Source organism: Traorella sp. mt218 (assembly GCF_055420025.1).
In genome coordinates this window covers 1-57,513 of the sequence record NZ_JBVAYM010000007.1, presented here as the reverse complement: position 1 = coordinate 57,513, position 57,513 = coordinate 1, and the positions used below count along the sequence as shown (strand labels likewise).

General features: G+C 40.0%; 60 protein-coding genes and 1 other annotated feature (1 of these 61 only partly in view). Of the genes, 48 read left to right on the top strand and 12 right to left on the bottom strand.

Features of this window, described 5'->3' with window-relative positions:
* The 8 genes from lepA to ACZYT3_RS05080 form a co-directional block, all read left to right on the top strand.
* On the top strand, positions 1 to 346 hold the final stretch of the coding sequence (lepA, locus tag ACZYT3_RS05115) for a translation elongation factor 4 (RefSeq protein ID WP_464087917.1). The gene continues 1,457 nt to the left of window position 1, outside the view; the window shows 346 of its 1,803 coding nt (coding positions 1,458-1,803); its start codon lies beyond the left edge, outside the window; the stop codon is at positions 344 to 346.
* Positions 347 to 423: 77 nt separating this feature from the next.
* Complete coding sequence (locus ACZYT3_RS05110; protein ID WP_464087916.1) at positions 424 to 1,047, top strand: hypothetical protein; 624 nt, start codon at positions 424 to 426, stop codon at positions 1,045 to 1,047.
* A complete protein-coding gene (locus ACZYT3_RS05105) occupies positions 1,044 to 1,688 on the top strand; it encodes a sporulation initiation factor Spo0A C-terminal domain-containing protein (protein ID WP_464087915.1) in 645 nt (214 codons plus the stop codon). The genes ACZYT3_RS05110 and ACZYT3_RS05105 overlap by 4 nt, the downstream gene beginning before the upstream one ends.
* A complete protein-coding gene (hemW, locus tag ACZYT3_RS05100; protein ID WP_464087914.1) occupies positions 1,681 to 2,766 on the top strand; it encodes a radical SAM family heme chaperone HemW in 1,086 nt (361 codons plus the stop codon). The genes ACZYT3_RS05105 and hemW overlap by 8 nt, the downstream gene beginning before the upstream one ends.
* A 128-nt stretch (positions 2,767 to 2,894) precedes the next feature.
* Positions 2,895 to 3,731 carry a PRD domain-containing protein gene (locus ACZYT3_RS05095; protein WP_464087913.1) on the top strand — a complete coding sequence of 279 codons (837 nt, stop codon included), beginning with the start codon at positions 2,895 to 2,897 and terminating at the stop codon, positions 3,729 to 3,731.
* Positions 3,732 to 3,854: 123 nt separating this feature from the next.
* Positions 3,855 to 5,744 (top strand): oxidoreductase, encoded by a 1,890-nt coding sequence (locus ACZYT3_RS05090; RefSeq protein ID WP_464087912.1) that lies wholly within the window; start codon positions 3,855 to 3,857, stop codon positions 5,742 to 5,744.
* 12 nt (positions 5,745 to 5,756) lie between these two features.
* The gene (locus ACZYT3_RS05085) at positions 5,757 to 7,136 is read left to right on the top strand and encodes a PTS transporter subunit EIIC (protein ID WP_464087911.1); all 1,380 of its coding nucleotides are present in this window, start codon (positions 5,757 to 5,759) and stop codon (positions 7,134 to 7,136) included.
* Positions 7,137 to 7,147: 11 nt separating this feature from the next.
* On the top strand, positions 7,148 to 7,588 hold the full coding sequence (locus ACZYT3_RS05080; protein ID WP_464087910.1) for a PTS sugar transporter subunit IIA: 441 nt from the start codon (positions 7,148 to 7,150) through the stop codon (positions 7,586 to 7,588).
* Between the two features lie 33 nt (positions 7,589 to 7,621).
* Here the strand turns inward: ACZYT3_RS05080 and ACZYT3_RS05075 are convergent, their stop codons facing one another.
* On the bottom strand, positions 7,622 to 8,185 hold the full coding sequence (locus ACZYT3_RS05075; protein ID WP_464087909.1) for an HAD family hydrolase: 564 nt from the start codon (positions 8,183 to 8,185) through the stop codon (positions 7,622 to 7,624).
* Positions 8,186 to 8,359: 174 nt separating this feature from the next.
* Between ACZYT3_RS05075 and ACZYT3_RS05070 the strand changes: the two genes are divergently transcribed.
* The 3 genes from ACZYT3_RS05070 to ACZYT3_RS05060 are packed head-to-tail and all read left to right on the top strand — an operon-like array spanning position 8,360 to position 10,534.
* On the top strand, positions 8,360 to 8,629 hold the full coding sequence (locus ACZYT3_RS05070) for an ACT domain-containing protein (RefSeq protein WP_294561649.1): 270 nt from the start codon (positions 8,360 to 8,362) through the stop codon (positions 8,627 to 8,629).
* 7 nt (positions 8,630 to 8,636) lie between these two features.
* Entirely contained in the window at positions 8,637 to 9,995 is a 1,359-nt protein-coding gene (locus ACZYT3_RS05065; RefSeq protein WP_464087908.1) for a DUF711 family protein, read from the top strand.
* Positions 9,995 to 10,534, top strand: coding sequence for a peptidylprolyl isomerase (locus tag ACZYT3_RS05060; RefSeq protein WP_464087907.1), 540 nt, complete (start codon positions 9,995 to 9,997; stop codon positions 10,532 to 10,534). Before ACZYT3_RS05065 ends, ACZYT3_RS05060 begins: the two co-directional genes overlap by 1 nt.
* Positions 10,535 to 10,561: 27 nt before the next feature.
* Here the strand turns inward: ACZYT3_RS05060 and ACZYT3_RS05055 are convergent, their stop codons facing one another.
* The 3 genes from ACZYT3_RS05055 to ACZYT3_RS05045 form a co-directional block, all read right to left on the bottom strand.
* Complete coding sequence (locus ACZYT3_RS05055) at positions 10,562 to 11,314, bottom strand: class I SAM-dependent methyltransferase (RefSeq protein WP_464087906.1); 753 nt, start codon at positions 11,312 to 11,314, stop codon at positions 10,562 to 10,564.
* Positions 11,315 to 11,454: 140 nt separating this feature from the next.
* Complete coding sequence (locus ACZYT3_RS05050) at positions 11,455 to 12,141, bottom strand: class I SAM-dependent methyltransferase (protein ID WP_464087905.1); 687 nt, start codon at positions 12,139 to 12,141, stop codon at positions 11,455 to 11,457.
* Entirely contained in the window at positions 12,141 to 12,371 is a 231-nt protein-coding gene (locus tag ACZYT3_RS05045) for a hypothetical protein (protein ID WP_464087904.1), read from the bottom strand. Before ACZYT3_RS05045 ends, ACZYT3_RS05050 begins: the two co-directional genes overlap by 1 nt.
* 72 nt (positions 12,372 to 12,443) lie before the next feature.
* Here ACZYT3_RS05045 and ACZYT3_RS05040 point away from each other — a divergent pair, with 72 nt between their 5' ends.
* The 5 genes from ACZYT3_RS05040 (at position 12,444) to ACZYT3_RS05020 (ending at position 18,749) form a co-directional block, all read left to right on the top strand.
* Positions 12,444 to 13,331, top strand: a complete 888-nt coding sequence (locus tag ACZYT3_RS05040; RefSeq protein WP_294561643.1) for a peptidase U32 family protein — start codon at positions 12,444 to 12,446, stop codon at positions 13,329 to 13,331.
* Positions 13,328 to 14,548, top strand: a complete 1,221-nt coding sequence (locus ACZYT3_RS05035; protein WP_464087903.1) for a peptidase U32 family protein — start codon at positions 13,328 to 13,330, stop codon at positions 14,546 to 14,548. The genes ACZYT3_RS05040 and ACZYT3_RS05035 overlap by 4 nt, the downstream gene beginning before the upstream one ends.
* Positions 14,549 to 14,558: 10 nt before the next feature.
* Positions 14,559 to 16,244 (top strand): proline--tRNA ligase, encoded by a 1,686-nt coding sequence (locus ACZYT3_RS05030; protein WP_464087902.1) that lies wholly within the window; start codon positions 14,559 to 14,561, stop codon positions 16,242 to 16,244.
* Between the two features lie 9 nt (positions 16,245 to 16,253).
* Positions 16,254 to 17,948 (top strand): phosphoenolpyruvate carboxykinase (ATP), encoded by a 1,695-nt coding sequence (locus tag ACZYT3_RS05025; protein ID WP_294561640.1) that lies wholly within the window; start codon positions 16,254 to 16,256, stop codon positions 17,946 to 17,948.
* A gap of 69 nt (positions 17,949 to 18,017) precedes the next feature.
* On the top strand, positions 18,018 to 18,749 hold the full coding sequence (locus ACZYT3_RS05020; protein ID WP_464087901.1) for an N-acetylmuramoyl-L-alanine amidase family protein: 732 nt from the start codon (positions 18,018 to 18,020) through the stop codon (positions 18,747 to 18,749).
* Between the two features lie 2 nt (positions 18,750 to 18,751).
* On the opposite strand, the gene ACZYT3_RS05015 is transcribed toward ACZYT3_RS05020, so the two are convergent.
* The 3 genes from ACZYT3_RS05015 to ACZYT3_RS05005 all read right to left on the bottom strand — a co-directional run bounded on the left by ACZYT3_RS05015 (position 18,752) and on the right by ACZYT3_RS05005 (position 21,260).
* Positions 18,752 to 19,531, bottom strand: coding sequence for a DeoR/GlpR family DNA-binding transcription regulator (locus ACZYT3_RS05015; RefSeq protein WP_464087900.1), 780 nt, complete (start codon positions 19,529 to 19,531; stop codon positions 18,752 to 18,754).
* Positions 19,532 to 19,537: 6 nt separating this feature from the next.
* The gene (locus tag ACZYT3_RS05010) at positions 19,538 to 20,332 is read right to left on the bottom strand and encodes a glycosyltransferase family 2 protein (protein WP_464087899.1); all 795 of its coding nucleotides are present in this window, start codon (positions 20,330 to 20,332) and stop codon (positions 19,538 to 19,540) included.
* A 133-nt stretch (positions 20,333 to 20,465) separates the two neighbouring features.
* Positions 20,466 to 21,260, bottom strand: coding sequence for a glycosyltransferase family 2 protein (locus tag ACZYT3_RS05005; protein WP_294562009.1), 795 nt, complete (start codon positions 21,258 to 21,260; stop codon positions 20,466 to 20,468).
* 103 nt (positions 21,261 to 21,363) lie between these two features.
* On the opposite strand from ACZYT3_RS05005, the gene ACZYT3_RS05000 reads away from it, so the two are divergent.
* From ACZYT3_RS05000 to ACZYT3_RS04985, 4 genes are all read left to right on the top strand, one after another.
* A complete protein-coding gene (locus tag ACZYT3_RS05000; protein WP_294562010.1) occupies positions 21,364 to 21,795 on the top strand; it encodes a peptidylprolyl isomerase in 432 nt (143 codons plus the stop codon).
* Between the two features lie 2 nt (positions 21,796 to 21,797).
* Positions 21,798 to 22,145 (top strand): amino acid permease, encoded by a 348-nt coding sequence (locus ACZYT3_RS04995; protein ID WP_294562011.1) that lies wholly within the window; start codon positions 21,798 to 21,800, stop codon positions 22,143 to 22,145.
* 3 nt (positions 22,146 to 22,148) lie between these two features.
* A complete protein-coding gene (locus ACZYT3_RS04990) occupies positions 22,149 to 22,517 on the top strand; it encodes a hypothetical protein (RefSeq protein ID WP_464087898.1) in 369 nt (122 codons plus the stop codon).
* Between the two features lie 127 nt (positions 22,518 to 22,644).
* Positions 22,645 to 23,988 (top strand): hemolysin family protein, encoded by a 1,344-nt coding sequence (locus ACZYT3_RS04985; RefSeq protein WP_294562013.1) that lies wholly within the window; start codon positions 22,645 to 22,647, stop codon positions 23,986 to 23,988.
* 73 nt (positions 23,989 to 24,061) lie between these two features.
* Here ACZYT3_RS04985 and ACZYT3_RS04980 read toward each other — a convergent pair whose 3' ends face one another.
* Both ACZYT3_RS04980 and typA read right to left on the bottom strand, forming a co-directional pair.
* A complete protein-coding gene (locus ACZYT3_RS04980) occupies positions 24,062 to 24,793 on the bottom strand; it encodes a TrmH family RNA methyltransferase (RefSeq protein ID WP_294562014.1) in 732 nt (243 codons plus the stop codon).
* 38 nt (positions 24,794 to 24,831) lie between these two features.
* Positions 24,832 to 26,667, bottom strand: a complete 1,836-nt coding sequence (typA, locus tag ACZYT3_RS04975) for a translational GTPase TypA (protein WP_464087897.1) — start codon at positions 26,665 to 26,667, stop codon at positions 24,832 to 24,834.
* Positions 26,668 to 26,880: 213 nt separating this feature from the next.
* Here typA and ACZYT3_RS04970 point away from each other — a divergent pair, with 213 nt between their 5' ends.
* The 16 genes from ACZYT3_RS04970 (at position 26,881) to ACZYT3_RS04895 (ending at position 41,650) form a co-directional block, all read left to right on the top strand.
* Entirely contained in the window at positions 26,881 to 28,179 is a 1,299-nt protein-coding gene (locus ACZYT3_RS04970) for a polysaccharide deacetylase family protein (protein ID WP_464087896.1), read from the top strand.
* A 68-nt stretch (positions 28,180 to 28,247) separates the two neighbouring features.
* The gene (locus tag ACZYT3_RS04965; RefSeq protein ID WP_464087895.1) at positions 28,248 to 28,793 is read left to right on the top strand and encodes a LysM peptidoglycan-binding domain-containing protein; all 546 of its coding nucleotides are present in this window, start codon (positions 28,248 to 28,250) and stop codon (positions 28,791 to 28,793) included.
* A 28-nt stretch (positions 28,794 to 28,821) separates the two neighbouring features.
* Positions 28,822 to 29,015 (top strand) — a binding site (T-box leader).
* A 29-nt stretch (positions 29,016 to 29,044) separates the two neighbouring features.
* The gene (locus ACZYT3_RS04960) at positions 29,045 to 29,572 is read left to right on the top strand and encodes a GNAT family N-acetyltransferase (RefSeq protein ID WP_464087894.1); all 528 of its coding nucleotides are present in this window, start codon (positions 29,045 to 29,047) and stop codon (positions 29,570 to 29,572) included.
* Positions 29,550 to 32,168: a valine--tRNA ligase gene (locus ACZYT3_RS04955; RefSeq protein WP_464087951.1), complete on the top strand. Its 2,619-nt coding sequence runs from the start codon at positions 29,550 to 29,552 to the stop codon at positions 32,166 to 32,168. The genes ACZYT3_RS04960 and ACZYT3_RS04955 overlap by 23 nt, the downstream gene beginning before the upstream one ends.
* A gap of 76 nt (positions 32,169 to 32,244) precedes the next feature.
* Complete coding sequence (locus ACZYT3_RS04950; protein WP_464087893.1) at positions 32,245 to 33,504, top strand: L-cysteine desulfidase family protein; 1,260 nt, start codon at positions 32,245 to 32,247, stop codon at positions 33,502 to 33,504.
* A gap of 8 nt (positions 33,505 to 33,512) precedes the next feature.
* Entirely contained in the window at positions 33,513 to 34,556 is a 1,044-nt protein-coding gene (locus ACZYT3_RS04945) for a zinc-binding metallopeptidase family protein (protein WP_464087892.1), read from the top strand.
* A gap of 1 nt (position 34,557) precedes the next feature.
* Complete coding sequence (locus ACZYT3_RS04940) at positions 34,558 to 34,767, top strand: hypothetical protein (RefSeq protein ID WP_464087891.1); 210 nt, start codon at positions 34,558 to 34,560, stop codon at positions 34,765 to 34,767.
* Complete coding sequence (locus tag ACZYT3_RS04935; RefSeq protein WP_464087890.1) at positions 34,727 to 35,362, top strand: GNAT family N-acetyltransferase; 636 nt, start codon at positions 34,727 to 34,729, stop codon at positions 35,360 to 35,362. Before ACZYT3_RS04940 ends, ACZYT3_RS04935 begins: the two co-directional genes overlap by 41 nt.
* A gap of 65 nt (positions 35,363 to 35,427) precedes the next feature.
* Positions 35,428 to 36,921, top strand: a complete 1,494-nt coding sequence (glpK, locus tag ACZYT3_RS04930; protein ID WP_464087889.1) for a glycerol kinase GlpK — start codon at positions 35,428 to 35,430, stop codon at positions 36,919 to 36,921.
* 87 nt (positions 36,922 to 37,008) lie between these two features.
* Positions 37,009 to 37,431 carry a hypothetical protein gene (locus ACZYT3_RS04925; protein WP_464087888.1) on the top strand — a complete coding sequence of 141 codons (423 nt, stop codon included), beginning with the start codon at positions 37,009 to 37,011 and terminating at the stop codon, positions 37,429 to 37,431.
* Between the two features lie 65 nt (positions 37,432 to 37,496).
* Entirely contained in the window at positions 37,497 to 37,988 is a 492-nt protein-coding gene (locus tag ACZYT3_RS04920; protein ID WP_294560782.1) for a Gx transporter family protein, read from the top strand.
* A gap of 8 nt (positions 37,989 to 37,996) precedes the next feature.
* Positions 37,997 to 38,251: a TIGR03905 family TSCPD domain-containing protein gene (locus tag ACZYT3_RS04915; protein WP_294560780.1), complete on the top strand. Its 255-nt coding sequence runs from the start codon at positions 37,997 to 37,999 to the stop codon at positions 38,249 to 38,251.
* Between the two features lie 248 nt (positions 38,252 to 38,499).
* Positions 38,500 to 38,976 carry a signal peptidase II gene (lspA, locus tag ACZYT3_RS04910; RefSeq protein ID WP_464087887.1) on the top strand — a complete coding sequence of 159 codons (477 nt, stop codon included), beginning with the start codon at positions 38,500 to 38,502 and terminating at the stop codon, positions 38,974 to 38,976.
* Positions 38,966 to 39,880: an RluA family pseudouridine synthase gene (locus ACZYT3_RS04905; protein WP_464087886.1), complete on the top strand. Its 915-nt coding sequence runs from the start codon at positions 38,966 to 38,968 to the stop codon at positions 39,878 to 39,880. The genes lspA and ACZYT3_RS04905 overlap by 11 nt, the downstream gene beginning before the upstream one ends.
* Before the next feature lies 1 nt (position 39,881).
* On the top strand, positions 39,882 to 41,177 hold the full coding sequence (locus ACZYT3_RS04900; RefSeq protein ID WP_294560775.1) for a rhomboid family intramembrane serine protease: 1,296 nt from the start codon (positions 39,882 to 39,884) through the stop codon (positions 41,175 to 41,177).
* Positions 41,174 to 41,650 (top strand): deoxycytidylate deaminase, encoded by a 477-nt coding sequence (locus tag ACZYT3_RS04895; RefSeq protein WP_294560773.1) that lies wholly within the window; start codon positions 41,174 to 41,176, stop codon positions 41,648 to 41,650. The genes ACZYT3_RS04900 and ACZYT3_RS04895 overlap by 4 nt, the downstream gene beginning before the upstream one ends.
* A 51-nt stretch (positions 41,651 to 41,701) precedes the next feature.
* Here ACZYT3_RS04895 and rnhC read toward each other — a convergent pair whose 3' ends face one another.
* The gene (rnhC, locus tag ACZYT3_RS04890; protein WP_464087885.1) at positions 41,702 to 42,538 is read right to left on the bottom strand and encodes a ribonuclease HIII; all 837 of its coding nucleotides are present in this window, start codon (positions 42,536 to 42,538) and stop codon (positions 41,702 to 41,704) included.
* A gap of 66 nt (positions 42,539 to 42,604) precedes the next feature.
* Between rnhC and ACZYT3_RS04885 the strand changes: the two genes are divergently transcribed.
* The 12 genes from ACZYT3_RS04885 to yihA all read left to right on the top strand — a co-directional run bounded on the left by ACZYT3_RS04885 (position 42,605) and on the right by yihA (position 55,880).
* A complete protein-coding gene (locus tag ACZYT3_RS04885) occupies positions 42,605 to 43,273 on the top strand; it encodes a CvpA family protein (protein WP_464087884.1) in 669 nt (222 codons plus the stop codon).
* The gene (locus ACZYT3_RS04880) at positions 43,266 to 45,566 is read left to right on the top strand and encodes an endonuclease MutS2 (RefSeq protein WP_464087883.1); all 2,301 of its coding nucleotides are present in this window, start codon (positions 43,266 to 43,268) and stop codon (positions 45,564 to 45,566) included. The genes ACZYT3_RS04885 and ACZYT3_RS04880 overlap by 8 nt, the downstream gene beginning before the upstream one ends.
* Entirely contained in the window at positions 45,556 to 47,325 is a 1,770-nt protein-coding gene (gene uvrC / locus ACZYT3_RS04875) for an excinuclease ABC subunit UvrC (RefSeq protein WP_464087882.1), read from the top strand. The genes ACZYT3_RS04880 and uvrC overlap by 11 nt, the downstream gene beginning before the upstream one ends.
* A gap of 42 nt (positions 47,326 to 47,367) precedes the next feature.
* Entirely contained in the window at positions 47,368 to 47,568 is a 201-nt protein-coding gene (locus ACZYT3_RS04870) for a helix-turn-helix domain-containing protein (protein WP_294560803.1), read from the top strand.
* 70 nt (positions 47,569 to 47,638) lie between these two features.
* Complete coding sequence (locus ACZYT3_RS04865) at positions 47,639 to 48,610, top strand: D-alanyl-D-alanine carboxypeptidase family protein (protein ID WP_464087881.1); 972 nt, start codon at positions 47,639 to 47,641, stop codon at positions 48,608 to 48,610.
* Positions 48,607 to 49,353 carry a glutamate racemase gene (locus ACZYT3_RS04860; RefSeq protein ID WP_464087880.1) on the top strand — a complete coding sequence of 249 codons (747 nt, stop codon included), beginning with the start codon at positions 48,607 to 48,609 and terminating at the stop codon, positions 49,351 to 49,353. The genes ACZYT3_RS04865 and ACZYT3_RS04860 overlap by 4 nt, the downstream gene beginning before the upstream one ends.
* Positions 49,354 to 49,410: 57 nt before the next feature.
* On the top strand, positions 49,411 to 50,334 hold the full coding sequence (locus ACZYT3_RS04855; protein ID WP_464087879.1) for a GerMN domain-containing protein: 924 nt from the start codon (positions 49,411 to 49,413) through the stop codon (positions 50,332 to 50,334).
* Between the two features lie 33 nt (positions 50,335 to 50,367).
* A complete protein-coding gene (locus ACZYT3_RS04850) occupies positions 50,368 to 50,832 on the top strand; it encodes a metallophosphoesterase family protein (RefSeq protein WP_464087878.1) in 465 nt (154 codons plus the stop codon).
* A 60-nt stretch (positions 50,833 to 50,892) separates the two neighbouring features.
* A complete protein-coding gene (locus ACZYT3_RS04845; RefSeq protein WP_464087877.1) occupies positions 50,893 to 51,609 on the top strand; it encodes a hypothetical protein in 717 nt (238 codons plus the stop codon).
* Positions 51,610 to 51,633: 24 nt separating this feature from the next.
* Positions 51,634 to 52,926, top strand: coding sequence for a trigger factor (gene tig / locus ACZYT3_RS04840; protein WP_464087876.1), 1,293 nt, complete (start codon positions 51,634 to 51,636; stop codon positions 52,924 to 52,926).
* A 44-nt stretch (positions 52,927 to 52,970) separates the two neighbouring features.
* Positions 52,971 to 55,286 (top strand): endopeptidase La, encoded by a 2,316-nt coding sequence (gene lon, locus ACZYT3_RS04835; RefSeq protein WP_464087875.1) that lies wholly within the window; start codon positions 52,971 to 52,973, stop codon positions 55,284 to 55,286.
* Between the two features lie 3 nt (positions 55,287 to 55,289).
* Positions 55,290 to 55,880 (top strand): ribosome biogenesis GTP-binding protein YihA/YsxC, encoded by a 591-nt coding sequence (yihA, locus tag ACZYT3_RS04830; RefSeq protein ID WP_464087874.1) that lies wholly within the window; start codon positions 55,290 to 55,292, stop codon positions 55,878 to 55,880.
* Between the two features lie 13 nt (positions 55,881 to 55,893).
* On the opposite strand, the gene ACZYT3_RS04825 is transcribed toward yihA, so the two are convergent.
* Together ACZYT3_RS04825 and ACZYT3_RS04820 are read right to left on the bottom strand one after the other, a co-directional pair.
* On the bottom strand, positions 55,894 to 57,090 hold the full coding sequence (locus ACZYT3_RS04825) for a hypothetical protein (RefSeq protein WP_464087873.1): 1,197 nt from the start codon (positions 57,088 to 57,090) through the stop codon (positions 55,894 to 55,896).
* Positions 57,091 to 57,402: a PadR family transcriptional regulator gene (locus tag ACZYT3_RS04820; RefSeq protein WP_464087872.1), complete on the bottom strand. Its 312-nt coding sequence runs from the start codon at positions 57,400 to 57,402 to the stop codon at positions 57,091 to 57,093.
* Between the last annotated feature and the right edge of the window lie 111 nt (positions 57,403 to 57,513).

Here is a 57,513-nt window from a genome sequence, read left to right as displayed (position 1 = left end):
GGATATCTTATTAAATGGAGAAGTAGTCGATGCATTAAGCAGTATCGTCCATAAGGATTTTGCATATAATCGCGGCAAGGCTTTATGCGAAAAGCTTCGTAAGCTGATTCCACGTCAGCAGTTTGAAATTCCGATACAGGCAGCCCTGAACGGTAAGATCATTGCCCGTACGAATATCTCGGCATTACGTAAAAATGTCTTGGCAAAATGTTACGGTGGGGATATTACCCGTAAGAAAAAGCTTTTGGAAAAACAAAAAGAAGGAAAGAAGCGTATGAAGCAGGTAGGTTCGGTAGAAGTGCCACAGGAAGCTTTCATGGCAATTCTTTCGGTTGATGATGAATAAAAGGGACAAAGATCCCTTTTTTTGTAATAAAATGTCGAAAATCTTCAAATGCTCTTTAAATATGATAAAATTTTTATATGAAACTCATACAGAAATATACCGACGAGTATTATGCTTCTATTGAAGAAATCAGAAATGATTTTGATGTGGCGGGAAGTCATTTGATCCTCGATGAAATAGAGAAATATCGTAATCAGTTTCGCATTTATTTTAATTTTCACGGACAAAGGATCTCCATTGTCTTAACGGCCAAAATCGAAGAGCTGATGCATCGGCATATGAAGCATCACGATGATTTCTTACATCCCATGATCCAGATCTTCATGTTAAGAAATGAACCTGATAAATGCTTGAAATGCCTGCAACGATATCATTTATCTGAAAAATATCTTCAAACTTTTGATTATATTTATAGTTTTGAAGAAGATATCACGAAATCCTTTTTAGAATGGCTTGAGCATTTGGAGCACCATTCTTTGATGAAAGTGATAAACTATGAGCATAAGATGAGCTTTCTTACAAAAAAACAGCAAATTTTCTATGAACATGAAGCACAGACCTATTTTGATATCGAAACTTATCAAAACAAGCTGCATGTCAGCTATGAAACAGCACGCTTACATTTGTCAAGAATGTGTGATTTAGGAATTCTTGGCTGCCATAAGATCGGAAAGAAGCATGTTTATAAAGGAGTATTATGATAAAAATTGGGTATGATGTGAAAAATGAGATGTTGATTCAAAAAATATGGAATTTATATAGTTTTGATCATGAACTGTTGATTTATGAGTTATCAATGGAGCGTATGGAGGAAATCAGGGATCTGAAGATCGATGTCATGATCTATGATCTGAATCATGATGAATGTCCTCGCTTAGAGTCTTTTGAAAAGATATGTATGAAATTAAATATAAAAAGTATCTGTGTCTTAAATGAATATACAGACGATCTGATCGAAAGCATCTTAAAATTTCATCTGGATTATCAGTGTGATTACCAGATCACGGATGAAGGCTTGTATCTCCTTTTATTACGTATGATGAATGATCATGATAAGATGAAGCTGTCCGTCTATGAGAGAATTGAAAAGATATGTTTAAAAAGAGGTGTGTCCGCCCATCTCAAGGGCTTTGATTATTTACAAAGCGCTATCTTATATTATATTGAAAATGAACATGCCAGCTTTCGCATGAAGGATGTCTATGATACAATAGCAAAGAAACATCGTACGACGAGCAGTCGTGTGGAAAAAAATCTTCGTTTGGCTATCAATGCCAGCGGTTCTTTGTTGAGCAATGCGAAATTTGTCGATGCATGTTTTAGGGAGTGTCAATATGAGTAATGCCATGTATATCCATGTTCCTTTCTGTGATTCGATCTGTGCCTATTGTGATTTTGAAAGATGTAAGAAGCATCCTCTTTTAACATCAAGATGGCTGGATGTGATCATTAAAGACATTCAAGACAGAAAGGATGAACCGATCCAAACCTTATATATCGGTGGGGGAACGCCCACCTCATTGTCATATGATGAATTAGAGATCCTTTTATCTGCCTGTGATTGTTTTAAGCCTGTCGAATATACGATCGAAGCCAACATCGAAAATCTTACAAAAGATAAAATCATGCTTTTGAAACAGCACGGTGTCAATCGCATTTCACTGGGAGTTCAGTCACTTAATGATCATCTGATTCAGATCATTGAACGTCATCACAGCGCTTCAGATATTTTTTCTAAGATCGATGAGATCTATGCATGTGGGATTGAAAATATCAGTGTGGATATGATCTATGGACTTCCGACGCAAAGTCTTGATATCTGGTTAGCGGATCTGGAACAGATTGCTTCAAATAAAAAAATCTCACATGTATCCATTTATTCACTTACAATTGAAGAAAATAGTGCTTTTGGAAGAAAAAAGATTGAAAAGGTGAGTGATGAATTGGATGAGAAGATGTATTTTGAAGGTATCCGTGTTTTAGAATCATTTGGTTTTGAACAGTATGAAATTTCTAATTTTTGTCGTTATGGAAGATATAGCCGCCATAATAGTGCCTATTGGAAATATGATGATTTTATTGGAATCGGTGCAGGTGCTTATGGCAAGGAAGAGCATATTTATTATCATTGGCCGTTTCGTTTGAATGATTATATAAAGGGTACATTAAAGCGAGAAGAAACAAAGCTTACTAAGGCAGATGAGATGTTTGAAATGATCATGATGGGATTAAGGATGAAGCAAGGGGTTTCTTTAGAAAGGTTCAATCTTGTTTTTCATGAAGATTTAAGGAAAGTCTTTCATGAAGCGATCGAAAAGCATGTCAGGAGCAATCATTTAGAGATCATGAATGGTCATCTTCGATGTACGTGTGAGGGATGGGCCATACTGAATAGTATTTTAATTGATTTTATGGAATAAATTGTTATTGCAAATCTTCTTGTTTAATGATAATATATAAATGTAAATAGCGTTACTCATTAGAGGCGTTACAAAAAACAATAAATGTTTTTTGTAGCGCCTTTCTTTTATTTATACAAGGAGGAACCATGAAATATTTTATTAGCAAAAAGCTTAATAACAATGTGATTTTAGTGAAAGATGAATGTGAAAGAGAATTTATTTTTACTGGCAATGGAATTGGATATGATGTGCAATGTGATCAGGAATTTACTGACTTTAATCATATCGTAAAACGTTTTATTTTAAGTGAAGAAAAAAATAAAAAAGGTTTTCAACAAATATTATTTGAAGTAGATCATAAATTAATTGCAATTGTTGAAGAAGAAATAACTTTTATCATTGAGCAGATGAAAATAGAACTTAACGAAAGTATTCATGTAACATTGGCAGATCATATAGCTTTTGCTCTTAAAAGACACGAAGAAGGTCTTGATTTTTCTAATCCTGCTAATGATGATCTTAAATTTTTATATCGTGATGAATATAAATACGCTAGTCATTTGATTCATCGTATTAATGATGAATATAAAGTAGATTTACCTGAAGATGAAATCGGTATTGTTGCATTGCATATTCATGCGGCTCTCAAAGGAGAAAAAATAGAATATTCTAGGCTGCGTCAGTCCATGATTGAAAAAATTATCAATGATATTTATGAAGCATTTGATATTGAAAATGATCGAAATTCTCTTAATCATCAGCGTTTTTTGATTCATGTCAGATATGCTGTTGAAAGAATTTTGACAAACCAGAAGATTGAAAATGATCTTGGAAATTACATAAAACATAGATATCGAGATGTATATCAAAAAATGAAAAGTATCATGCATCAAGTCGCTAGTGAATATGACGTTGAAATCAATGATTCTGAGATTTGTTATCTGATTATTCATTTAACACGAATCAGTAAGATAGCTAAATAAAATCGATTGATTTTATGATAGATTTTGATGATATCTAAAGGGCCCAAGCGATATCATTTAACAAATGGAGGTGAAAAAATAGAATTTGAAAGAATGTGGAAAAATATGGAAAGGAGAGATTAAATGTATAAGCATCCATTATATCCAATGTTATTCAGTCCTATCAAAATAAATAAAATGGTATTAAGAAATAGGGTAATTCTTGCCCCTGTCATGAATTATAAAGAAAAGGCTACAGCCGGATATGCTATGCAAATAAGAGGGACAAGTGGAAGCCTAAATAGTAAAAAATGTCGAATTGTTCCCGGTAAATATATTTTCGAAGATGAAGCATCAATTGCTAAAATAACAAAAGATTTGATGATGATTCATCGAAATGGTCAAAAAGCATCTTTAGAACTTGCTCATTATGGAATGTATTCATATGTTGAGATAAATGATTTTGCCATCGGTCCTGTTTCATATCGTAGAGATGATGGGGTAGAGGTGAGAGCTTTAGATATTGCTGGAATGGAAGAAATTGTCGGGCAGTATCAGGAAGCGGCTATAAAAGGTAAGCGGTTAGGTTTTGATATGCTTTTCATACATATGGCTCACGGATGGCTACCTTCACAGTTTTTATCGTCAAAAATTAATACAAGAAACGATGAGTTTGGTGGTCACATTGAAAATCGTATGAAATTTCCATTAATGATTCTTAAAGGAGTCAGAGAAGTGGTTGGAAAAGATTTTCCTATAGACATGAGTATTTCATGGGAAGATGTACCTGATGGCGGCATTAATCTCGAAGATACGATTACCTTTTTAAAAAAGGCATCAGAATATGTTGATATGGTAACGGTGAAAAGAGGTTTATATAACGAGGGGACAAGTGGCTATATTGTATATACATATCAGCCTCATATGATTAATTTGGATGCATGCAAAATCATAAAAGAGAATCTTGATATTCCTGTGTCACTCAATGGAGCCGTTATGACACCGGAAGAAGCTGAATTTGCGTTAGCCAATGGATATGCTGATATGGTTACAATCGGACGGGCAACAAATGCGGATCCATTGTGGTTGAAAAAAGCTTTTGAGTGTCGAAGTGAAGATATAGTTCCTTGTTTAAGATGTGAGTCTGGCTGTAAACGCTGTCGTGTCAATTTAAAATGTGATGGTGATGATCAAAGTCTTGTAAAAGAACCGCTACCTATAGCAGATAACAAAAAAAAGATAGTAATTGTTGGTGGTGGTCCTGCTGGTATGAAAGCGGCTGTTACGGCACGTCAAAGAGGTCATGAAGTTGTATTATTTGAAAAAGAAAAAGTTTTAGGAGGACAATGTGTCTGTGCAGATTATGATGAACATAAGATCGATTTAAAAGCCTATAAGAATTATTTGATTAAGCAGGTTGAAAAAACGAATGTAGATGTTCGTTTAAATACACTTGCTAATCCGTTAACAGTTTTAAATGAGAGTCCTGACGTATTGATCTTAGCAATGGGAGCAAGTCCTATTAAGCCTAATATCAAAGGTTGGAATAATAAACATGTTACTCAAGCAGTAGATAGTTTTAAAAAATTAGATAAATTTGGTCATAGAGTCAGTATTATTGGCGGTGGACAAACAGCCTGTGAATTAGCTTATACATTAGCAGAAAGAGGAAAAGATGTAACCTTGATTGAAATGGGTTCTAAACTTTGTGCAAATACGAAAGTTGTTGATTTAGGAGGTACACCAGTACCGCAAATTGTTATGCTGATTCGAAATCATCCAAATATAAAAATTTTATTGAATACGACATGCAAGGAAATTGGTGAGAATGAAATAGTTGTTAATCATTTCGATAAGGAAAGTAATCTTTCATATGATGATGTTATTTTAGCAGTGGGATTTAAAAGTAATGATGAGCATTTGGAAGATTATTATGGTATCGCACCTTTTACTACAGTAATAGGCGATTTAAATCGTATTGGTACTATTAGAGAAACTGTAGAAGATGGATATTTTAGTGTTGTATATTTATAAGGAGATAGTAAAATGGAAGAAAAATTAACTCATGCACAGCTTGCAAAGCTGATTTTAAAAAATGTCGGTGGTTCTGAAAACATCATTTCTTATATGAGCTGTATGACACGCTTGCGTATTGAAGTCAATGATAAATCATTGGTAAATATAGAGGAAATTAAAGGTCTTGATAAAGTAAAGGGTATAACGATGTCCGGTAATATTTGTCAGATCATCTTATTTTCTGAATTAGATAAAACTTATCGTGAATTTGATAAATTGTTTCATGATATTCCTGAGAATACTGCTGTAGATAGTAAACCAAAATCAAAACGAAGTCCATTGGATCTCATTTTAAATTTTGTTTCCAGTGTTTTTACACCAATCATACCTGCTTTGATTGCTAGTGGACTTATAAAAGCAATTGTCACTTTATTAGCAAGTGCTAATTTGATTGATACGACTGGAACGACTTATCAGTTGTTGAATGTCGTTGGCGATACCTGTTTGTATTATTATCCTGTTTATATAGCTTTTAGTGGCGCAAAATATCTTGGGTGTAATCAGTATTTAACAGCTTTAATGGCTTTTATTATGATTAATCCATCATATACGGAAATGATTACAGGAGTAACAGAAGCAGGGAAAAGTTATTATTCTCTTTTCGGTTTGCCTATTCGAGCTGTCACTTATACTTCTACGATTTTTCCGATGATTGCTGCAATTTTCGGCGTTTGGATCGTTGAAAAAATTATTTATAAATATATGCCGGATAGTTTGAAAACCTCAATTGCACCAACATTAACAATTCTATTATCTTTACCGGTATGTCTAGGTATATTAGCACCATTAGGATCTTTCCTAAATGATGGCTTTGGTATCGTATTTACATGGATATACACTAATATTCCAGTTGTGGCAGGCTTACTTTTAGGAGCTACTGGTTCTTTCCTTGTTATGTTTGGTTGTCATATGATCCCTGTTGTTTTCGCTATGACAAATTTTGCAAATTTAGGATATGATGTTATCTATCCGATTCTTTCAATCAACAGTGTTATGGTTGGCTTTATTGCATTGGCAATTGCATTTAAATCCACAGATAAGAAAGAAAAATCGTATGGGATAACTGTTAGTTTTGTTTCAGCAGTTTTAGGTATAACTGAACCTGCTTTATATGGTATTATCATGAATCATAAGAAGGGATTATTATCTTTAGTAATTGTTGGTGGTTTATATGGAGCAATAAGTATGGTTCTAGGAACACAAACAACAGCTCTTGTAAGTCCTGTTTTAGGTTTTCCAGCATATATGGGTAAAGTATTGCCATTTATTATTACTATGCTAGTTGCAGCAGCTGGTGGTTTTCTCATTCCGGTTTTACTAGGTACCGGTGATAAGGATAAAATCAAATAGCTGAGGAATTTATGAATGTATATGCACCTGTAATAGGAAAAGTTGTTCAGATAGAAAATATTAGAGATCCTGTATTTTCTGAAAAAATGATTGGGGATGGTTTGGCAATTTTACCTGCTGACAAGAAAATATGTTCGCCGATTGATGGTATCATTGAATCAATATTTCCGACAAATCATGCTTTTATTATAAAAGGAGTTACAGATATTCAGATTTTGGTACATATAGGATTGGACACCGTTGAATTGAATGGCTTACCCTTTAAAAGAATGAACGGAATTGGTAAAACAGTCAAGGCTGGGGAATGCATCATTGAAGCAGATTATGAGATGATACTAGCGAAAGGTTTTGATCCTAGTGTTATTGTGGTAGTTCCTGATAAAAAAATAATCAATAAAACCAAAACATCTGAAATAGTTTTGATATCCCAAATATTATTTACAGTAGAATAAATATTTAGCACCAAGGATCTGATCCTTGGTGCTTTATTTTGACTGGTTCTTTTTTTCAATGATGTCAATGACTTCTGTCAACTGATCGATCTGGGTATCGGCATATGATTGATCGATATGGAAATAGTTTTCTTTTTTAGCGATCGTATAGATACCGGCATCTTTTGCGGCAGCAATGCCATGAACAGAATCTTCGATCACGACTGCTTCTTCGCAAGACAGGTGCAGGTCCTCAAGGACTTTGGTATAAAATAGTGGATTTGGTTTAGCGACCCCTAAGCTTTCATTGGAATAGACACGATAGAAGTATTTATCGATTTCCATCTCTTTAAGTGCTGCTTCAAGACGTTCATGTTTGGAATTTGAGGTAATGGCGCAGATAAGATGTTTCCTGGTACAGTATTCCAAAAGATCGGTGAGTTCCGGAAACATCAGCTTTTTATAATCGGTAATGGAGTGTCCGACACCTGAATAATATTCATTGATGTATTTTTCAGGATCTTTGACCTTAAATTCACGAGGAAACATGACTCGGAAGCTTTCGCCGATTCTTTTTAAAAGAAATTCACGGGTTACCGGGAATCCCATTTCATTCATCTTTTTTAATTTATCTCTTGAAAAATTGAGGTTCAGTGTCACAGATGACACCATCAAAGTCAAATAAGACTGCTTTTATCATAAAATCACCGTTTTTATTTTACAATAATTCTGACAGAAAGGATAGAAAAATAAGTAAAAAATGTGTATGATATATACCGAGGTGAAAAAAATATGAAAGCTGTTATCAGTGTTTTGGGCAAGGATAACCGAGGCATCTTAGCGAAGGTATCGGGTGAATGTGCCAAGGTAAATGCCAATATTCTTGAAGTGAGTCAGAATATCATGCAGGATATGTTTGTCATGATCATGATGATTGATATTCGCAAGATTAATGTGGACTTTAAGGATTTTGTTGACCATATGAGTCAATTTGGAGAGGAAAATCAGTTGAAGATTCATGTGATGCATGAGGATATCTTCAATTCGATGCATAAGATATAGGTGAGTTATGTTGAATGCAAGTGAAATATTAGAAACGATCAAGATGATCGATGAAGAGGATCTGGATGTCCGTACGATTACGATGGGTATTTCATTGATTGATTGTGCGGATAGCGATATCGATCGTTCATGTGAAAAGATTTATCAGAAAATTACACGATTGGCGAAGGATCTTGTCGCTGTTGGCTGTGATATTGAGAAGGAATATGGAATTCCTATCATCAACAAGCGTATCTCTGTGACGCCGATTGCGATTCTGGCAGGTGTCAGTGGGGGCGATCCGGTAAAGTATGCCTTAACGCTTGAAAAGTGTGCCAATGAACTAGAGGTAAACTTTATTGGCGGTTATAGTGCTTTGGTTCAAAAGGGCTTTAGTGCAGGTGATTTAGAATTGATCGATTCGATTCCCAGAGCGTTGGCGATGACGGATCATGTTTGTTCCTCGGTGAATATCGGAAGCACGAAGGCCGGTATCAATATGGATGCGGTCAAGCTGATGGGTGAAAAGATCGTGGAAGCCGCTGAAATGACAAAGGAAAAAGATTGTATCGGGGCTGCGAAGCTGGTTGTCTTCTGTAATGCTCCAGAGGATAATCCGTTCATGGCAGGAGCCTTTCATGGTGTAGGTGAAGGAGATTGCGTCATCAATGTAGGTGTCAGCGGACCGGGTGTGGTGCGCAGTGCGTTGGCCAAGGCACCGAAAGATCTGCCGATGAATGAAATTGCCGATATCGTCAAGAAAACAGCTTTTAAGATCACGCGTATGGGTCAATTGGTGGGCAGTGAAGCAAGTCGCCGCCTGCATGTACCGTTTGGCATCGTTGACTTGTCATTGGCACCAACACCGGCTGTGGGGGATTCGGTTGCATATATCTTAGAGGAAATGGGTCTTTCCAGCTGTGGTGTACATGGTACGACGGCTTGTTTGGCGATGCTGAATGATGCCGTTAAAAAAGGCGGTGTGATGGCCAGCAGCAGTGTAGGTGGTTTATCAGGTGCTTTTATTCCGGTCAGTGAAGATGCCGGTATGATCAAGGCTGCCCGCAGTGGTGCTTTAACGCTTGAAAAACTGGAAGCAATGACAGCAGTATGCAGCGTAGGATTGGATATGATCGTTGTTCCGGGGGATACACCAGCTTCTACGATCAGCGGTATCATTGCAGATGAAGCTGCCATCGGTATGGTGAATTCCAAGACAACAGCAGTACGTCTGATTCCGGCCATTGGCAAGGCTGCCGGTGAAGAACTTGAATTTGGAGGTCTTTTAGGAAGCGGGCCGATCATGAAGGTCAATGAAGGCAGTTGTCAGGTCATGATTGATCGCGGAGGCAAGATTCCTGCACCGATGCAGAGCTTGAAAAACTAATGAATCCGGTAATGACTATCGTGATGAATAATCATCAGGAAATTAAAATTGAACTGTTTTATGAACATGCTCCGAATTCGATCAGTGGTCTGATGGAGGCAATCGAACATCATGCTTTTGATAAGATGCCCATTGAACGTGTGGTGCCCGGCTTTGTACTTCAGCCATGGTGTGATGAAACAACGAAAGGTGAATTTTATCAATATGTCTGTGATGGTGAATTTCACGATGAAAGACACAAATTTGATGCCTATTGTGTAGGACTGGCGGGAGATGGTGATAAGATATCGGTTCCCAGCTGTTTCTTTATCACCCTTTCTGATCATGTAGCGCATTTGAATCAGAAGTTTGCGATGATTGGTAAAGTGATCAGTGGTTTTGAAGAAATTCGACGTATCGAACATTCACAGCTTATCGATGTACCTTGTGAGGAAGAAAATGTGGTCATCAAACGTCCTAAAGATGATGAAATCATCGAGACGGTCAAAATTGAATATCACGATTGTCAACCTCAACCTGTAAAGAAATATCTGGCATAATAAAAGTGAACCTTCTTTGATGAGGGTTCACTTTTTAATACAGCGTGTTGCGATAAAGGTAGGAATATGATGATCGTGCAGATTGCCTTCACCGTTGGTGTCTTCATAGAGATCACATAATTGAAAACCGGCTTGAAGCTGTCCGCCGATCTGTTCTTCAAGCGTATGTGAGAATTGAAGGCCCCAGTCATTTTTTAGGGTGTCATCATAGAGCTTTTTATCTTTTAAAGGATTGAAAGGCAGGGCATAGGCAATCGTTTTTTCTTCATCATCAAAAATATAGTTGATACCGATGTCATAGCCTCCAAGAAAACTGCCACCCTTTTTTAAGACTCGATAGCATTCCTTGAAAATAGGTCGTACATTTTCAACATAACAGTTCGATACAGGATGGAAAATAAGATCAAAAGTTTCATCTTCGAAGGGAAATTTCTCAGTCATATCTTTACATAAGATATCAATCATATAACCTTCTCTTTGGGCAACAAATCTTTCGCTTTCACATTGCTTCTTGGAATAATCCAAAACGGTGCAGTGGGCCCCAAGTGCCTGAAAGATTGGCATCTGCTGGCCGCCCCCGCTTGCCAGTCCTAATACTTTTTTACCTTTCAGATGGCCAAACCACTCATGAGGTACAAATCTTGTAGGTGTTAATAATACATTCCATTCGCCATGTAAAGCTTTTTGATAGGTTTCATGGCTGATAGGCTTGCCCCATTCCCAGCCATCTTCACACCATTTATCGATCGTTTTTGAATTGATTTCGGTATATTTTTTCATATAAAAATCCTTTATAGAACATTATAATATTATTTGTTCTGTTTTACTATAAGAAGACTTGCATATAATTATTGAAATCTATATTTGGTCTTTGATTTAAGAATAAATATGAAAAAAATCCTTTTGATCAAGGATTTTTACTATAATTTCTCAAATTCCATCATAATAAATAAAGGTATTTCAGAGGATTGTTTCGTATTATCATAAATACGAGGTTCTTCCATGTGATTAAGTCGGAAATGATGGTCGCTCAAAAGATTGAGGTATGTGGAAAGAGGACGATGATAATGTTTGGTCTTGCCCCAGAATTCATTATCATAGTTAATTTCTGATAAATAGTTTTCCATTACCTTTGCTGATTTATATCCATTTTCATCACAGAGCCATTCACCATCATAAAAGGCCGGATGAGTGATGGAAAGATATAAAAGCCCCTTGTCTTTTGTGATACGTTGAACTTCTTGTATGACAGAAGTAATATTTTTGACATCCATAAGGACCTGATTACAGAAAACCAGATCAAAGCTGTTATCCGGATAGGGAAGCGGCTGCTCAATATCATATACATCAAATTGAAGAGAAGGATATTTTTCTTTCGCAAGCTTGATCATCGATGAGGAACCGTCAACCCCGATCACATCGGCATGAATGCTACTGAAGTAGTGGGTATACCATCCATAACCACAGCCAAGATCTAAAACTTTTTTATTTTTTAGATCACTGAAGCGCTTCATGACGATTTCTCGGTTCTTTTTGGCGTGATTGCTTGATTCCTGACTGTCAAGGTAGCTATTTGCTGCCTGATCCCATTGCTGGATCGTACTCATTATTGCCTGCTGGCTAAGTAGTATGCCAACTCCTCCGCATATTCGCCGTCAAATTCAAAACGATGTCCGCAGGCTTTACAGGCAAAAAAATAATCGTCATCGGTACAGTGGATGAGTGCCTTACGGCCACAGTAGGGGCAACATTCATTTTCTTCGATTTGTTTACATTCGGCTAGATATTCGTCTTCATATTTAAATTTCATGATACCACCTCTAACAATATTGTACACAAAATTTAGGAAACCTTCTATACAATTTTGCCTAAAAACAGTATAATAATACAATCGGAAGGAGCGAGTAGAATGAAATTGATCAGCGACTGTCTTGAAATCAATCATCTTGATCGTTATGCTGCATGTGGGATCGACCGGATCATCGTTTCATTGCCCCATGTATCGGCAAGGCCCGCAAGGGTGTACAGGATGGAAGATTTGAAAGAAATAGTAAAGCAGGCCCATGATTTAGGATTAGAAGTGGGTGTCAATATGTTGAATTTTGTCATGGAAGACGATCTTGGTCGATTTCAGGATGCGTTGCTTTTTTGTAAAGATAACAAGATCGATCGTATTTATTTTGCGGATATGGGTGTCTATTGGATGGCCAAAGAAATGAAGATGGAAGATATGTTGATCTATCAGCCGACGACCTTGATTGCCAGCAGCCAGGATGCCAATGAATATCTTCGCTTGGGGATCGATCGTGTGGTATTGGCAAGAGAAATCACGCTTGATGATATGAAACATATTTTGAGCCGCTGCCAGGGCTGTGAAGTCAGCGTGTTTGGCTATAATGTAATGATGCATTCCAGGCGTAAGCTTTTATCGAGTTATTTTGAGTTTTGCGGTTTAGAGGATCGCAGTGCTTCTAAGGATCTTTATCTGATGGAAGAAACGCGTGATGAGAAAATGCCGATCTTTCAGGATGAAACTGGCACATTTATTTTAAGCGGAACCGTTTTTTGTATGTTTTCTAAGCTTAAGGAATTGGAAAACTGTGATTTCAGAATTGAGGGAATTCATTTGGATGAAGAGATGATCTTTCAGGCCGCCCATGATATTCATCACATCCTTTCGGGTGAGATCGATGGTGAAGCTTGTTATCAGCATTATCGGCAGGCCTATCCTGAATATGCTTTCAGTGAAGGGTTTATGTATAAAAAGACAACTCTTGTCAAGGAGGCGGGGCAATGAAAAAGATTGAATTGCTTGCTCCGGCAGGAGATCTTGAACGATTGAAGATTGCCGTGCTGTATGGTGCAGATGCGGTATATATTGGCGGAAAGCAGTTCTCCTTGCGTTCTCGTGCTTCTAATTTTGATTTAGAGGCCATTGAAGAGGGCGTCAGGTTTGCGAAGGCACATGGTGCGCATGTGCATGTGACGGTCAATATCATTCCTCATGAAGATGATTTAGAGGAGTTGGAACAATATTTAATGGCCTTGGAAAGGATCGGTGTCCATGCCATCATCTGTGCTTCTTTGAGCGTGGTACGCTGCGCTAAGAGGGTTGCGAAGAAGCTGGAGGTCCATATCAGTACCCAGCATTCAACGACCAATTCCAAAGCTGTTGATTTTTGGAAAAGTGAGCAGGCCGATCGTGTCGTATTGGCAAGAGAGTGCAGTCTTGATCAGATCAAAAGCGTAGCAAAGCATGCCTCACTGCCACTTGAAGTATTTATTCATGGCGGTATGTGTATTTCTTATTCCGGACGTTGTACGCTTTCCAATCATATGACCACACGTGATGCCAATCGTGGCGGATGTGCCCAAAGCTGCCGATGGAAATATCGGTTGTTGGAAAAAGATCAGTTCATTCATGATGAAAAGCATTTATTTTCCATGAGCAGCAAGGATCTGATGGCGGCTTCTTATATTCCGGATCTGATCGATGCGAATATTGCTTCTTTAAAGATTGAAGGACGCATGAAATCGCCTTATTATCTGGCAACGGTCGTTCGTGCCTATCGCATGTTGATCGATGCCGTTTATGAACAGAGTTTGGATGATGAGAAAATGAAGATGATTCTGGATGAGCTTTCAAGAAGTGAAAACCGGCCGACGGCCAACGGTTTCTATGAAGGCTTGCCAAAGGCATCTGACCAGCTGTATGGTGTCAATGGAGCGGGTGTGACCCAAGAATATATCGCTTTGATCCTGGAATATGATAAAACAACGCATATGGCTTTGATTCAGGTAAAGAATCATTTTGAGATGAAGATACCTGTTGAGGTCTTCGGACCGGATTATACACGCCTTATGATCTTAAATCCCTGCTTTGATGAAAATGGAATTGAAGTGGATGTAGCGAATAAGCCGATGCAGCTATTGAAAACAAGAATTGATTTTGAAGTGAAAGAAAATGATATGATCCGTAAGATCGTTGATAAATCGGATCGACACATATATTAAGGAGAAGGATATGAAATTAAGTGAAAGCTTCTTTTATACATTAAGAGAAAATGCGAAAGATGAAGAAAGTGTAAGTGGAAATCTTCTGGTGAGAGCCGGAATGATCAAGAAAACAAGTAATGGTATTTATATGATCATGCCAATGGGCAAGCTTGTTTTAAATAAGATTGAAAATATCATCCGTGAGGAAATGAATGCGACAGGTGCCCAGGAGCTTTTGATGCCGACGCTGATCATGGAAGAGGTTTATGAAAAAAGCGGTCGCCGTGAGAATTTCGGCAGCAATATGTTTTCTTTGAAAGACCGCTATCAGAAAAATTATGTCTTAGGTCCTACCCATGAAGAGCTTTTTACCGTTGCGGCAAGCATGGATGGTTCTTCTTATAAGGATTTCCCATATAATTTATATCAGATTCAGACAAAGTTTCGTGATGAAACACGTCCGCGTTACGGACTCATACGTGTGCGCGAATTTATCATGAAGGATGCTTATTCTTTTGATACCGATTTAGATGGCTTGGAAGTTTCTTACCAGAAAATGTTTGAGGCTTATAAGCGTATCTTTGATCGCATGGATCTTACTTATAAGATCGTTAATGCCGATCTGGGCGTGATGGGAGGTCTTTTAAGTGAAGAATTCCAGGCGACCTGTGATATCGGTGAAGATGTGATCGTACAGTGCGATTCCTGTGATTTTTCAAGTAATCTGGAGGTTGCACCGATAGTCGTTTCAGAAAGCGTATCTGATGAAGAAGAGGGTGTGATGGAAGAGGTATCGACCCCGAATGCGAAGACGATCGATGAAGTTGCGGCATTTATGAATACAGATGCCAACCGCTTTGTGAAGACGCTTCTTTATAAGGTTTCTGATGAGTTTGTGGCATTCTTGTTGAAGGGAAACCGTGAACTGAATGAAACAAAGGCCTTGAAGCTGCTGCATGCGAGTGAAATGGAAATGGCGTCTTTTGAGGATGTGAAAATGCTGACTCATGCCGCTGTGGGCTTTGCCGGTCCTGTCGGCTTGGAAAACGTAAAGATCGTCATGGATCAGGAAGTGACCAAAATGAAAAATTTCATCTGTGGGGCCAATAAGACGGATACGCATTTAAAAAATGTGAATTTGAAGGATTTCAAGGCAGATCTTATCGGTGATATCTCTGTGATCACAGAAAACGATGTCTGTCCGTGCTGCGGAAAGAAGCTGTCTTTTACGAAGGGAATCGAAATTGGCAATACTTTTAAGCTTGGCGATAAGTATTCAAAAACCATGGGCTTGAATTATCTTGATGCGAACAATCAGCTGCATCCGGTACAGATGGGCTGTTACGGCATCGGGCTGGGCAGATGCCTGGCAGCTGTCGTTGAGCAGCACAACGATGAAAATGGTATCATCTGGCCTGAAAGCATTGCTCCTTTTGAAATTGGTATCGTGCTTGTCAGCAATAAGGATGAGGCCCAGAAAGAGTTGTCGCTTGAGCTTTATGACAAGCTTCAGAAGATGGGTTATGATGTTTTGCTGGATGACCGGGATGAGCGTGCCGGTGTCAAATTCAAGGATATGGATCTGATTGGTCTGCCTTATCGCATTACGATCGGACGCAGGGCAGGTGAAAGGATTGTTGAGTGTACGACACGTGCAACTTCTTTGAAAGAGGAAATGAGCGTTGAGGAATTATTGGAACGATTCAAGAAATAGGAGGTTTACATGAAAGAATCAATTTACATGAATGAACAGGTGGCTATTCTGAATTTCAGTGCTTCTTATGTAAGAAGTACGGCTGAGCTTTTAAATTCACCGGAATTTCGCAATATAACGGAGATTTTCATTGAAAGCTTAAAGGAAACGAACAGAGATCTGTATAACTGGATCTTGAATGGCAAGACCGTTCGGGAAGCGAAGGTTGAAATTACAAGATGCTTTCGTCTGATGAGTGTTTTTGAGTGTAATGAAATTGACAACTATTATTTGAATGATAAAGATCAGCTGCTTGAATTTATTGAGGAATTTTATGATTTTTGGAAGCATCATCAGCGTTTTTCCATCACATATATCGGAAACGGACAAACGTCAACAGCTGTAAACTATATTACGAATGATTCTAATTTTAACCGTCTGATACGGGATACCTATCGTCATATCGAAGAAAAGGTCCAGGGCAGAAAAAATAAGATCTATCGTCAATTGCAGTCCGGAACAAATGCTGCTGCGGCAGTAAGGATCCCGCATACACGTCTTCCGGAGGAATATGAGTGCTTAAAGCGGATACCGATGATCGACAGCATCATGTTAAGAACACCATTGATGCTGACGACAAGAAGCAACAAGCGTGAAGGGATGTTTACGGAAAGAGCCGACAATCCGATCGCTGTTTTTAAGGGAACACCGAAAGAATGGTTCTGTATGCCGATCAAGATCGGACGTCTTTTATGCTTTGTTTATTTCCATCGTGATTTTATGTGCAGCGGTGTTTCGCTTGCGAATCTGTTTGAAATTGCGACAGCTGAAGAATGTACGCATAAACCGGATTGTATCGTGCTGTTTGGTAATCAGGACGGTTTGAATGAAACGACCTTCCATCATGATGAAAAGAATGATATCTGGATCGGTTCGGTTTCATATTCACAGAAGATCGAATATTTCGGATATATCAAGAAGATGAGTCTGACGCTTCATAATCTGGCGATGATGCAAAGAGGCTGGCTGCCGATCCATGGTGCTTTTGTTAATGTTACGCTGCGTGACGGCAAGAAAAAAGGAATCATGCTGATGGGAGATTCCGGAGCAGGAAAGAGCGAATCGATCGAAGCGCTGCGTTCATTAGGTGATGAAGTCATCAGCAACATCGAAGTAGTATTTGACGATATGGGTACGATCCACATTGAAGATGGCATTCCTTATGGTCAGGGAACAGAGATCGGTGCGTTTATCCGCTTGGATGATTTGGATAAAGGTACCCCTTATCGTGATATGGATCGTTCGGTATTCTTAAATCCGGACAGCTCAAATGCCCGTGTCATCACACCGGCTGCAAGCTATGATATCGTAGCACATAATCATAAGATTGATTTATTTGCTTATGCCAACAACTATGACAAGGAGCTGGGACTGCGCCGTATTGATGATCCAGAGGAAATTAAAAAGATCTGTATTCAGGGACAGCGTATGGCCTTAGGTACGACACAAGAAGTCGGTCTGTCAAGAACGTATTTCGCAAACCCATTCGGTCCGATGCAGAAACAGGAAATCTGTCAGCCATTGATCGATGAAGTATTTGAATGCTTATATAAAAATAATATTTTCGTAGGTGAGATTTTTACGCATTTAGGATTCTCAAAGGAAGATCGCAGTGGCATTCAGGAAGGTGCAAAACAGCTGTTAGAATTTATTCAGAAATCCTGATTTAAAAAAATCAGGATTTTTCTTAAATAATTCTTAAGTGAATGTGGTAGAATAAGAATGGTGAAGAAATTGAAAAAAAGAACACAACAAAATCTGATCTTATCAGCTTCTATTGGTTTTATATGCCTGCTGATCCTTGTTTTATTTTCCTTTATGATGCCGGATGTCCCTGTTTTTCAGGAGGGAAATGCTTCCGAAAATGTCAATACCTATGAGCCTCAGGACGATCGTCCGGTCGTTGTCATCGATCCGGGTCATGGCGGTTATGACAATGGAAGCAGCTCTGAGAATGGTGTCGTAGAGAAAGAGCTGAATCTTGAAATTTCAATGAATGTAAGAGATTTGCTTGAGGAAAATGGAATCCATGTCGTCCTGACCCGGGATAGTGATGAGATCAGCTGGCCTGATGACAATGTGGAAGATTTACAGGCAAGGCTGGATATAGCTGCCGCTGCACAGGCGCAGCTGATGGTTTCGCTTCATTGTAATATTTCGGAGGAAGATCCGGAAAATGTAAAGGGAAGTGAGATTTATGTCAATCTGTCACAAAGTGATTCTTTAGCGCTTGCCGAAGCAATTAATGCCCAGCTGGAAACGCTCAGTCCGGCACTTGTCAGTCGTGGCGTCAAGACTGGACAGTTTCATCTTTTGACGTATAATACGCTTCCATGTGTTATCGTTGAAATGGGCTTTTTATCAAATGCCGATGATGTGTCATATCTGACTGGAGAGAATACACAGGCGTTGTTATGTCATGCGATCGTTGATGGGATCATGTCGCAAATAAAAGCCGATGCGTAGCATCAGCTTTTTTTTGGTTGGTATGATCTGGATGACGAGATAAGCGGTATGATTTTTGAATATTCATCATAAAGGACACGATCCAGCTGTGAATCGGTAATAATGCAGTCAAAGTCGGTAAGAGGGGCATATTTCGCAAGCAAGGTTTGATTGAATTTTGTGTGGTCACACAGCAGAAAACTCTGTCTGGCACTTTCCATCATCGCTTTTTTTACCTGTGCTTCTTCCATGCCGGCAATATAAGCACCATGATGATCAATGCCTTGCGTTCCTAAAAATGCCTTATCGATCCTGAACTGTTTGAAAAAATCAATGGTCATCGCACTGTGCCATCCGTTGCTGATGTCATTATACTGACCACAGGCAACGATAAGCTGGATCTTTGAAAAGGCTTGAAGGATGTTGATGGCCGGCAGGGAATTGGTTAAAACGATGATGCGTTTATTCTGAAGATAGCGGCAAAGCTGCAGGGGCGTCGTGCCGGTATCGATCAAGATCGTATCCCCGTCTTGAATGAAGCGGTTTGCTTCAACGGCAATCTCGTTTTTATACTCAACCAAAAGATCGCTTTTTAAGGAAAAGCTTGGTTCGATATTATGCTCCATATTCAATCGTGCCCCGCCATAGCTTGTGATTGCCAGACCTTGTTTTTCAAGCATGTTTAAATCTCTGCGGATCGTCATCGTGGATACTTGAAATCTTTTCGCAAGCTCGTTCACTTCAACTGCCTTATTTTTTTGAAGCAGATTAAATATTTCCATTCTCCGTTTCGTTAGTGACATAAGACCTCATTTCGTAGTGATCACATCATAAAAATGCATCATATCTGCTTTTAGTAAGTTCATATAGCCGAATATTTTCAAAAAAGGATATTTTTTTGTAACGATGTCCATCTGATGCCGGTAAGCGCGTTTCAGCTCACGGTTTCGTCCGGCTGCTTTCTGCTGAGAGATGCTTCCCTTACGGATTTCATAATTGTATAAACGCTTATTGCTGATGTAGAAGCGAGAGCTTCTCATAAATAAGCGACAGGTCGTTTCGACATCCTCATAGGTTTTGTTTTCCGGAAATCTGATATCTTTCCACAGCTTTTTTTTATAACATTTTCCCCAGCTGTAATTTTTGATCATCATATCGCTCATTAAAAGGGAAAGAGCTGTTTTTTGATTCATGATTGTTGTTTTCGGAAAGCATGAATGCAGAGTCATATGTGGATAATTGATATTATGGCCGCAGATTGAAATATCACAGTCATATTCAACGATTCCTTTGACCAGTTCTTCAAGGTAGGATGATTCTATCGTGTCATCACTGTCGACGAAGCTGATAAGCTCTCCTTGGGCTAAGGACAGTCCGAGATTTCTTACGCTTGACAGTCCGCCGTTTTTCTTTATGTAGTATTTAAAACGCGGATCGCTGCCGACCGTTTCAAAAAAAATTTTTTCGCTGTGGTCCTTTGATCCGTCATTGATGCAGATGGCTTCAAAATTGTCATAGGTCTGGTCTTTTATGGAAAGCAGACATTTTTTTAAATATTTTTCTACGTTATAAATAGGTACGATGATGCTTATTAGCGGATTCATGTTTAACCCTCCCGTTCAAAGTATCATTCATATTATACACTACTTCCTATCGTTTTCAAAGAGTCAGCATCAGGAGCCGTTTATAAAAAAAAGGTAAGCTTCATCATCTGAATTTACCTCATGTTCATGAAATTTATTTTGAAAAGATCATATCATATAAATGAATCAGATCAGCTTTGAATAAGTTCCAATAACTTAAAAATTTCAAAGAAGGATATTTCTTCGTGACAATTTCCATCTGATAGCGATAAGCAGATTTCAGCTCTTCATTTTGACGGGTGGATTTTTGCTGGGAGATGCTTCCTTTATGAATTTCATAATTATACAAGAGCTTGCTGCTGACGTAAAAACGGGATGCATTCATAAATGTCCGGCAGATCGTCTTGATATCCTCATAAATCTTATCTTCAGGGAATTTAATGTTTTTCCAGACCTCTTTTTTGTAGCATTTTCCCCAGCTGTAATTCATGATGATCATGTCGCTCATCAAAAAAGAAAGAGCTTTTTTCTGAGTGATGATCTTTGTTTTAGGAAAACGAAGGGGAAGGGTAATATGACTATAATTCATATTGTGGCCGCATATTGAAATATCACAGCCATATTTCACGATTCCTTTGACCAATTCCTCAAGATAGTTCATCTGGATCGTATCATCGCTGTCAACAAAGCTGATGAGCTCTCCTTGGGCCAGTGAAAGACCCAGATTTCTGACCTTTGAAATGCCGCCGTTTTTCTTTATGTATAGCGTAAAGCGCGGGTCATCTCCGACGGTTTCATAAAAGATTTTTTCGCTTTGATCGCTGGATCCGTCATTGATGCAGATGGCTTCAAAATGATCATAGGTCTGATTCTTTACAGAAAGCAGACAGTTTTTCAGATATTTTTCAACATTATATACAGGTATGATAATGCTTACTAGCGGATTCATTTCCAAACCTCCCTTTAAATATCGACAATATTATACACTACTTCATATTGTTTTGAAATAGTCAGCTATTAATGTTATAATAAAAAAGATTGGAGTGATGAAAATGATTAAAGGTAGTATCACGATGGAAAATGGTGAAGTCCTGCCCTTTGTGCTATATGATGAAGAAGCACCGATCACGGTTGCGAATTTTGTCCGCCTTGTGAAAGAAGGGTATTATGACGGAAAGATCTTTCATCGTGTGATTCCCGGCTTTGTCAGTCAGGGAGGCTGTCCTTATGGAAACGGTACAGGAGATTTAGGATATACGATTCCCTGCGAGTGTGATAAGAATGTACATAAGCATGTTCAGGGAACGATGTCGATGGCTCATCGGGGCAGGGATACGGGATGCTGTCAGTTTTTTATCTGTCATGCACCTCAGCCGCATCTCGATGGTGTGCATACGGTATTCGGACAAGTGACGGACAATATCGAAGCTGTGCTGGCAATGCATAACGGTGATAAGATGAAAAAGGTAGTGATTGAGGAATAAGTATGAGAGATTTCAGATATATCGGTTATCCGTTGTTTATTACTTTGGTGGGGGCACTTTTATATCAGCTCGTCGCAACTTATATCACAGGTAATTTACGTGATACATTGCTGATCCTGATTCGGGTGTGTGCCTTGTTTACGTTCGGGATGTCATTAAATAAATCGACACGTCGTCATATGAGCGTCTGGAAGATCGTTGTGGCAGTTGTAATTACGATATTTTTATTGCTGTATGAATTGGGAGCCTTCTATTTGCCATATTTGAGTACGGCCTTGGCTTTTTTTGGCGTGGGTGGTTTCTTTATCTGCATGCTTTATATCTTATGCGGATATCTTTTCGTGGATTAGGTGATGAAGAATTTTTTTAAGGTTGGTTTGGAATGTCCTTACTGCCACAAGACATTTCAATACAATATCCTTTCATATAAGGCCAGATGTGAATGTCCGCATTGTGAATATCACCTGATCGTTCGTACGAAGATGTCGGTGACGCTGTTTCTTTCCATCATCGGTTTTATCCTGTTAGGGATCGTCAATCAGGGACTCGGCTTGAGCCGTTTCGGAGATATTTTTAATCTGATCTACTGGATCGCAGGCTGCCTTCTTTATGTGGCTCTTGCCTATAAGCTTTTATGTATGGTAAGGTCGCCTCAAAAGGTCTATATCGTGGATATGGAGGATCCAACGGTGCTTGAAAGAAAAAAAAGAGGTCATAAATAAAATCTTGAATATCAATATTTGAGATTTTTTTGCTTGGAAGATGAATTTTTTATAAGAATTATAAATTTGTAATTGATAAATATAAAATATACGATATAATAGAAATCAAAAAGGAGAGATTATTACTTTGGATACCATACCCTATCAAATATTGTTGCAGGTTGTATTGATTTTATTGAATGCGTTTTTCGCAGGAAGCGAAATTGCTTTATTGTCATTGAATACTTCAAAGCTTAAAAAGCTTGAGGAGGAAAATAATGACAAGTACGCCAGACGGATCTTAAAGCTGGTGGAAGAGCCGAATAACTTTTTATCGACGATCCAGATCGCGATTACTTTATCAGGATTTTTAGGAGCCGCTTTTGCAGGTACTAATTTTTCTGTGTATATCGTTGATTGGATCTATTATGGATTAGGTTTTACTGCTCTTTCGCTTGGTACGTTAGATTCGATTGCGACCGTAGTCGTAACAATCATTCTTTCTTATTTTACGCTGGTCTTTGGTGAATTGGTACCGAAACGTATCGCTATGCAGAAAAGCTATGAATTTGCGAAGATGACGAGCTTTGTGATAGCGGCGATCAGCAGGATCATGCGGCCGGTGGTTGCTTTTCTGAATTTTTCTGTGAATATCATCTTGCGACTGCTTCATTTAAAGACGCAGGCTGAGGAAGAAGATGTTTCTGAGGAAGAAATTCGTTTGATGATCGATCTGGGCGGTAAGAAGGGAACGATTGAGAACGAAGAGAAGGAATGGCTTGAGAATGTCTTTGAATTTAATGATACGAGTGCGAAGGATGTCATGACGCATGTCTTGGATGTCGTTTTTATCTCTGTTCATGATACAAAGGAAGAAGTTCTTAAAACAATAAGAGAAACAGGGTTATCACGTTTTCCGTTGATTGATGAAGATGTTAATGATGTTCGGGGAATTCTTTATTCACGTGATTTTCTTCTTAATGAAGCGCTTGGTGAAAATAAGACGCTGGAGGATATGATGAAAGAGGCTTATTTCGTGCCTGAAAGCATTCATACGGATGATCTTTTCAATCAGCTTCAGATGAAGAAGGTACATATTGCGATCGTTGTCGATGAATATGGAGAAACAAGCGGTATCGTTACTTTAGAGGATCTTCTGGAAGAAATTGTTGGTAATATCTATGATGAATATGACCCGATGGAGGAAGAGGAAATCAAACAGTTGGATGATCATACCTACCGCATTGCCGGAAATGTATTGATCGAAGATATCTTGGATCAGACAGGTATCGAAATACCTGAAGATGAGGATTATGATACACTGGGTGGTTTTATCTTTTCGCAGCTTCAGGAAATACCAAGTGACGGCAGTATATTGGATCTTGATTTTGATAAGTATTCGATCCATGTGGATCAGATCATAGATAAGCATGTTGAATCGTGCATCATTACCTTAAAAGAACAACAGGAAGTGGAAGAAAGCAGTGAATAAATTCTTTCATATTATATAAAGAGGCAGCATCTACCGGATGCTGCTTTTTCTGTCATGGGATAAAAAAAGATGATCATCTGGTTTTTTGATCATCTCTTTGCCGAAAGGCTTCAAAGGCAAGAATGCTGGCTGCGCTGGCACCGTTGAGGGCATTCTTGAAATCATTGGCATAGGGAATATAAATATTTTGGTCAGAGAGAGCTAACAGCTGCTTGGAAAGCCCTCTTTTCTCTCCGCCAAAGGCAAGGATGAAGCCTTGATGATAGTTTGCGTGAGTATATGGAATTGCATCCTTACGCATGGCACAATATAAAGGAAGTCCTTTCTTTTTTAGATCCGTGACAAGTGCAGGAATATCGTCACTGACGATAAGGCTGATATATTCACTGGCACCGGCACTGCTTTTGGTGACCGTAGTGACGGCAGTGGAGTAGTTGCGCTGAGGTACGATCAATCCGTTGCAGCCGGCAGCATATAAGGAGCGGCAGATATAGCCAAAATTAAACGGATCTTCGATGCCTTCCGCAATTGCATAAAACGGATCTTTGATTTCTTCGATTTTTTGATATTCTCGTTCACCGACAAAGCCGATCATGCCGCCATGTGTTTTGCCTTGGGCTAATTCTTCGATCTTTTCTCTTGTGACCCTATGAACCGTTACATCATTTTTATTGGCCTGCATGAGGATGAAGTGGGTATCTTTATCCTTTTTTTTCTCATCGACATAGATTTCATAAACTTCACGGCGTTTTGCCATCAAAGCGGCTTTGACTGATATATTTCCTTCTACTAGATATTTTTCCATAGAAATATTATATACAAAAAAGGATGGCTTTACCATCCTTAATCGATATTTTCTTCTTTTACCTGATGACGATACAGCTGCTTTCGTTCGAATGGCGTCAGACCTTTCTTTCTTAAGCGGATCGTATCCGGTGTGATCTCAACCAATTCATCATCGTTGATAAATTCGATGGCTGATTCCAATGTCAACTGCTTTGGTGGTGTCAGTTTCATTGCTTCATCAGCTCCGCTGGAACGAATGGCCGTTAATTTTTTGTTTTTGATCGGGTTCACTTCAAGATCATTGTCACGTGAGCTCATACCGATGATCATGCCTTCATATACTTCGGTTTGCGGACTGATAAAGAGGGTTCCTCTTTCCTGAAGATTCCATAGGGCATAAGTCATGGCCTTGCCGGTTTCCGTTGAAATCATCGCACCGTTGGCTCTTTGCATGATTTCTCCTTTGTAAGGCTCATAACCGTCAATGCGGCGTACCATCGTTCCTTCACCGCGTGTATCGTTGATAAACTCACTGCGATATCCCAGAAGACCTCGTGTAGGAACTTTATATACGATTCGTGAATAGCCGTTTTCTTCTGAAAGATCGACCATCTGACCTTTTCTGAGATTGAGCTTATTGATGATCGTTCCCTGATATTCACTCGGTGCGATGGCAACGACTTCTTCTACCGGTTCAACGACCTTGCCGTTCTCATCTCTTTTTAAGATGACTTCCGGCTTGCTGACAGCAACTTCATAACCTTCACGACGCATGTTTTCAAGCAGTATCGTAATATGCAGCTCGCCGCGTCCGCTGACCTTGAAACAGTCACCGCTTTCTGTCGGTTCTACACGCAGGCCGACATTGACCTCTAATTCTTTTTCTAACCGTTCCTTTAAGTTTCTTGATGTTACATATTTACCGCTTCTGCCGGCAAAAGGAGATTTATTGACAATAAAATTCATTGATAATGTCGGCTCTTCGATCTTGATCATCGGGAGTGGCTGAAGGTGATCTCTTTCGCAAATCGTTTCACCGATGGAAATATCACTGATTCCGCTTACCACGGCGATATCACCACAGCTGGCTTCAGATACCGGTACCCGCTTTAATCCTTTATATACGAAGATCTGTGAGATCTGACGGTTTCTTGAATGCCCGTCACTATCGCATACCGCAATATTCACACCTTCTTTAAGCGTTCCGGAGTAAATACGTCCGATGCCTAAACGTCCGATATATTCATCATATGCGAGATTAGAAATCTGCAGCTGTAAAGGCTCTTCTGATTTATCGGGATATGGCGGGGTATGCTTTAGGATCGTTTCAAATAAAGGCTCAAGGTTTTTGCCTTCCTCATGTGGATCTCTGACTACGATGCCCTGTTTCGCAATTCCATAAAGGATCGGGAAATCTAACTGTTCATCAGTTGCATTTAATTCAAGGAAGAGCTCATAGACCTCATCGACCACTTCTTCCGCACGCTGATCTTTTTTATCGATCTTATTGATGAGAAGAATTGGTTTCAAACCCATTTCAAGTGCTTTTGAAAGGACAAAGCGTGTCTGCGGCATAGGGCCTTCGGCACTGTCTACCAGCAGGATAACGGTATCGACCGTTTGGATGATACGTTCTACCTCACTTGAAAAATCAGCATGTCCCGGCGTATCTACGATATTAATTTTATAGTCTTTATAGTTGATGCTGCAATTTTTAGAATAAATCGTTATGCCTCGTTCACGTTCAAGATCATTGCTGTCCATGACGCAATCAACGACTTCTTCATTGCTTCTGAAAACATGGCTCTGATTCAGGAAGGCATCGACAAGGGTTGATTTGCCGGCATCGACATGGGCAATGACTGCTAAATTAATAATTTTTTCTCTACTCATTATTCTCACCTACACTTAACTGTGCAATTATACTACCAACTGCACGTAATTACAATCATTTTACTAAGGAATCTTTAAATCTGTATAAAAATTGCTTAACTAATATAATATAGCATATTAATATTTAAAAATAATTAAAAATAAAAGGGTTCATTAGTAAAAATAAATTGCTTTTACTACTCATATCTTGTAAAATAAACATTGGTGATAAAGATGAAAATGGTAAAGAGAAGAAGAAGAGTAAGAGTTGGACGTCTGTTGCTTCTGATACTTGGATGTCTGTTATGTGTATTGTTGCTGATAGGCGGAGCCTTTGCGATAAAAAATCTGTTTAAGAAAGATATTATAGCGGCTGAATTTGCAAATCCGAAGATGGAAGTCAAGCTGGAGGATGATTCCATCGATAATCAGGTATATGAGGAAAAAGATGATGCTTCCGATGAAATGCTGATCTATGCCTTGCATCTGCCAGTCTTTTCAAACAGCTCTGCCCAGCAGGAATTAGATGCATTCGTAGAAGAAATCAAGGCTGAAAAAGCGAAAGCGACCCATATTGATTATGAAAGCAACAGCGCATTTTCACAATATAAGAGCTATGTCATCACTGCGACGACTTATGCTGATATGGATGGCTTGAATCCGATCGAACCACAAACGACAAAGCAGCTTTATATCAGCTTTGATCAGGATGAATTGATCGATATAGAGGACTGTATCCGTATGAAAGCCATACGTCAGCTGGCAAAGGATCATGGATGTGAAACAGAGAATGTCTTATTAAAGAAAATTACGGAAAACGGGCTTGTTTTAAGTGTGAATGGCGAAGATGTAAATTTTGGCTATGATGAAAACAATACAAGTTTTGTCATGGATAATAAGAATATTCCAAGCATTTTAAAATATGATAAGATTGAAGTCAAAGACAGAGAGATCGATCCGAATAAGCCAATGGTTGCTTTTACCTTTGATGACGGACCGGCTCCCGGAAATACGGAGCGTATCCTTAAGGCTTTGGAAAAAGTCGGCGGCAGAGCGACATTCTTTGAATTGGGTTATTTGATGGAAACATATCCTGACACCGTAAGAGAGGTCGTGGAGAGTGGCAGTGAGGTTGGTTCACATTCCTATGATCATACTTACGACTGGATGAATGGAATGACGCTTGAGGAAGCTGTGGCTGATTTAGATAAGGTGGATGATATCTTCTTTTCGCTTACAGGACAAGATATTTCACTGTTCCGTTCTCCTTTTGGAGCAAGCATCAAATCATTGAGCGATACGATCACGGAGAAAATTGTTTATTGGGATGTAGATACAAGAGATTGGGAAAGCAAGAATACGGAAAAGGTCATCGAGATGTGTAAGAAATATACATATGACGGTGCTATCGTCTTATTCCATGATATTCATGCGACAACGATTCCGGCAGTTGAACAGTTGATCGAATATTATGATTCACAGGGGTATCAGTTTGTGACGGTCAGTGAATTATATGCTATTAAAGGAAAATAAGGGTTGTCATTTGACAACCTTTTGTATATTCTTTTTTCTTTTTTCATACAGTATAGGGGAGGACTGTTATGAAAACGATGAATGTTGAAAAGAGAATTTTGACGGAAGAAAAAATAGACCAGCTTTTAAATTTGAATGCGCAGGAAAATCTGAGGATCCAGGATGAGCATGACGGTAAAAGGTGTATCGGTTATGTTGATTTGAAAGGGCAGTATATGCGTGAGGGCGTTATTTTTGATTTCCATGAATTGATTGAGTGTGATATTTTTGCACCGATCTATAAGTGTACGGATGATACGTTTAAGGTAACGCTTGCGGATGTGAATGGGGTCGTTGATGAAGGTATTTTAGTGAATCTGACTTTTGATATCGAAGGCTTGAATGAGGAGGATCAGATGACTTATGAGGATGAAGAATTGGATTTGATGGGGCTGGAGGATCTTTTTGAAGAGAATGAAAATCTTTATACGAATTGTACGCTGATCATTGCGAAGACGAATGATACCTATGAAACGATCGCACAACGCTTTAATGTTGCGACAGATGAGCTGAGAAGGGCAAATAATGATATTGAAATCAAGCCTAAACAGTGTATTTTGATACCGAAGGGTTGAAAATTCAAAAAAATTTTGTTATCATGTGATAAATGCGATGAAGAGAAGGATTTATTTGGATTTGTATAGAGAGCTTTGGGCTGGTGGAACAAGGTCAATGAAGAATAAATTGTAGTCTTGGAGCTGTCTTTCTGAGCTGAGTAAGAGAGAACGTTGCTTGCGTTAAAAGATCAAGGCACAGTTTGTGCGAATAAAGGTGGTACCACGTTAAGCGTCCTTTGGGGCGCTTTTTCTTGTTTAGGAGGGATGAGATGGGAAAGAGGATTTTTCTAAGAAATATGAAAAAGGAAGATGAACAGGATCTTTTTGAGATTTTTTCCGATCCCTTTTCGACAAGGTACTGGATCGGGCGATGTACGACGAAAGATGAGCTGAAGAGAATGCTGAGGGTCGAATATTTCTCTTATTCCAAGCGAGGCTTATCTCCGCCTCAGGTCATCGTTTTAGATCATCGAGTCATTGGAGTGGTCAACTTTAATGAGGAATTTGATGGTATTGGACGAATCGGCTTTATTCTCAATCGTCTGTATGAGCATCACGGTTATATGAAAGAAGCCTTGGAAATGTTTATCCGTGACGGATTTGAGAAATTAGGCTATCATCGTATCGAAGCGCTTGTATTTCATGACAATGAAAAAAGTGCCAGAACGCTTAAAAGCGTTGGCTTTACTTATGAGGGAACGATGCGCTCTTATCTGAGATATCAGGGAAAATTGATTGATATTGATTTATTCAGCAGGCTAAGGAGGGAACATGATGAAGAAAGAATTGTCAGCTAAATATGATCATCATAAGGTAGAACAAGATAAATATGAAACATGGTGCAAGAAGGGGTATTTTACGGCAGGGGATAAGTCAAAGGACCCGTTTTGTATCGTGATCCCACCACCAAATGTTACCGGTAAGCTGCATTTAGGTCATGCGTGGGATAATACGCTGCAGGATATCTTGGCACGTTATAAACGTTTGCAGGGATTTGATGTCTTATGGGTACCGGGCATGGATCATGCCGGGATCGCAACGCAGGCCAAGGTTGATGCCCGTTTAAAAGATGAAGGAATCAGCCGGTATGATATTGGCCGTGAAAAGTTTTTAGAGCGGGCTTGGGAATGGAAAGAGGAGTATGCCTCCCACATACGTGAACAATGGGCCAAGCTGGGACTTTCTTTGGATTATACAAGGGAAAGATTTACGCTGGATGAAGGATTAAGCAAGGCGGTTCGTAAGATCTTTGTTGATTTATATAATGATGGTTTGATTTATCAGGGAGAGCGTATCATCAATTGGGATCCGCAGGCCCGTACAGCTTTATCAAACATTGAAGTCATACATAAGGAAATTGAGGGAGCCATGTATTACTTTAACTATGAAGTTGTGGAAACAAAGCAAAAGCTGGTCATTGCGACGACCCGTCCGGAAACGATGTTTGCCGATCAGGCTGTCTTTGTTCATCCGGATGATGAACGTTATAAGGATATCATCGGTATGCATGTCATCAATCCGGCCAATGGTGAAGTATTACCGATCATGGCGGATGACTATATTGACATGAGCTTTGGTACAGCGGTCATGAAATGTACACCGGCCCATGATCCAAATGACTTTTTATTGGCGAAAAAGTATCATCTGGCCATGCCGGTATGCATGAATGATGATGGTACGATGAATGAATTGGCACATAAATATGCGGGCATGGATCGTTTTGAATGTCGAAAAGCACTGGTGGCTGATTTTGAAAAAGCAGGAGTTGTGGATCATATCGAAAAGCATATGCATCAGGTGGGTCATTCGGAAAGAACAGGTGTCATTGTTGAGCCGTATTTGTCTAAGCAGTGGTTTGTCAAGATGAAGCCGTTGGCCGATGCGGTGTTAAAAAATCAGGAAAATGAAGATACAAAGATTCATTTTACTCCTAAACGTTTTGAACATACGTTCCAGCAGTGGCTGGAGAATATTGAGGACTGGTGCATTTCCAGACAGCTTTGGTGGGGCCATCGTATTCCTGCATGGTATCATAATGATACAAATGAGATTTATGTAGGTATCGAAGAACCGAAGGATATTGAAAACTGGCATCAGGATGAAGATGTTTTGGATACGTGGTTCTCAAGTGCTTTATGGCCGTTTTCGACACTTGGATGGCCTGAGGAAACAGATGATTTTAAACGTTATTATCCGAATGATACTCTGATTACCGGTTATGATATCATTTTCTTCTGGGTGGCCCGAATGGCGTTTCAGGCACAGTATGCAACACATTCAAGACCGTTTAAGGATGTTTTGATCCATGGCCTGATACGTGATGCACAGGGCAGGAAGATGTCGAAATCATTAGGTAATGGTGTGGATCCTTTAGATGTGATCGATCAGTATGGCTGTGATACGCTGCGCTTCTTTTTAACAACCAATTCAACTCCCGGACAGGATCTGCGTTTTATCAGCGAAAAGGTAGAAGCTAGCTGGAATTTTATCAATAAGATCTGGAATGCGGCCCGTTTTGCAAGTCTGTATATGGATGAGGATCTGAAGCTGGAAGATCTTGATTTAAGTGATGCCTCGATTGTTGATAAATGGATCTTAAAACGTTTTAATACGGTATTAAAATCGGTAACTTCCAATATGGATAAATATGAATTTGCACTGGTTGGCAATGAGCTTTACAGCTTTATCTGGGATGATTTCTGCAGCTGGTACATTGAATTAAGCAAGGCGGCCTTAAATGGTGAGGATGCAAAGGCGAAGAAGGCAGCGGTATCGACGCTTGTATCGGTATTGAGCGGCATCGTACGTCTGATTCATCCGTTCATGCCGTTTGTCAGCGAGGAAATCTATGGTATCCTGCCAAGAAAGCATGAATCAATCAATGAGGAAAGCTGGCCACAGCCGTTTGATGTTGATATGTCAGAAAGCGAAAGTGAAAAGATTTCTCAATTGATCACGATGATCCAGGCTGTGCGTGAGATCAAGACGCAATATCATTTAAAACCAAGCGCTCCGGTAGATGTCATGATCTGTGATGCAAAAGGTGAGCTGGTTTTAAGAAATGAAGAAATCGCATCGATATTAGATCGCATGTGCAAAGCAAACTGGCTGGATAAACGTGTTGAGGGTGAAACGGTTTCTCGTACGATCTTAAAGGGAACACTGGAAATTTTGCTGTCGGATATCATAAATGTCGATGAAGAGATTGCGAAATGTGAAAAGGAGCTTGAACGATTGACAAAGGAGATCAAGCGCTGTGAGGGTATGTTGAATAATCAGAATTTTATCAGCAAGGCTCCTGAAGCGAAGGTCAATGCGGAAAAAGAAAAGCTTAAGAATTATCGTGAGCAATACGAACTGACCGAGTCACAGCTTGTGAAATTAAAGGGTTAGAGAGGTACAGATCCATCTTTTTGGCCTGTTGATCGTAAAAAACGATAATATATGAACGAAGTTAGGAGTCATATTTATGGAAGAGTATCATGCATTTGTAAATATTTTAAAGGAAGAGCTGGTTCCTGCCATGGGATGTACGGAACCGATTGCCTTGGCCTATTGTGCCAGCCTATGTGCCAAGGTATTAGGTGAAGAGGTTGTTCGTGTGAAAGCCTGTGTCAGCGGAAATATCATCAAGAATGTGAAAAGTGTGATCGTACCGAATACAGGCGGCTTAAAAGGTATAGAGGCAAGCATTGCAGCCGGAATCTGTGCAGGTGACAGCGATCTTGTCTTAGAAGTGATTTCAAAGGTCGATGAAGAGGGAAAAAGAAAGATGCGTGAGTTTTTAAAGCGCGGCTGTATTGAAGTCACACCGTTTAAGACGCGTGAAGCCTTAGATATCAAAATCGAATGTATAGGTGGGCATCACTGCTCAACAGTGCGTATTTCTCAAAGCCATACCCATGTCGTACTAGTTGAAAAGGATGGTGAGATCCTTTTTGAAGATCACGTCAAAGAAAAGAAAAAGAAAAGTGATCGCAGTATCTTAAGTGTTGAAAAGATCGTTCAATTTGCGAATGAAGTAAAGCTTGAGGATATAAGAGAAATATTGGATCGTCAGATTCGTTATAATACGGCCATTGCCGAGGAAGGCTTAAAACATTCATATGGTGCGAATGTGGGCAAGCTGTTATTAGAAATTTACGGGGATGATGTAAAGATCAAGGCCCGTGCCTATGCGGCTGCCGGCAGTGATGCGAGGATGAGTGGCTGTGAGATGCCGGTCATCATCAATTCGGGAAGCGGCAATCAGGGAATGACAGCCTCTTTACCGGTCATCGTCTATGCGAAAGAGATGAATGTTGATGAAGAAAGGCTTTATCGCTCTTTAATCGTCAGCAATCTGATCACGATTCATTTAAAATCCGGGATCGGTCGTCTATCGGCCTATTGCGGTGCGGTCAGTGCGGGCTGCGGGGCCGGCTGTGGCATTGCCTATCTGAATGGCGGGGGCTATGAGCTGATCGCTCATACGCTTGTCAATGCGATTGCGATTGCCAGCGGTATTGTCTGTGACGGAGCCAAGCCTTCTTGTGCCAGCAAGATCGCAGTTGCTGTTGATGCCGGTATCATGGGCTATTATATGGCACTGAGGGGACAGGAGTTCAAAGATGGTGAAGGACTCGTATTAAAGGGTGTTGAAAATACAATTCGTAATATTTCACGTCTTTCTTCCAAGGGGATGAAAAAGACAGATCAGGAAATCATAGATATGATGTGTAAATGCTAGGAGGATATATGAATCAGAAATTTTTAGAAGAAATGTTAGATACATGTTCAGTCAGTGGTCATGAAATTGAATTGCAGAAAAAGGTCATTGACTATATGAAGGATGTCAGCGATGAGATCATGACAGATATGACGGGAAATGTCATCCAGGTGCTCAATCCCCACTCACCGCTCAAAGTATTATTGTGCGGACATATCGATGAGATCGGCTTTATCGTAACGAGCGTTCAGAGCGATGGTTCTTTGAAAGTGACCAATGCCGGTGGTGTACGTGCTGTTTTGTATTTAGGAACCCATGTACAGATCAAAACGAAAAAAGGAATTGTTCATGGTGTCGTGATCGTCAATTCATCTTTGATGAAGAAAACTGATCTGACCTGTGAAGATCTGACGATCGATATCGGTGCTTCTTCAAAAGAGGAGGCTTTACGGTATGTTGATGTCGGGGATTGTGTCTGCGCATCCACGAGCTATCAATATCTGATCCATGATCGCATGGTGGCCAGAGCGATGGATGATCGCATCGGTGCATTCATCGTCTTGGAAGCCATTCGCAAAGCAAAAGAAAAGGGCTGTAAGATCGGTGCTTATGGAGCGACGACAGTAGGCGAAGAAACATCGATGCGTGGGGCTTTCTGGGCCAGCCAGAAAGTAAAGCCGACATGTGCTATTGCAGTGGATGTGACTTATACCAGTGATTATGAAGGAGTCAGTGCTTCTGCGACAGGAGAGGTGGCTCTGGGAAAGGGTCCTGTTTTATGTCATAGCTCGATCGTAAATAAAAAGATGAATGAAATACTTGAAACATGTGCCAAAAAGCTGAACATTCATCTGCAGTATGAGATTGCCAGCGGACGTACAGGCACGGATGCAGATAACATTCATTTTACGAATGATGGGGTACCTGTGGCACTTGTTTCGATTCCGCTGCGTTATATGCACTCTTCAATAGAAACTTTATCTTTAAAAGATGTACAGGAAATCATTGATCTTTTGGCGGAGTTTTTATGTGCGTTTGATGAAACGGTGGAATTAGATCCATTTAAAGGATAAGATGGTTAAAATCATTGAAGATGTATTGGAAGTGTATGATTTTGCTTGTGAAATGAGCACTTCTGAAACAAGGAGATATCCAAGTTGTGATTCAAAGTTAAGAATTTGGCAGCTGATTCAAAAGGGTCTTGAAAATGAACATGATTTTGTGCTCGCTGTCTTAGAAGGATGTGTGTCAGGGTGTTTTTGTTTTTTGCCACGAACCGGATGAACAGTATCTGGAAATGACATTGGGGTATGCGCTTCATAAAACTGTTTGGCAAGTGTTGATGGACTATCTGCATGAGCATTATCAAAAGTATGAACTTTATGTAATCTGTGCGAATGAAAATGAAACGCTCAAAGAAGTTTTACAAGAAGAAAAGGGCTTTTTTCAGAATGAACAGATTGAAATGAAACTTAACAAGCCTCATTTTAAAGAAACCCAGGTCATGGTTCATCCTATTGAAAAGAAAGATGAAGCGGCTTATATTACGATGCATGCCCTTGATGGATGGTGGACGGCTTCGCGTGTACTGGAAAGGAAAGATCTGTTTCAGGTTTATATAGCTGAAGATGGAAATCAGGTGGTTGGCTATGTCGATGTTCATATCAAAGAAAAGAGTCATCATGTCTTTGATCTGTATGTAAGTGAAGATCGGCGTGGCAAGGAAATTGGCAGGGCATTGATGCAGATGGTGATGAAAAACAGTGCTGAGGGTTTAACGCTTGAAGTTGACCGTGTTAATGAAACAGCTTATCATTTGTATAAAAATCTTGGTTTTGAAGAGGGTTTGAGAAAGACTGCCGTACTTGTAAAATGTTAGGGAAGCGTGGCTTCCCTCTTTTATTTGAAACCGTTATCATTTATAATAATGATGAGGTGAAAGCTATGACTCAATATATATGTGCCATCGATCAAGGTACGACAAGTACACGTGCCATTCTTTTTGATCAGGAGAGTCAGATGATCGCTGTGGCACAAAAGGAATGTGAAAATTATTATCCGAAGCCGGGATGGGTGGAACAAAATGCCAATCTCATCTATGCCAGCGTTATTTCGGTAATCAATGAAGTGGTGGCGAAAAGCAATATCCAGATGGGCGATATAGCGGCGATCGGTATTACGAATCAGCGTGAAACGACCGTTATATGGGATAAAAAGACGGGTCAGCCGGTTTCTTTTGCGATCATCTGGCAATCTCGCCAAAGTGATTCCTATTGTGTGGAAATGAAGGAAAAAGGCTATGAGGATTTTTTCTATAAAAAATGCGGGCTTGTCTTAGATCCATATTTCAGTGCTTCCAAGATCCGTTATATTTTGGATCATATTGAAAACGGACAGGAAAGAGCAGAGAATGGAGAACTTTTATTTGGAACGGTTGAAAGCTTTCTTATCTGGAAACTGACAGCCGGTAAGGTGCATGTCAGTGATGTTTCCAATGCTTCAAGGACGCTTTTAATGGATCTTGAAACATTAAACTGGGATGATGAATGTTGCCGCTTATGGAATATTCCAAAATGTATGCTTCCTGAAATCAGAGGAAATAGTGAGATCTATGGTTATACCGCAAAAGGACTTTTGGGAGATGTACAGATTCCGATAGCCTCTGCGATCGGTGATCAGCAGGCCGCTTTATTTGGACAGACCTGTTTTGAGTCGGGAAGTGTTAAAAATACTTATGGTACCGGCTGCTTTCTTTTGATGAATACTGCAGATAAGATCATTCACTCAAAGCATGGCCTTTTAAGCTGTGTCGGCTGGAAGCTTCAGGATGAGGTCAATTATGTGCTGGAGGGCAGCGTCTTTGTTGCCGGAGCGGCTGTTCAGTGGCTGAGAGATGGATTGCAGATCATTCGCACCTCTGCGGAAACCGATCATCGTGCACGTCAGGCTGGTGACAGTGAGGGCGTGATCGTCGTGCCTAGTTTTACAGGATTGGGTGCGCCTTATTGGAAGGCTCAGGTCAAAGGAGCTATTTTTGGATTGACGCGTGGAAGCAATCAGGAACATATCATACGGGCCACATTGGAATCTTTGGCTTATCAGACAAATGATGTCTTAAAGGCAATGTGTGAAGATTCACAGCTGAAGATCTCATCAATGCAGGTGGATGGCGGTGCCAGCAAGAATGATTTTCTGATGCAGTTTCAAAGCAATATTTCAAATACCGTGATACGGCGCTCTTTGATTTCGGAAACCACGGCTTTAGGAGCTGCTTATCTGGCCGGATTGGCTGTTGGTTATTGGAAAAGCAAGGAAGAAATTGCGAAGCAGCATTGTATCAAGGATCAGTTTGAACCGGATATGGATGAAGAAAAACGCCGTCAAAATCTGGCAAGATGGCAAAGAGCCGTTGAAAGTGTCATCTATTTTGGAGGATAGCATCATTTCGTGCTTCAATGATTGAAAATATCTTGACATTCAGAAGTACATTCTTTAGAATAAAATGAGTATAAGGAGGTGTAAATCATGAAAAAATTATCCGCATTATTATTAGCATTAGCTTTAGTTGGATGTTCTTCAAATACTGCCGAAACTAAATCTGCTTCTATTGAGTATCCTCTGGAATCCGGAGAAAAGATTTTAGTTGATGTTGAATTGGACGGCGAAGGTTTGATTTCAAAGATTTCTATCGATGAAACTTATAAGGATAAAGATGGAAATGAAACTACCAAGAAAGAGATGAAGGAAGACTACGGTATGAGTGCGATCGGTAAAGTAGAATGGTACAAGCAGATCGAATCACTTGAACAAAATCTGGTCGGTACTGACGGAAGCTTTGAGGTAGATGAAGAAGGTCATGCAACAGATGAAGATATTCTGGCAGGATGTACAATTAGTCTGACAGATATCGAAAAGGCTGTTGAAGAAGCAGTGGCAGAAGCTAAATAGTTTGAAAAAGGAAACGGCGTTTCCTTTTTCTTTGAATTCATGTATAATATCTTCGGGAGTGAGCTATGAATAAGACAAAAAAAATGACTACTCTGGCTATGTGCATTGCTTTAGCGGTCATCTTCCATATGATCGAAAGTCAGATTCCGTTTCCTTCGCCGATTCCCGGTTATCACTTTGGGCTGGCGAATATTGTGGGTTTGGTCGTGCTGTATAAATTTGATGATAAAAAGATGATGTTGGTCAATCTTTTGCGTGTCGTGTTTGCCAGCATGCTGAGCGGGATGATTTTTAATTATGTATTTTGGATGTCGCTCTCTGGTGTCTGCTTATCGACTTTTTGTGCGATCGTGCTGAAAAAAATAAGTGGATTAAGCTGTGTGGGTATTTCAGTAGCAAGCTCTGTTGCTCACTGCATCGGACAGATCTTAGTGGCGCTTGTTTTATATAATCAGGCACTGATGATCACTTTTTTGCCATATCTGCTGTTCATGAGCATACCAACCGGTATCGTAACAGGCAGTATTGCGGTGATGGTATTAAAAAGGCTTAAGTAGGAGGTTGTATGGGAAAATATGTTTATCAGCCGAAAGGCGTTTGTTCAAAGCTGATGGAGTTTGAAATTGATCATGATACGATTCGTCAATTACAAGTCACAGGAGGCTGCAGCGGAAATCTGAGAGGTATTTCCAGCATTTTAAGAGGTAAGAGCATTGATGAGGTCATTGAAGCTTTCGATGGCATTCAATGTGGCAGCCGTCCGACGTCATGCCCGGATCAGATCGCTCAGGCATTGAAAAATTATAAGGCTCAGCAATAAGAGTCTTTTTTTTATTTTATTGAAATGTTTTCAAATCTTTGAAAACATTTCAAGAATTATGCTTGCAAAAACTTACAGATGGTGGTATATTATAATCAACTAAAGATATCACAACAAAAGCGCTATTGTTTTGTACCTCCTTGTTATTCCTAAACAATTGGTTGTGATATCTTTTTTTATATTCCGATATGATTTGCATATTGGAATGAAAGCTACAATTGTTGTTTAATCGAGGTGAGTATGTTATAATGTCTAGCATGAAACGTAAACATATAGTAGCTTTTATATTGATTTTAGTATTGGATCAACTGACAAAAATAGCAATTTCTTCGAATTTGCAGCTTTTTGAATCGATTGATGTCATATCTGGTTTCTTTTCGATCACGTATGTACGAAATACAGGAGCCGCTTGGAGCATCATGGAGGGCGGAAGCATGGTCATTTTTTATCTGATTACGATCGTTGCTTTGGTGATCATGATTTCCTATTATCGCAGTGCTGAATGTGATGATCTTGGCAGATGGGGATTGGTGATGATGATGGGCGGTACGCTTGGAAATTTTCTTGATCGGTTACGTCTGCAGTATGTCGTTGATTTTTTTGCTTTTAATATTTTTGGATATGATTTTCCGGTTTTTAATGTTGCCGATATATTTCTTTGTCTGGGTGTCGGTGTTTTAGTGTTGTCTTTTATCTTAGAAGGTGTGAAAAAACATGAAGCATAGTGAATATATAGTAAGTGCGGAAGATGCGAATGAAAGAGTGGATAAGGTAGCGGCCAGGCTTGAGGATGTGAGCCGCAGCTATATCCAGAATCTTATCTTGGATGAGTGCGTCTTGCTGAATGGGATCCCTTGCCGGGCAAATACCCGAGTTAAAGAAAATGACCATCTTGAATTAAACTATGATGATCAAATAGAGTTAGAAACACAACCGCAGAATATTGATCTGGATATCCGTTATGAAGATCAGGATGTCATCGTCATCAATAAGCCAAAGGGAATGATCGTTCATCCTACGCTTGCCAATCAGAAGGATACGCTTGTCAATGCACTTTTGTATCATTGTAAGGATCTTTCCGGTATCAATGGTGTTTTGCGTCCGGGAATCGTTCATCGCATCGACAAGGATACGACAGGTCTGCTTATCGTTGCGAAAAATGATAAGGCCCATCTTTCCTTAGCTGAACAATTAAAGACAAAGACGGTTTCACGTCTTTATTATGCCTTGGTGCATGGTGTAATGGAGCATGATTACGGAACGATCGATGCGCCGATCGGACGTGATCCCAAGGATCGTCAGAAAATGTGCGTAACAGCAAAAAACTCAAAGGAAGCTGTGACTCATTTTAAGGTCATCGAGCGTTTAAAAAAATATACTTTGGTTGAATGTTCCCTTGAAACGGGACGTACGCATCAGATTCGTGTACATATGCAATATATTGGTCATCCTGTTATGGGTGATCCTAAATATTCTTATCGAAAGACAAGAGAATGCGGTGGACAGATGCTGCATGCGCATCAGTTGACCTTTGTTCATCCTTCCACGCATGAAAAGGTGGTTGTTGAGGCTCCTTTGCCAAAGCAATTTGTAGACATATTGGATGAATTAAGAAGTGAGGAGGACTAGCATGGAAGAAAAACAGGTTTATGGTCTTCAGCTGCTGACGTTTTTAGTCAACAAATATGATTATCAGATCGTTAATATCAAAGGATTGCCGACACAAGATTACTGGCTGGTCAATCTGAAACAGAAATATCCGCTCATCTGCATAACAAATGAGCTTTATACAGAATCAAATATTCATGAAAGCATCTTTGGACAGGTATATCGGGCGATTCTGTCTACCTTTACGATTTCTGTGAAATGTCTGATCTTAAATACGAATCATCAGAGCAGTCGTTTTGAGCATCAGCAAATCGTGCAGATTCCGATTCTTGAGGATATGCCGGTTGATAGCTCTTTGCTTGAAACATTCGAGGGAATCGATCATGTTGTCCGCAAGGTAAAAAATGTTTCGCAGGAGAAGCGTCATCTGACGAAGATCCTGCAGCAGAAGGCTCGCAGTCAGTATTATTCTTCTTTAAAAGAGAGAAATCTGCTGCCTAAGGTTACTTTTGCTTTTATGGTCATCTGTGTCGTAGTGTTCCTGCTCATTAATTTTTTAGCTTTTATTCCGGGAGATGAGGTCACGGCAGCCATCATGGCAGGTGCTTATTACAAGATGAATGTAATCGGTGCTTTTGAATATTGGCGATTATTGACCAGTGGTTTCGTTCATATCGATATGTGGCATCTTTTGATGAATATGATCGCTTTGATGAATCTTGGACCTGTGATCGAAAGAAGACTGAAAAGAAGCCAGTATATCATCACCATGCTGGTGTCGATCATCGTTGGCAATTTATTTGTTCTGATCGGTGACGGAAATACGGTAACGGTAGGTATCAGTGGCGGCTTGTTTGGTCTTCTGGGTGTTTATAGCGTCATCCTTTTCAGTGAAGGCGGTTATAAGAATCCACGTGTTTTAAGCAGTTATATTTCGACGCTTGTCATCAATATCTTTATTTCTATGATGCCGAACATTTCCTTGCTGGGTCATCTTGGCGGATTTATCAGCGGATTGGCACTGGGAATCTGCTTCTCCAATCAAAGCAAGCTGAAAACGTTCAAGCGTCATGTTTCGATCTCCTTTGGAGCTGTTTTGATCGCTTGCTGTGCGTGCATTCCGTTCGTATCGCGCATTACGCCGGTTTATGCCGGAACCGATGCCCGCATCATTTATACTGCCGAGCAGCTGCATCTTGATTTTTATGCGAATTATCTGTTGGACCGTTATGATGCACAGATGGCTTCTCAGGGTGAAGATGGATATAAGGAGCTTTTGACACAGCAGATCGTTCAGGAAAGGCAGGGAAGAGAATGAAACGTAAGGATGTTTTATCATGGGATGATTATTTTATGGGACTGGCACATCTGTCAGCCATGCGTTCCAAGGATCCTTCAACACAGGTAGGAGCTGCGATCGTAAATCCGCAGCACCGCGTGATCGGGATCGGCTATAACGGATTTCCTTTTGGCTGTGATGATGACGTTTTTCCATGGGCTCGTGAAGGAAAGAGCAATGATACGAAATATCCTTATGTCGTTCATGCGGAATTAAATGCGATTCTGAACTGTTCCCAGAGCTGTCGCGGCTGTACGTTGTATGTGTCTTTATTTCCATGCAATGAATGTGCGAAGGCCATCATTCAGAGCGGAATAGCGAAGATCGTATATGAATCAGATAAATATGCTGATACAGATAATGTCATTGCCAGTAAAAAGATGCTGGCAGCTGCAGGGGTGGAGCTGGTTCAGCTGGATCATCGTGTCGAAATTGATGTGAAAATTAAATGATAAATAAGATGATGCCGTGAGCGTTTTGATTCTCACGGCATTTTCTTAAAGTCATTTTTTTAATCTGGCAGTGTTTTTAAAATGCATCTTAGCGATTTTAGATAGCTCGTCATAGCCATATCTTTCAAGAAAAGATGCTGCGAAACGATCGACCTCTTCGCCGGCACCCTTGGGAATCGTACATTGATAATGTTCTTCCATCTTATCCCAGGCACATAAAAAAGCATAACGGGCGATCATGCTGGCTGCCGCAACACTGAGGTATTTGCTTTCAGCCTTCGTTTCAAAGATGAGATCATGGATGACAAGAGGCTCATGTTGAAGATAGCGATAATACAGCTCTTTTGGCGCAAACTGATCAACGATGCATCTTTGAGGAAGGAAGCCGGCCTTCTTTTTAAGATGAATATAGGCCTGATTATGTAATTTTGCTTTTATTTGGTTCATATTATGAGTAGTATGAACACGGTTATATTTGACATTGTCTAAGATCAGCAAGGAGTGGGTCAGCTGTTTCATGAGCAAGGGGGCTTTTTGACGTATTTTTTCATCATTGAGCTGTTTGCTGTCATTGACCTGCAGCTCTTTTAAAAAGGGGATGTCCTCTTTCCTGACCAAGACAGCACAGACGCTTACGGGTCCAAAATAGTCGCCGGTTCCGACCTCATCGCTTCCGGCTTCATCATCATCCAAGGTGTTCACGAGATAAAGGGAGGCATTTTGTCCCTGATAAACAACCTTCTTTGAATCATAAACAGTGATTGTACAATCCTGCAGCCTGATTTGAAAAAGGGCATAGGGTATTTTTTTATCTGAAATAAAATTCTGATATTTTTCTTTTAGCTGTTGAATTTGAAGCTCATTGAGCTTTTCTGTATAAGTTTCCATGTTGTTATTTTAACACATATTTGCATTCGTTGGATAGATGCTTTAAAATAGAAACGAGGTGATTTTATGGTTTTTTCGGATTTGATGATTCAGCTGGTTGATCCATTGCTGCTTATATTATTGATACTGCTTGTTTTTTTGGGATATAGAAAAGGTTTTCTTTCAAAGCTTTTAAGCTGTTTTTCTTTTGTGGTTGTCGTCATTTTAGGATGGTATCTGGCTCCTTCCTTCTCAAAGGTATTTCATATCCTTCCAAAAAGCTATGCACCTTTTCAGGATACACCGCTGGCAGGGTTCTTTTACAGCTATGCCAACCAGATCCTGATTTTTGTGATAATCGTGATCTTGGCTTCTTTGATCATCTTTTTATTGAAGCCGATTGCGCTTTTATTTAGAGAATTGCCTCTCATTTCTTTTGCCAATGCTCTTTTTGGAGCTTTGTTTGGTGTCGTGGAAATGTTTTTGCTTTGTTTTGTATTATTGTTTGTTCTTCATACACCCATGGTTCAAAATGGAAATGAGGTCATTGAAAAAACCTTCTTTCATCATATTGAAGCACTTCAGGAAAAGGTGTTTACATATGGAAGTGAAGTAATACAAGATTTTGATATCATGTCTGATTCGCTTGTTGACCAGGCAAATCTGCAGGAATTAAAAAAGCTGTTAAGCGAGCATGGTTACAGTGATGAAGAAATTCAGGATTTTATAGAAAAGTTAGGGTATTCACATGAATGATGTATTAGAATTAGAAAGAATCAAAAAAAAGATTGCTGATCATACGCAGTTTTCATTAGGGGCTTCGCTGGTAATGGATACCGTGCCAAGCTACGAAAGGCTGAAGATCAAGACTGAGCTTGAACGGACCGCGGAAGCGATCGAGATCTTGCGGAAAAATGAGGATCCTCCTTTTGGAGGTATTTATGATATTCGTGAAGCTGTTGATGTCGCCATGAAAGATGGATCTTGCAATTGCCGTGAGCTGATGCAATGTGCCGCTCTGATGCGGGGATGTCAGAATATGCGTCGCTATCTGCATGAAAGTGGTGCCGGGGTGCTTGATGAGCTGGGGGATTCACTGATGATCGATCTGCATCTGAGTGAAAGGATCGAGTCTTGTATTTCAAGCAGCTATGAGCTGTATGATCATGCATCTGTGCAATTAAAAAGCATTCGCCGTTCGATTGCTGCCGTTACGGGAGATATTGCTGCACAGACGGCTCGTTTTATTCAGGCAAATGCCTCAAAGCTGACAGATACGATTACAACGATGCGCAATGATCGTGTTTGTGTTTTAGTCAAAAATTCCGAAAAGAATAGTGTCCGCGGTTTTATCCACGGGGAAAGTGCGTCCGGTGCCACGGTCTATATAGAACCGGAGGTCCTCTTACAGCTGAATAATCGTTTGCAGGCGTTGAAAAGCAGTGAAGAAGAGGAAATGAAGCGGATTTTATTTGAATTGTCACAGCAGGTAAAAATATGCGGGGATGCATTGATTGCCAATTGTGAAACATTGGCACTTTTGGATTGTATCTTTGCGAAGGCTCGCTATGCCCATGAAATCCAAGGCTGTGTAGCTACTTTGAATGATGAACGGCATATCTATATGAAAAATGCCCGGCATCCGCTCATCGACCCTAAAAAAGTGGTTGCGAATACGTATGAGATGAAAGATCATTCAATCCTTCTGATTACCGGAAGCAATACGGGCGGAAAAAGCGTTACGTTAAAAACGATAGGTCTTTTCGTCCTGATGAGCTATTGTGGCTTTCCTGTCAGTGCCGATGAGGTAACGATTCCGAAGTTTGATGATATTTTTATTGACATCGGTGATGAACAGTCAATCGAGCAATCCTTGTCAACATTCAGTGCCCATATATCCAAGCTGGCCATGATCACCCATAAGGTCAGTGAGCATTCTCTTGTCATTCTTGATGAGCTGGGCAGCGGTACCGATCCTAAAGAAGGAGAGGCATTGGCGATTGCGATCCTGGATGATCTGAGAAAGAAAAAATGCATGGTGCTGGCAACGACCCATTACTCAAAATTAAAATCGGCTTCAGGAAAATGGCCGGAGGTCTTATGCAGCAGTGTTGAATTTGATATGGAAAAGATGCGTCCGACCTATCGGTATATCGAAGGTATGAGCGGACAGTCCAATGCTCTTTCGATTGCGGCTCATTTTGGACTTGATCCGCATATCCTTGAAGAGGCTCGTCAGATCAAGGAAGAAAATGAAACTGAAGATGAAAAGCTGATGGTCAAGCTCAATGAGCTTGTGAATGAAAATTTACAGATGAAGGAAAAGCTTCAGCATCAGAGTGAAGCTTTGAAAGAAAGGGAAGCACATCTTTTAGAAAAAGAAAAGAAATTTGAGGCCAGGCAGGAGGAAATGCTGACAGCTGCCCAGCAAAGAGCACAGGAAATCGTCGAAGAAGCAAAAGAAAAAAGTGATGAGATCCTCTCAGAAATGCGTTCTAAGGCAGATGCCAAGGTGCATGAGCTTTTAGAGATCCGCTCTCAGCTCAATGATCTGGTAGAAGAAAAAGAAAAAGCAGGCAGTGATGAAGTGTTCCACATCGGTGATCCGGTGATGATCAAACGTTATAATTACTATGGTGAGGTTTTGGAGGTAAAACCGAAATATCTTTTGGTTTATGCCAATGGCATGAAGATGAAGCTGGATCCATCGGATTGTACGCATACACAGAAAAAGAAAGAAAAAACTAAAAATAAAAAGGCATCTGTTTCTTCAAAGACCCATGCCCGTGCTTCGATGGAATGCAATGTCATCGGTGAAAGGGTAGTCGATGCTTTAAGCATCGTTGATAAATTTTTAGATACGGCCATTGCCCATTCGCTTTCAACTGTCAGGATCATCCATGGTGTTGGCAGCGGTGCTTTAAGAACGGCTATCTGGGAGTATCTAAAGAAAAATAAATATGTGGATAGCTGGCGTATCGGCGGTGAGGGTGAAGGCGGTACGGGTGCTACGGTCGTAACCCTAAAGGGAGGTCATCATGGCAAGTGATAAGATCAAACAGAAGCTGGAGCTTCTTCCTTTAAAACCGGGCTGTTATCTCATGAAGAATAAAGAAGGCGAGATCATCTATGTCGGAAAGGCCATTAAACTGAAAAATCGCGTTCATACTTATTTCGTGGGTTCTCATAACTATAAGACGACCAAGCTGGTTTCACAGATCGATGATTTTGAAACGATCGTTACTTCCAGTGAAAAGGAGGCTTTGCTGCTGGAATTTAATCTTATCAAGCAGTATCGTCCCCGCTTCAATATCATGTTCATGGATGACAAAAGCTATCCTTATCTGAAATTGACCAAGGATCATGCTCCGGCATTAAGCGTGGTGCGTAATATCAAGGATAAAAAGGCAGAGTATTTCGGACCGTTTCCGGATTCTTCGGCTGCCTATCAGACAAAGGATCTGTTGAATCGTTTATTTCCTTTGCGGAAATGTCAGCATTTGCCGAAAAAGGTCTGCCTTTATTACCATATCCATGAATGCTTAGGATATTGTGAAAAGAAGATCGATGAAGATGTCAGGGAAGATATGATCAAAAAAATCAGGCGGTTCCTTAAGGGAGATACCGCTGATATCCTTCATCAGCTAACCGGTGAAATGAATGAGGCAAGCGAAGCGTTGAATTTTGAAAAGGCAAAGGAGAAACATGACCTGATCGAAGCGATCAAGCATGTTACCCAGCAGCAGAAGGTACAATTCAAGGATCGTAAGAACCGTGATGTTTTTGCTTATTATGAAGAATATGGTTATATTTCGATCCAGAATTTTATTCTTCATGACGGTAAGATCTTGAATCGTTCACTTTCTGTGCAATCGTTAGTGGAGGATGCGCAAACCACGTTTATGAGCTTTATCGTTCAATATTATGAAAAAAATATATTGCCGGATGAGATCCTTCTGCCCTATGAGCTGAACATTGAAGGAATTGAAGAGGTTCTTGATACAAAGATCGTCCAGCCTAAACAGGGAAACAAAAAGCAATTGGTGGACATGGTGAAAGAAAACGCCAAAAAGACGCTTCATGAACAGATCGAAACGCTTCAGCGGGATGAAAACCGTAAATCACAGGCCATGAAGGAGCTTTCTGATTTTTTCAATACAGAAATCCATACGATTGAGATGATCGATAATTCACATATTTCAGGAGCCTTTAACTGCAGCGGTGTCGTGGTATTTAAGGATGGCGAACCGTCAAAGGCGGATTACAGGCTGTATCGTTTAGATGAATATCGAAGTGATATGGATTCAATGAAAGAGGTCCTTTATCGTCGTTATTATCGAAAGCTGATGGAAAAACAGCCGATGAGCGATCTTTTGATCGTCGATGGCGGATGGCAACAGATCGAAGCGGCAAAAGAGGTATTGGATTCTTTGGGAATCGATATCCTGTTAGCAGGACTTGTGAAGGATGATAAGCATCGTACAAGCTCTTTGTTAGATAAGAATGGAGAAGTTATCGAAGTAAAAAAAGATTGTCCGCTTTTCTTCTTTTTGACAAATTTACAGGATGAGGTCCACCGCTATGCCATTACCTATCATCGCAAGCTGCGCAGCAAGGCGATGAACAAGAGCATCTTAGATGATATTGAAGGGATCGGTGAGGTGCGTAAGAAGCAAATCTGGAAAAAATACAAGACGATCAAAAACCTCCGGCAAGCGACCTTAGAGGAGCTGAAAGAATTCCTTCCAACAAGCGTTGCTGAAAATGTGCTGGAGCTTGTTGGGCAAAAAACCTTAGACAATCATTGATTTGTGCATACTATGGTTTAAAGGAGGAATCTTACGCAAAAAATTTGTACTCCTCGTGAAAACGAAGTTTTTCAGTATCTTTTGAAAAACTATTCTACAAAAGAAATTGCCTATAAAATGAATATCAGCGATAAAACGGTGCGCAATCACATTTCAAATGTAATTTTAAAGCTGAATGTGAGCTCACGGACGCAGGCTGTGCTGGAGCTTTTGCGCCACCGGCAGATCGAACTTGATGAATAGGGGGCTTCCCCCTTTTCTTTTATTTACTTTTATAAGTGAACTTGTTATAATCTAACAAGAGGTGACTTTCATGAGAGTGAAAAGAGGTCTTTTTATCGGTGCACTTCTGGCATTATTTTTATGTTGCTTTCATATCATGAATCAACATTATGATGAGCTTTCACGATATCAGTATGCCAATGATGAGAATCGAAAGCTGATACTGGAATATATGACAACAGAAGATATCAATTATTTGATCGATCGGCAATATAAACCCGAAGAATTTCTTGAATATCTGGGCATGCCTCATTTTGATATTCGTTATGTGGATTGGTACAATTACGCAAAAGGTGTTGGCGGAATGGACGATGCTTCTATTCTGGAGCTTGTCGATACGATGAAGGATCAGATGAGTTATTCTACCTTTAAGGTCTATTGCAGCAATTACTCACTGACACAATTAAAAAGCTTCTATTTGGAAGAGAATGCTTTTGTACATGATCAGACATTGATCAGCAATCCTTCTTCGGTTACGAATAAAATAGAAAAGAATATGACGCTGTTTACCTATGAACCTAAAGATTTGGTGGAAGTCAGCGGAATCCCGATCGTGAATCAGATACAGGGGAAAGAAACGATCCAGCTTTCACAAAATGCAGCAAAAGAGCTTGTCAGCATGTGCAATGCAGCCTTTGAGATCAATGAAAAGACCTGTGGCAATATGGTGGTAACGACCGGCTATATATCCTTTGATACACAGGAGCAGCTGTATGAAGAAGCACTGCTGACATATGGTATCGATGATGTTTTTGCGCATGTTGATTATCCGGGCCAGTCGGTCTATCAGTTGGGCAATGTCGTGCGCTTGGTGGTCGCATCGGTCGAAACGACAGAACTGCAGGAAACAGAGATTTCGCCACAGCAGTTATGGCTGATCGAACATGCACATGAATATGGCTTTGAATTTGTCAATGATCCTGCTCGTCCTTTGGAGGAATTTATCCTCCAGTACCATGAAGAACTGAAAAAAAGCAATGAAGAAGGAGATGAAGCACAATGATCACAACCATCGGCTGCTGTGATTCGGGATTGGGCGGCATGCTGGTCGTAAAAGCGCTGAAAGAGGCGTATCCTGATTTAAATATCGTATTTATTGCCGATCAAAGCAATGTTCCCTATGGTGAAAAAAGCGTGGAGGAGCTAAGCAGATATGCCCGTGCTTTCTTAGATCGGTTCAGAAAGATGGGAATCCATGAGGTCGTTATTGCCTGCAATACCTTATGTGCCAATGTCATCGGCGATATTCAAGAGGAATATGAAGACCTTCATATCTTTAATATCATTGAACCTACCTGCCGGCAGCTGGCAGGTCACGGGTATCAGAAGATCAATGTGCTGGCGACACCTAAAACAGTGGAAAGACATGCCTATCAAAAAGCTTTGGGCATTTTTTGCCCGGAGGCTGAGGTTCATGAAATTCCGGCAGCAAAGCTGGTACCTGTCATTGAGGATGGCTGTGACCCGCTGCTTCTTAAAAAAGCAGTGGAAGGCTATGTGACTGAGAAAGCGGATGCATGGGTTCTTGGCTGTACACATTTTCCGCTTATAAGACCTTATCTTGAAGGAAAAGGAGAAATCTTTGATTCCAATCAGGCAATTGTTGATCTTTTTAAGGATGAACAGATCAACGGAGAAGGTAGAGTTGAAATTTATACTACGAAGGATCCGGATAAGATGAAAAAAAGCATTCATACCCTTTTGAAATGTGAATATGATGTAAAAGCAATCACTCTTGACTCATGAGTGATTTTTTTTCTTCTTCTTTTGAGGGCTTAAGCATAAGATACAATGAGGTGGAGTATGAAAAAGATCAGACTTGTATGCACATATGCAATAGCCTTTATCTGTATTATGGCGGCGATTTCGCTTCCAAAAAACGAGATCGAGGTTTTTAAAAGCACGACTCATGACATGGAGGATAAAATTCTTATTTATATGATGAATGAAGAGAATCAGCTGGTGCCTGTTACGCTGAATTATCAGAAAAGTGATTCTGATTGCGAAAACATTCTTCAGCTTTTTCAACTGATGAAGCATGAGATCGGGTCATATGATCTGAAATCACTGATTCCTGTATCAATCCAATGTCTGGGTGTTGCCATTCAGGATAAGCATGTCCAACTGAATTTTAATGAAGCATTTTTTACGATGAGCTCTCAAATCGAGCTGCGTGTGATCGAAGCGATCGTGAGCAGTATCGTACAATTGGATGAAAGCTATCAGGTGGAATTTTTAGTCAATCAGAAGCCAATTGAAAAAATGCCGTTAAGCGCACTTCCGATGCAGACTTTTGATTATACGCTGGGAGTCAATAATTTCAGCCTTGACACTTCCCAGCTCCATCAAAGCGTATCGCGTTCGATCATCGAATTGCATGAGGATGAAGAAAGCCATTATTATATGGTTATGACACGCCGTTATCCATCCTCACAAAGCCTATTGGATTTTGTCAATGAGGTCGTGGATCAGACCTCATTGAGTCTTGAATGCCAACGAATAGAAATTGAAGAGGATCGTGTAGCACTTTATTTGAATGAAGCGTTTTTGGCAGAGGAGGATGTTGTTGAAGCAAGGGTTGTGCTGCCTCTTTTATATACATTAAAAATGAATCAGATCGGCAGCAGTTTCTTGCTTTATGTAAATGATGAACAGGTATGGATGGAAGGAAGCTCTCAATATGATTTGACTTTTGAGGATTTAAATTTAAATATATTTGAAGAATGAGAAAGATTATGTTAAAGTAATGCTGGTGATGATATGAAGATAATATTAATGAGTGATTCTCATGGCAGGAATCATTTGATTGATGAAATCATGGAAAGGCATAAGGATGCCGATGCTTTTCTGCATTGCGGAGATATTGAATGTGATGAGCGCGCCTATCCGAATATGCGTATCGTACGCGGCAATAATGATTACTATGCTGATTTTCCTGAAAAGATGAAGTTGAGGATCGGTCCTTTTCGGGTACTGATGCTTCATTCACATCTGTGCTATTCCAGGGATCGTTTGTCTTATTTAAGCAGGCTGGCAAAGGAGGAAGGCTGTGATACGGTTTTTTTCGGCCATACGCATGTTGCCTGTGATAAAGTGGTGAATGGCATTCGTCTGATCAATCCCGGAAGCTTGTATTATTCACGTGATGGCCGTCCGATTTCCTATTGTATAATAACGGTAGATACAGAAATGCAGGTTGAGTTTAAATTCGCACCTTTTCAATGAGGTGTTTTTTATTTGCCAAGAAAAGGTGTTTATGATATATTATGGAAAGTCAGGTGGGTTATGAGCAATTATTATATAGAATGTATAGAAGAAATTGATGAACTGATGAGCTCCGGCAGCTATGAAGCAGCAGCAAACAAGATCAGGGAAGAGCTGTCAATGCCTTATATACCCATGGATTTTGAAGAAAAGCTGCATGCTTATGAAAAAGAGCTATTGATGCACGAAGCACAAAAAAAGCTTGGTGATGATGAAATTGATGCTTATTTTGAGATGGATGAGGCTCATCAGCTATTGGCTGTCAAAGCCTTGCGTGAAAGTAATATGCGGCAGTATTTGGATCTGATCCAAAAGGGGCTTGATCATGCGAAAAGCAATCTTGTTACGATTTCTTTGATCGAAGCCTGTATCGATCAGCAGCTGAATGAAGAGTTTCATGTTATAAAAGATGGACTGGATATCTCTTTCATACCATCAGCATGTGTCAATCCTTGTGACAGTGAAGGAGTTGAAGAGGGCATTGCAATCATGCACAGCTGGCTGGAAAATGAAAATCCGTCATTGCTGCAGCTATGCATACAATGTATCTATAAAGAAGCTTATCTTCATTTGCCTTTTGAAATAGAAGAAGAGGAGAGCGAAGATTGTGCTTATGAGATCGTGATGTATGTTTCAGCGATGATGGGCTGTGAAAATGAGATGAAAAAATTGCTTTCTGAAAAAAATGCTTCACAAAAAGGAAGTTTTGAATTATTATTATATAGCAATACAATTTGATGATTGAATTTTAGGAGGAAAAACATGTCTACTTGGGAATTAAAAGAAAAATCAGCAGGTGTTTTGAAGACGACGATCGAAGGTGATCAGTGGTCAAAAGCACAGGATAAAGCATTTAAAAAAATCGTTTCTAAGCTTTCACTGCCTGGCTTCCGTAAAGGAAAGGTGCCAAGTGCTATCGCTAAACAGCATATCTCATCACAGGAGATCTTGATCAATGCTGTCGATGAGGTAGCTACGGAGGCATTGGTACAGGGAATCGGTGAACATGATATTCAGATGATCGCCCGTCCATCTCTTGATATCGAAGCGATGGATGAAAAAGCAGTAACGCTTGTTTATGATATTCAGGTTAAACCGGAAGTGAAATTAGGTCAATATACAGATCTGGGTGTTAAAAAAGAAAGCACCCGTGTCTTGAAGAAGGATATCGAAGAACAGATCAGCCGTTTGCAGGAAAGATATGCCGAGCTTGAATTAAAAGAAGAAGGAAGCGTTGAAAATGGTGACACAGCAGTCATCGACTTTGAAGGTTTTAAGGATGGCGTTGCATTTGATGGCGGAAAAGGGGAAAACTATCCATTAGTGATCGGATCGGGATCTTTCATTCCGGGCTTTGAAGAACAGCTGATCGGTATGAAACCGGAAGAAACTAAGGAAATCAATGTTACTTTCCCTGAAAATTATCAGGAAGCAAGTCTGGCAGGACAGCCTGTCGTATTTAAGGTAGTGGTACATGAAATCAAGACAAAGGTATTGCCTGAATTCAATGATGAGCTGGTGAAGCAGGCAAATATCGAAAATGTAACGACTACGAAAGAATATGAGGATTACTTGAAAGAGGATCTTAAGAAGCGTAAGGAAAACGAAGCTGAAAATAAATATACCAACGATTGTCTGACAAAGGTCGTTGAAAATGCCGAGGTCGATGTTCCTCAGGTCATGATCGATGAGGAATGTGATCGTATGGTCAATGATTTTAAACAGCGTCTTGCTCAGCAGGGCTTCACGATGGAGCAGTTCACTCAGATGACGGGCCAGCAGGAAAGCGATATCCGTGCAGGAATGGCTGTCGATGCAGAAAATAAGGTGAAGGTACGCCTTGTTCTTGAAGCAGTTGCGAAAGTAGAGAACGTAGAAATCAGTGAAGAGAGCATTGATGAAGAATATAAGCGAATTGCAGATGCTTATGGCATGGAAAGCGATAAGGTCAAGGAATTAATTTCTTCTGACAGCATTGCCTATGATCTGAAATTGCGTAAGGCAATCGAAATAGTAAAGAAAAGCAAGCCTGCGAAAAAAACTGAAAAAGAATAAAAGACGCTCAGCGTCTTTTTGACTAAATAGGAAGGAGTAATTTGATGGAAGAAATGAACACAAGACAATTTCCTGTGATCTGCACAAGAGATGTTGTCATATTTCCAAATGAAGAAGTAGCTATCGAAGTCGGTCGTGAAATGAGCCTGAATGCATTACGAAGAGCTAATGAGAGCTTTAATTCAGAAGTTTTGGTCGTTAGTCAGATCGACCCGACAGTGGATCAGCCGGAAGCTGGTGATCTGTATCAGGTGGGTACGATTTGCCGTATTGTTGCTACTCATAAAAAAGACGCTTTTATCAGAACTGTTTTTAAAGGCATTTCACGTGCCAGAATTGTAGATATCAAAGAAATGCGCAATACGAAGTTTGCAAGTGTCGAAGTGCTTGAAGATATTACGGGAGATGCCAATGAAGAGCTGATCCTTGTCAGAAAGATCAGTAAAGAGATGGAAAGCTTTGACAATCTGGCAAGCCTGATTTCACCGGGCATGGCAAAAAGCTTTGCGAAGGGTGTTTCCGCAAATCGGCTGGCAGATCATATCGCACAGATCTTTCCATTTACGTTGAACCAGCGTCAGCAGCTTTTGGAAACGCTGGAAGTAAATGCCCGGTTGTTAAGATTGCTTGAAGCAATCGAGAAGGAAAAGCAGCTTTTGGTAATCGACAATGAAATCAATCAAAAAGTGAGAACCCGTGTCGAAGAAAGCCAGAAGGAATATTTCCTGAGAGAAAGATTGCGTGCCATCAAAGAAGAATTGGGAGATGTACCGGAAGCGAGCGATGATGCCGATTCGATTCGTGAGCAATTGGAAAAATATCCATATCCGGAAAATATTAAGGCTAAGGTCCTGGAAGAATTGTCACGTTATGAAATGCTTCCTGCAAGTGCCGGGGAGAGCGGTGTCATAAAAAGCTATATTGATTGGCTGATGAAGCTGCCTTACTGGCAGGCAAGCGAAGACAACGAGGATTTACAGCTTGCACAGCAGATCTTAGATGAAGATCATTATGGACTGGAGAAGGTCAAAGAGAGAATCATGGAATATCTGGCAGTCAAGCAGATGACCAATTCCCTGAAATCACCGATCCTTTGTCTGGTAGGTCCTCCTGGCGTCGGAAAAACATCACTGGCAAAATCAGTGGCGCGTGCATTAGGACGTAAATTTGTGAAGATCTCACTTGGTGGTGTCCGTGATGAAGCTGAAATACGTGGACATCGTAGAACATATTTGGGAAGTATGCCGGGCAGGATCATACAAGGCATGAAAAAAGCAGGTACGATCAATCCTGTATTCCTGATCGATGAAATTGATAAGATGGCAAGTGATTACAAGGGTGATCCTTCAAGTGCCATGCTGGAGGTGCTTGATCCTGAACAGAATGCTCTTTTCAGCGATCACTATATCGAAGAACCTTATGATCTGAGTCAGGTCTTATTCATCGCAACAGCTAATTATCTGGATAATATTCCGAGTGCATTGCAGGATCGTTTAGAAATCATTCAGATCAGCAGTTATACGGAAGTTGAGAAGATTCAGATTGCGAAAAAGCATTTGGTACCAAAACAGGTAGAGATGAATGGTCTAAAGCCAAATCAGTTTAAGATCAAGGATGAAGTATTGCTTTATCTGATTCAATACTATACACGTGAAGCAGGTGTCCGACAGCTTGAAAGAGTTATTGGTACCTGTGCCAGAAAAGCGGTATTGGCTATCTTAAAGGATAAGAAGAAATCAATTACGATTACCAAGAAACTTGTCAATCAGTGGCTGGGACATGAGATCTATGACTATGGCCGCAAGGAAAAGAAGGATCAGGTAGGTACGGTAACAGGATTGGCATATACTTCCTTTGGCGGTGATGTCTTGCAGGTAGAGGTGACTCATTTTGAAGGAAAGGGCAAGTTTGTCTTAACCGGCAAGCTTGGCGATGTCATGAAAGAAAGTGCTTCTATTGCGTATGACTATGTACGTGCCAATGCCAAGAAGTATAAAATCGAGCCGAAGGTATTTGAACAGGAAGATATCCATATCCATGTACCTGAAGGTGCAGTACCAAAGGATGGTCCGAGTGCCGGTGTTACCTTAACAACAGCCATCGTTTCGTCATTGACCAATATTCCTGTAAAATCCGATCTGGCCATGACAGGAGAAGTGACCCTTCGCGGTAATGTGCTTCCGATCGGCGGATTGAAGGAAAAATCTTTGGCGGCACATCGCTGCGGTATTCATACGATCATTGTGCCTAAAGCAAATATGAAGGATATCGATGAAATTCCGGATTCAGTAAAGGAAAGCATGAAGATCATCCCTGTTGAACACGTATCACAGGTTATTGATTATGCGCTGGTCAAATAGAAAATGGAAGTTAAAAACCCTTATTTAGTAATTTCTGCACCCGATTCTAAAAGCTGGCCTGACAGCGTGCTTCCTGAAATCGTGATGGCTGGAAGAAGCAATGTAGGGAAAAGCTCACTGATCAATACGATCACACGCAGAAAAAATCTTGCCTATGTAGGAAATACGCCCGGAAAGACAAGATTATTGAATTTCTTTAATATTGATGATCGTTTTATGCTGGTGGATGTTCCCGGCTATGGATATGCCAACGCATCGAAAAAAATGCTGATTCAGTTTGGTGAGATGATGGAAGACTATTTTGAACAACGCAAGCAGAAAAAAGGCTTGTTGATCATCGTAGATGCCCGTCATGAACCGAGCGAAGATGATATTACGATGATCGAGTATGCCAGATATCATCATATGAGATTGGCAGTCATTGCGACAAAGATGGATAAGCTCAAAAGAAGTGAAATCCAGAAATGTCTTGATAAAATAAAAACGACACTGCAATTAAGCGAAGAAGAACCTCTGATTCCTTTTTCAAGTGAAAAGAAGCAGGGAATCGACCGCGTATGGCAGGTCATTGATGATATGTTAGAGGACAGGTAAATCCTGTCCTTTTTTATTGCCAGCGGATGCTTTGGATGAATTCCTTTCGGGTTGTATCATTCCATTCAAAGTTGGAATGGAAAAGCAAATAATGATTCTCTTTTATGAAAAGCATGTCTGTATAAGTATTATCATCACTATAATCATCGCAATAAATATCTACGTGATCAATTGTCGTTGTGTAAGAAAAATCATGATACTGATTGAGCTTTTTCATGATTTCGTCATGTAAGAAGGTGCTTTTATCGATATAATAGGTATAGGAAAGAGAATTTTCAGAGAGAAAGGCGAATTGGGATGGTGAGCTCATATGAGAAGAGAAATATTTTAATAAAAATGATTCACTTTCATAGTAATTGTTGATGATCCTGTTTCCATAATAAGAACTGTCGATGATTTCTGTGGCTTTTGAAGTATCGTTACCTGCTGCATACATGCGGAGGATCAAACCTAAAATTAAGATAAAATCAGATACATAGCTGAAGATGCGCCAATTTGTTTTGTGATCGTTGGATTTAAAAGCAACGGCAAAACTTAAAAGCAGATTGACAGCGAAAACAATTGCCAGTATTGTTGCCCAAACATCTTTTGAGAACTGGCAGTAAGAAAAAACAAAGTATGATAAAATGATAATAAAGATAAGGACGATTACATGTGTCCGCAATAGGATCTGTTTAATTGTTGAAAAGTGCTTCAATCGTAAAAAGACAGCAGTTAGGAGATAGAATAAATATCCAAGAAAGGTGGCGATCAGAAAGTTGCTGGATAGCAATAACATTCTTCTCGACTGAAAGAAGACATTCGGTAAAAAAAGCGAAAGAAAGATGACAAAAGCGGTTGAAATGGAACGATTCATTTTCTTTCTAGTCTCAGTAAAGTTTCTTTTTTGAAGATCGTCATCGGTTGAGAAATCGTTGTTTTTCAAAGAGCGGTATATTGAAAAGTATTTTGTTGAACAGATGAATTTATAATCAAGTTCTTCATAGAATTCGATCTGTTGTTCAGGGGCATCGATTTCATCATTTATGAAGCCGTTATTTTGATTATATTCAACTGTATAATAGAAATGTTCGTGAGATGAAGCAAAACAGATGATGTAACTGCTCATCCATTCTATCTGCCATCCTTGTCTTGCCATATCATTGAGATAAGCTTCGAGAATATTTTTTTCATAAATTGTAAAGTGAATGATCTGGTATTTTCTTTTCATTTATTCCTCCTTGTAATGCTGCGTGTCGATAAGCATTTGTTTTAAACGCCGAATTTCCTGATTCAGCAGACTGCGTCCATGAGAAGTGATCTGATACATTCTTTTCCGTCCAAGGATCTTTGTTTCTTGGATGATCTCTTCTTCTTCAAAAAGGGAGAGAATGGTATATAGGGTTCCGGCACCTAATTTGATTCGATTTTTTGTTAGATCCTGTACAGCGGATACGATCTCACTGCCACATCTTTCATTATCCAAAACTAAGAGTACGTAGTACATTTGTTCAGTTAAGGTGGTAAGCTTTTTTCTTGGCAAAAGTACACCCCTTTTCTATTAATATGTATGTATTCACCATTATCATAATATCGAATATCGATATTGTCAACAACTATAAAAGTGAAAGAAAAAGCATGAATAAAAAAAGAT

Bases quoted from the DNA above. Each gene is read 5' to 3' on its own strand.
- ACZYT3_RS05015 (WP_464087900.1), bottom strand. From the start codon at position 19,531: ATGTCACTAACGAAACGGAGAATGGAAATATTTAATCTGCTTCAAAAA.
- ACZYT3_RS04920 (WP_294560782.1), top strand. From the start codon at position 37,497: ATGAATAAGACAAAAAAAATGACTACTCTGGCTATGTGCATTGCTTTA.
- ACZYT3_RS04925 (WP_464087888.1), top strand. From the start codon at position 37,009: ATGAAAAAATTATCCGCATTATTATTAGCATTAGCTTTAGTTGGATGT.
- ACZYT3_RS05025 (WP_294561640.1), top strand. From the start codon at position 16,254: ATGAAAGAATCAATTTACATGAATGAACAGGTGGCTATTCTGAATTTC.
- ACZYT3_RS05030 (WP_464087902.1), top strand. From the start codon at position 14,559: ATGAAATTAAGTGAAAGCTTCTTTTATACATTAAGAGAAAATGCGAAA.
- ACZYT3_RS04825 (WP_464087873.1), bottom strand. From the start codon at position 57,090: ATGAAAAGAAAATACCAGATCATTCACTTTACAATTTATGAAAAAAAT.
- lon (WP_464087875.1), top strand. From the start codon at position 52,971: ATGGAAGAAATGAACACAAGACAATTTCCTGTGATCTGCACAAGAGAT.
- ACZYT3_RS05065 (WP_464087908.1), top strand. From the start codon at position 8,637: ATGTTGAATGCAAGTGAAATATTAGAAACGATCAAGATGATCGATGAA.
- ACZYT3_RS05080 (WP_464087910.1), top strand. From the start codon at position 7,148: ATGAATGTATATGCACCTGTAATAGGAAAAGTTGTTCAGATAGAAAAT.
- ACZYT3_RS04945 (WP_464087892.1), top strand. From the start codon at position 33,513: ATGAATCAGAAATTTTTAGAAGAAATGTTAGATACATGTTCAGTCAGT.
- rnhC (WP_464087885.1), bottom strand. From the start codon at position 42,538: ATGGAAACTTATACAGAAAAGCTCAATGAGCTTCAAATTCAACAGCTA.
- ACZYT3_RS05055 (WP_464087906.1), bottom strand. From the start codon at position 11,314: ATGAAAAAATATACCGAAATCAATTCAAAAACGATCGATAAATGGTGT.
- typA (WP_464087897.1), bottom strand. From the start codon at position 26,667: ATGAGTAGAGAAAAAATTATTAATTTAGCAGTCATTGCCCATGTCGAT.
- ACZYT3_RS04915 (WP_294560780.1), top strand. From the start codon at position 37,997: ATGGGAAAATATGTTTATCAGCCGAAAGGCGTTTGTTCAAAGCTGATG.
- ACZYT3_RS05105 (WP_464087915.1), top strand. From the start codon at position 1,044: ATGATAAAAATTGGGTATGATGTGAAAAATGAGATGTTGATTCAAAAA.
- yihA (WP_464087874.1), top strand. From the start codon at position 55,290: ATGGAAGTTAAAAACCCTTATTTAGTAATTTCTGCACCCGATTCTAAA.
- uvrC (WP_464087882.1), top strand. From the start codon at position 45,556: ATGGCAAGTGATAAGATCAAACAGAAGCTGGAGCTTCTTCCTTTAAAA.
- lspA (WP_464087887.1), top strand. From the start codon at position 38,500: ATGTCTAGCATGAAACGTAAACATATAGTAGCTTTTATATTGATTTTA.
- ACZYT3_RS04905 (WP_464087886.1), top strand. From the start codon at position 38,966: ATGAAGCATAGTGAATATATAGTAAGTGCGGAAGATGCGAATGAAAGA.
- ACZYT3_RS04950 (WP_464087893.1), top strand. From the start codon at position 32,245: ATGGAAGAGTATCATGCATTTGTAAATATTTTAAAGGAAGAGCTGGTT.
- ACZYT3_RS05085 (WP_464087911.1), top strand. From the start codon at position 5,757: ATGGAAGAAAAATTAACTCATGCACAGCTTGCAAAGCTGATTTTAAAA.
- hemW (WP_464087914.1), top strand. From the start codon at position 1,681: ATGAGTAATGCCATGTATATCCATGTTCCTTTCTGTGATTCGATCTGT.
- ACZYT3_RS04865 (WP_464087881.1), top strand. From the start codon at position 47,639: ATGAGAGTGAAAAGAGGTCTTTTTATCGGTGCACTTCTGGCATTATTT.
- ACZYT3_RS04850 (WP_464087878.1), top strand. From the start codon at position 50,368: ATGAAGATAATATTAATGAGTGATTCTCATGGCAGGAATCATTTGATT.
- ACZYT3_RS05010 (WP_464087899.1), bottom strand. From the start codon at position 20,332: ATGAATCCGCTAATAAGCATCATCGTACCTATTTATAACGTAGAAAAA.
- ACZYT3_RS04880 (WP_464087883.1), top strand. From the start codon at position 43,266: ATGAATGATGTATTAGAATTAGAAAGAATCAAAAAAAAGATTGCTGAT.
- ACZYT3_RS04980 (WP_294562014.1), bottom strand. From the start codon at position 24,793: ATGGAAAAATATCTAGTAGAAGGAAATATATCAGTCAAAGCCGCTTTG.
- ACZYT3_RS04970 (WP_464087896.1), top strand. From the start codon at position 26,881: ATGAAAATGGTAAAGAGAAGAAGAAGAGTAAGAGTTGGACGTCTGTTG.
- ACZYT3_RS04940 (WP_464087891.1), top strand. From the start codon at position 34,558: ATGGTTAAAATCATTGAAGATGTATTGGAAGTGTATGATTTTGCTTGT.
- ACZYT3_RS05075 (WP_464087909.1), bottom strand. From the start codon at position 8,185: ATGAATGAAATGGGATTCCCGGTAACCCGTGAATTTCTTTTAAAAAGA.
- glpK (WP_464087889.1), top strand. From the start codon at position 35,428: ATGACTCAATATATATGTGCCATCGATCAAGGTACGACAAGTACACGT.
- ACZYT3_RS05110 (WP_464087916.1), top strand. From the start codon at position 424: ATGAAACTCATACAGAAATATACCGACGAGTATTATGCTTCTATTGAA.
- ACZYT3_RS05005 (WP_294562009.1), bottom strand. From the start codon at position 21,260: ATGAATCCGCTAGTAAGCATTATCATACCTGTATATAATGTTGAAAAA.
- ACZYT3_RS04960 (WP_464087894.1), top strand. From the start codon at position 29,045: ATGGGAAAGAGGATTTTTCTAAGAAATATGAAAAAGGAAGATGAACAG.
- tig (WP_464087876.1), top strand. From the start codon at position 51,634: ATGTCTACTTGGGAATTAAAAGAAAAATCAGCAGGTGTTTTGAAGACG.
- ACZYT3_RS04855 (WP_464087879.1), top strand. From the start codon at position 49,411: ATGAAAAAGATCAGACTTGTATGCACATATGCAATAGCCTTTATCTGT.
- ACZYT3_RS05050 (WP_464087905.1), bottom strand. From the start codon at position 12,141: ATGAGTACGATCCAGCAATGGGATCAGGCAGCAAATAGCTACCTTGAC.
- ACZYT3_RS04885 (WP_464087884.1), top strand. From the start codon at position 42,605: ATGGTTTTTTCGGATTTGATGATTCAGCTGGTTGATCCATTGCTGCTT.
- ACZYT3_RS04965 (WP_464087895.1), top strand. From the start codon at position 28,248: ATGAAAACGATGAATGTTGAAAAGAGAATTTTGACGGAAGAAAAAATA.
- ACZYT3_RS04990 (WP_464087898.1), top strand. From the start codon at position 22,149: ATGAAGAATTTTTTTAAGGTTGGTTTGGAATGTCCTTACTGCCACAAG.
- ACZYT3_RS05060 (WP_464087907.1), top strand. From the start codon at position 9,995: ATGAATCCGGTAATGACTATCGTGATGAATAATCATCAGGAAATTAAA.
- ACZYT3_RS05040 (WP_294561643.1), top strand. From the start codon at position 12,444: ATGAAATTGATCAGCGACTGTCTTGAAATCAATCATCTTGATCGTTAT.
- ACZYT3_RS04895 (WP_294560773.1), top strand. From the start codon at position 41,174: ATGAAACGTAAGGATGTTTTATCATGGGATGATTATTTTATGGGACTG.
- ACZYT3_RS05070 (WP_294561649.1), top strand. From the start codon at position 8,360: ATGAAAGCTGTTATCAGTGTTTTGGGCAAGGATAACCGAGGCATCTTA.
- ACZYT3_RS05090 (WP_464087912.1), top strand. From the start codon at position 3,855: ATGTATAAGCATCCATTATATCCAATGTTATTCAGTCCTATCAAAATA.
- ACZYT3_RS04955 (WP_464087951.1), top strand. From the start codon at position 29,550: ATGAAGAAAGAATTGTCAGCTAAATATGATCATCATAAGGTAGAACAA.
- ACZYT3_RS05095 (WP_464087913.1), top strand. From the start codon at position 2,895: ATGAAATATTTTATTAGCAAAAAGCTTAATAACAATGTGATTTTAGTG.
- ACZYT3_RS04845 (WP_464087877.1), top strand. From the start codon at position 50,893: ATGAGCAATTATTATATAGAATGTATAGAAGAAATTGATGAACTGATG.
- ACZYT3_RS04860 (WP_464087880.1), top strand. From the start codon at position 48,607: ATGATCACAACCATCGGCTGCTGTGATTCGGGATTGGGCGGCATGCTG.
- ACZYT3_RS05000 (WP_294562010.1), top strand. From the start codon at position 21,364: ATGATTAAAGGTAGTATCACGATGGAAAATGGTGAAGTCCTGCCCTTT.
- ACZYT3_RS04995 (WP_294562011.1), top strand. From the start codon at position 21,798: ATGAGAGATTTCAGATATATCGGTTATCCGTTGTTTATTACTTTGGTG.
- ACZYT3_RS04900 (WP_294560775.1), top strand. From the start codon at position 39,882: ATGGAAGAAAAACAGGTTTATGGTCTTCAGCTGCTGACGTTTTTAGTC.
- ACZYT3_RS05035 (WP_464087903.1), top strand. From the start codon at position 13,328: ATGAAAAAGATTGAATTGCTTGCTCCGGCAGGAGATCTTGAACGATTG.